Source organism: Paraglaciecola aquimarina, from assembly GCF_032464635.1.
Classification (GTDB): Bacteria; Pseudomonadota; Gammaproteobacteria; order Enterobacterales; family Alteromonadaceae; genus Paraglaciecola; species Paraglaciecola aquimarina.
Window position 1 is genome coordinate 3,402,615 of sequence record NZ_JAWDIO010000002.1, and the last position, 57,671, is coordinate 3,460,285.

Consider the following 57,671-nt stretch of genomic DNA (forward strand, 5'->3'; position numbering starts at 1 on the left):
GCAGATGAAATTGCAAAACGCTTTAATGTAAGCAAAAACGCCTACAAAAAAGCACTCGGTTCACTGTACAAACAAAAACGTATTTTATTAGACAAAAGCAAAATTACCTTAGTTGAAAACAAATAATAGGCAGTTAACTATGATCGAGGCGATTGTTAGGTATTTTCATTTTCTTGGCATAATAATACTAGCAGGCACGTTAGTTTCAAAACACATGTTGTTAGTTGGCCAAGTCAACGTTCAGCAAATGCAGAAACTCGCTAAAATAGATCGCGTGTATGGTACAAGCGCGTTAATCGTATTCTTAGCAGGGTTAACGTTGTGGTTTATGGTTGGTAAACCCAAAGCGTTTTACTCCGCAAACGGTCTTTTTCATTTAAAAGTCACCTTGTTTTTTGTGATGAGCATATTGTCTATCTACCCAACAATTTTTATCGTTAAAGCCAACCGAGCGAAACAAGCGGTCACTAACATTCCCAAAAGAGTCGTTAACACGGTTCGTGCAGAGTTATTGTGTTTAATACTCATCCCTTTGACCGCTGTGTTTATGGCCAAGGGTTACGGGTTGTAGTACCAATTCATATACCAATAAAAGTGAAGTAAACATGCAAGCAAAAGTGACTTGGCAACAAGATATGAAATTTAGTTGTGAAACCAACACTGGGCATACATTGGAAATGGATGGCAATGGAGAGGCACCGTCGCCGATGGAAGCTGTGCTGCTTGCTGTTGGGGCATGCTCATCAATTGATGTAGTTGAAATACTCAAAAAAGCCCGACAAGACATGACAGACTGCGTATGTGAATTAACTAGCGAACGAGCCGAAACAGCCCCAAGAGTATTCACTAAAATTCATGCACACTACCAAATAAAAGGCAACAATATAAGCGAAAAGCACCTAACTAGAGCGGTACAGTTGTCTGCAGAAAAGTACTGCTCTGTGATGCTAATGTTGAGTGGCAAAGTAGAAATCACCACCAGTTATGAAATAGCTTGACGCCCAGTCAAGTTATAAAATTAAGGGCGGTTCTTGTCACATCACTGTGTTTTAGTATTCATAATCAGAGTTCTAGATAATCAGTATCGTTTAAGCTAAACCATATCAATATAATCCAATGATTTAATATGTCTTGTCCAAATAACCGCGTATCAATGTTCACTTGGTGACGAACTTTTTCGTGCATAGCTAGGCGGATTGTCGTACGTAATAACGTGTTATTGATAGACAATACTACGCCGCTAGACACAAAAAGAGCGTTACCGAGAGCTTAGGTTATTCATACCTAACTAGTTTACAGATCTGTAACCAGCTAGGGTTAAACAATGCCTCCAAGCTTAGGCAAAGCTTAAAAACGACTAAACGCTTGTTCAAAGTCGGCGACGAGATCGCCTTTGTCTTCAATACCAATCGACATTCTGATCATGTTGTCATTGATGCCCATTTCTACCCTTTGCTCGGCACTCGTCTCAAAATATATCGTTGATGCAACTGGCAATGCGAGGGTTCGAGTGTCTCCTAAATGGGTAGCGCAAATCACTAACTCTAAGGCATTCAGAAATGCAATTGGGTCAATGCCGTCAAGTAAATCAAAGCTTAAAATACCACCATAGCCCGAAAAGTGTTCTCTGGCTAAATAATGCTGTGGATGAGCTGCTAATCCAGGATAATAAACCGAGCTCACTTTCTCATGATTTTGCAAGTAATTGGCTAAACACATAGCGTTGTCGTTCATTTTATCGGTACGCAAAACTAACGTTTCTAAACCGATAGAGATATCATGGGCAGCTTCTGGTGATAGCGTTGCCCCCATGTCTCTGAGGCCTCGTTTACGGATTTGAGTCAGTCCCCACAACGTACTATCAGCGCCTCTATAGATGTCTAATATGTTATCGAATGTAGACCAATCAAATAGCCCAGTATCCACAACACTGCCCCCCAGTACGTTGCCATGACCTGACATATATTTCGTCAATGAACTGACAGTTAACGAAGCGAACACCGACTTTGCATCGAAAACATTAGGCGGCGTCATAGTACTGTCGACTATAAACAACAAGCTATTTTCTTGGCTATACTGACCAATTGCTCGTAAATCTGCCACTTGAGTGACGGGGTTAGCAATGGTTTCAAGGTAAACAGCCTTAGTGTTGGCGCGACATGCTTGCTTTACATTCTGTACATCGGTCACATCAACAAAGGTTAACTCAATGCCCAATGATTCGAGAGTTTCAGCTAAGCTTCGTGTATTACCAAATAAAAAATGACTAACAATTATGTGGTCACCTGCTTTAAAAAGGCTCATCATCACAGCAGTTATCGCTGCCATACCTGTAGCAAAAGTAACCGCCCCTACTCCACCTTCAAGATGATTGAGTATATTTTGTAACGCAGCAGCAGAACCACTGGAAGATCGACCATATACATGGCCCATTTGTTTGCCCTGAAATACATCGACTATACCTTGAGCCTCTTTGAATTCGAATAATACTGAATTATTCGTGGCCTGATGAACAGCCCCATGCTCTGGATTATTCAATAATCGATCAGCATGCACTAACCGAGTGGTAAAACCTTTATTTTTCAATCTTCGTCTCCAGCGTTATTGCAACGCCTAAATCTAAATAACCAACCGCCTAACACTATCCAAGGCATGATGAATACTCACCAGCAATAAAACAACACCTTTGTTGACTACTTTCATTCGTCTCAAGGAATTAGACACATCAATTTCTTGAGTTTTCAGTCGTATATAGTCACTCTGCGATTCTACTGGTTTCGAGTGTATAAGTTCATAAATACCTATTGTTACCCAAATAATAGCGAACACCAAACTCGATCTGTTTTTTCTTATAATAAAAAACGTTTCAACAGCAAAATTAACCAGTCCCCTACATCTACACTACATATAATTTACAATTGAAATATCTGAACTAAAAAATAGGTAAAGAAACCAACTATATACATTGAAATCATTTCATTCTTCGGCAGGTCACTTTACACTATCGTCCTTAAGTTTAGTTTTTAACCTAGAAATATTGGAATACAGATATTGAGAATATTACTATTTTTGTTGTGTGTAGTTTGCGCCTCGGCATATAGTCAACAAACAGCCCAAAGCCTTTTTGGACAGTATCAGAATGCTTTATATCAAATCAAAATCATTGATTTAGAATCTGGTAACAAATCCTCCATAGGTTCAGGTTTTCAGGTTGATCAAAAAGGCAACATAGTGACTAACTACCACGTGGTTTCTGAATACATCTATTATCCTGAGAAATTTCGTATCGAATATATGGATCAGTCTGGTCATGAAGGTCAATTACAACTGGTCGATTTAGATGTTATTAATGATCTAGCGCTGGTGCGCAAAGTTGAATTATCTGATGAAGAAAGTGCCTTTCCAATAGCATCATCCCTGCCAGAACAAGGCAGCAATATTTATTCTTTAGGTAATCCTCACGATTTGGGTATGATCGTGGTTCCGGGCACTTTTAACGGTCTTAAAAAGAACAGCTTTTATCAGCGTATTCATTTCACTGGTTCGATCAATCCTGGTATGAGTGGCGGACCAGTCGTCAATGGCCTTGGAGAAGTAATGGGCGTGAATGTGGCTACCGCAGGCAATCAAATTGGTTTTTTGATTCCTCTTGCCAAAGTAACTGATCTTTTGTCTAGTCAACATGAGCACCCCTTATCTAACCAGCAGTTAAAACCGAGGATCCAGCAACAGCTAATGGCCAATCAACAACGACTGTTTTCACGGCTCAAAAATCAGAACTGGAAGACCGCTAGTTTAGGCAAAGCATCAATTCCATCTCAAATTACCGAGTTTGTCTCTTGCTGGGGAGATTCTAACGCTAACAATAAAGAAGCCCTATTTTTGTCAGTTGAAAACCGTTGCCGCATTGATGAGCAAATATTTTTACATTCTGGTCTGAATACTGGCGGAGTCGAGTTAGAGTTCGAATGGTTAGACGGAAAATCTTTAGGTCAACATAGGTTTTACGCCTTTTACACAGATAGTATCACTGGCGCGGGTGCAGGTAATAAAGCAGGTAAAGTTGATGTTACTAACTACCAATGCCAAGAAGATAAAGTTACTAACATACACGGGGTTTCCAGTAAAACAATTTTATGTTTAAGGGGTTACAAAGAATTTGACAAGTTGTACGACGTACTATTCGTTTCTGCCACTCTTGACCACGACAATAGTGGCTTAATTAGTCACTTCACCTTAGCTGGTGTAGCAAAAGATTCGGCCCAAACCTTTACTAAAAAATTTATGGATTCAATTGAATGGCAATAGTTTTAGAGCTTTTATCCCGTAAAAATATTCCCCTTAAACATTTTAAGTTTGATCAAGACTACGTATGTGTAGGTAGAGACTTTAACAATGATTTGAGGCTTGATGATCCTTATATATGCCCGAGCCACATGCTAGTGGCAATTGATCCTGAGTCTGGTCAATTGGTGGTAAATGACTGCCAATCAATCAACGGCATAAAAGTGAACAATAAGTATGTTAAACAAACTAACTTGACATCAAATGACATTATTAAAATTGGCAGAACTCGTTTAAGGATAATTGATACTAAAGTCGCCTTACCCGTAGCCATGCCATTAAGCGAGCTAGAAGAGAACTTAAACTGGCTGAACAGAGTCATGTTAACGGTCTTCTTGACTGTAGTTTGTTTGGCATACATGCTCATTTCTAAATACGTTAATAGTATTGATGACTTCAATTTAATCTCCGTTTTACCATCCCAACTCAGTCAGCTAGCAATAATTTGTATTTGGCCCTTTGCCATTGCAGGTATTGCCAAGATTTCCAAAAAAGAAAGTAATTTAGTCAATCAACTCAACCTTACTTTAATTGCCAGTTTAATCATATACGCTCTTGGCTTATTACAAAATATCGTCATATTTAATATCCATCCTGGTGGCTGGTTTAGTTGGTTAGAATTACTCATCTTTGCAGCAATTGTGATCACATTTATTTGGTTGAGCCTGTTTATCGCCTTCCATCAACCGAATAAGATCCGCAACATGATTACAGCGGCCGCATCAGCAATTGTACTAGTACCCATCTTAGCTTTAGGCTATTTGAAAGATGATGGTTTTAATAGCCGCCCTAAATATAACCCGACTTTGCTGGCCCCTATATACAATATTACGGGGACTGTTTCGTCAGAAAAATTTGTGGATCATGCTGAGAGCTTATTTGAGCATGTTGATGATTTAAAAAATGACTAAAAAATAAGAAACTTAATCATTATGTGCATTTTATTTGTAGCCGTTAATAAGCACCAAGATTACCCACTCATCATAGCCGCCAATCGAGATGAGTTTTTCAATCGAGAAACAGCAGAGTCTGCATTTTGGCCAGATAATAGTAATATTTTAGCAGGTCAAGATAAGCAAGCTGGCGGTACCTGGATGGGAATAAATCGTCATGGCCATATAGCGGCTCTTACTAATATACGCAATCCTGAGCGAATCAACCCTATGGCCATTAGTCGTGGGGAATTAGTGTCTAATTATCTGCTAAATTCAGCGGATAATTACCTGCAAACCCTTACTCAGAGTAAAGAAAAATACAACGGCTACAATTTGTTATATGGCAAATGGGATAATTTACACGTTTACAATAATCATTTTGACCAATTAGCGCCATTGCACTCTGGCATTCACGGACTGTCCAATGAAAAACTAGATAGCACTTGGCCTAAAATGAACAAAGGTAAAGGTAAACTAGAAGACCTTTGTTTGAATCAATCAAATATTCGCTCAGACGCGCTATTTGAACTTTTGCTTGATAGTACCGAAGCCCAAGACGAGCACCTGCCCCAAACAGGGATCCCGATTGAACAAGAGAGACGTTTGTCACCCATTTTTATACTTGGCGAAAAGTATGGTACACGCTCATCAACCATATTGACTGTCGACAATAATCAAAAGGTGAATTGGTACGAACGGACCTACAACAACAAAGCGCAGTGCGTATCTGAACAAAGCTTCCATTTCAATATAAAATAGAGCGAATTTAACTCGAATTTTTTAATACTAATGGCATAATGCCATGTTAACCCAGTCATCCACTTTTACCATTAAGGAACATCATGTTTGAAGTACTGCCTCAGCTACCCGCCGATCCTATATTAGGTTTATCCACTGCTTTTAAAGCCGATACAAATCCTAATAAAATAGATTTAGGTGTTGGAGTGTATAAAGACGAACAGGGTCATACGCCTATTCTAAGTTCTGTAGCTAAAGCACAAACAATTCTGCTGGAAAAAGAAGATTCAAAAACTTACATTACCCCACAAGGTGTGCAAGGCTACATTGATGGTATGTTGCAGCTAATGCTGGGCAAAAATAATCCAGTGCTATTGGCTGATAGAGTTGCCGCCGTTCAAGCCCCTGGGGGCTGTGGCGCACTGAGAATACTAGCCGAATTGATCAAGCGTTGTGACGACACCTTGACTGTTTGGGTGAGTGATCCTACTTGGGCTAACCACATTCCATTAATTGGTAATGCCGGATTAAAAATAGAAACCTACCCCTATTTTGACAAAGATAGTGCCAGCATAAAATTTGACGCTATGATTGATTGCCTTAAGCAAGTAAAGAAAGGCGATGTAGTTTTATTACACGGATGCTGCCACAACCCAACAGGTGCAGATTTAACCAAAGATCAATGGCAAGTGGTGTTGGAAACCGCTCAACAAACTGGCTTTATTCCGTTTGTTGACGTTGCGTATCAAGGTTTTGGCGATGGCTTAGAAGAAGACGCATACGGAATGCGCCTGATGGTTAATAACCTTCCAGAAGTCGTTATTGCCGCGTCATGTTCAAAGAACTTTGGCTTGTACCGCGAGAGAGTTGGTATTGCGGTTATGGTGACGGAAAATAGTACCGCTCGCAAAGCAATACAAACACAAATTCAAGCTATTGCTCGTGGTATATATTCTATGCCCCCTTCTTATGGTGGAGCCTTGGTAGATATTATTTTGAATGATGACACATTGCGCGCCCAATGGATGGCTGAAGTAGAAGCAATGCGTACTCGAATGCATGATCTACGTGGTCTTTTAGTGAGCAAATTAAATGAATATGGCGCACAGAAAGATTTTGAATTTATTAAACAACAAAAAGGAATGTTCTCATTCTTGTGTATTACACCTGAACAAGTACAAGCTGTACGAGATCAGCACAGTGTTTACTTTGTTGGTTCAAGTCGCGTTAACATTGCAGGTATCAGCCAAGCTAACGTCGATACCCTAGCTAAAGCTTTGGTATCAGTACTGTAAACTGATCTAAATAACCTGAGCTAAATGTTATTCGGTAACGAAATTTTTCGTGTATAGCAAGGCGGATTGTTGTAAGTAATAACGTTTATTGCTGAACAATCCAACGCCGCTAGACACAGAAAAAGCGTTATCCAGAATTCAGGTTAAATACATAGATAAACAAAAAAACCGGCTCATTAGCCGGTTTTTTATTATCTTTTAATTGTTGTAGATAACTTTATTCTGCAGGTTTGCTACTTTCAACGCGACTCTTTAATTTTTGACCTGGTCTAAACGTCACCACTCGGCGTGCCTTAATTGGAATATCTTCTCCTGTTTTAGGATTTCTTACTGGCCGTTCATTCTTTTGTCTCAAATCAAAATTACCAAAACCAGAGAGCTTAACTTGTTCGCCTGACTCTAGGGCCTCACGCACTTCTTCAAAAAATGTTTCTACAAGCTCTTTAGCATCGCGCTTATTTAGCCCCAACTTTTCAAATAAATGTTCCGCCATTTCGGCTTTGGTTAATGCCATATCGTCAATCCCTCAAAGATGCTTTAAATTTTTCTGATAACTCGGCCAATATTCCATCGACTGTCGCTTGAATATCACTTTCTTCTAACGTTTTGGTTTTATCCTGCAGGATTAGTGATATTGCCAAGCTTTTTCTTACCTTCTGCAATTCCTTGCCCTTTATACACGTCGAACAAGTTTAGGCCAACTAATTGATTTGCGCCAAATTTTTTGATACATGTCAAAATTTCGCCAACTACTTTATCATCGTCTACTACGATTGCAATGTCACGTCGATTTGCAGGAAATTTTGAAATTTCTTCAGAAATAGGTAATTTTTTAACTCCAAGAGCGCTAATTTCCAATTCGAATACAAAAGTACGACCATTTAACCCTAAAGGTTTTTCGAATTTTGGATGTACCGCCCCCACATGACCTAACAACTGATCATGACGATAAATAGCAGCACTTTGCCCTGGATGTAATGCACTATGTTCAGACGCGACAAAATGGTAATCAGTAACGCCGGCACTATTTAGTACATTCTCAACATCCCGTTTAACATCAAAAAAGTCCACCGCACGCGTTTCACTCGCCCAGCTCTCTTCGGCAAGATTACCGGCCACAACACCACTTAACACCAACTCTTGACGTACTCCAGTTTTCTCTGAGTGATCGGGCATAAAACGCAAACCCGACTCAAACAACCTGACTCGCCCTTGTTGTCTCTTCTGGTTATAAGAGACCGCTTGTAACAAACCCGTCCATAAACTGACACGCATCACTGACATTTCAGATGAAATAGGATGAGGTAATACTAACCCTTCTATCTCTGGATACAGCATTGACTGAATTTTAGGGTCGACAAACGAATAGGTAATCGCTTCTTGAAATTCGCTCTCTACTAATACACTTTTTAACTGTTTTAATTCGACTTTTTGTTCTTCATGTTTTGACATGTTAAGAGTCGATACAGGTGCAATATTAGGTATTTGGTTGTAACCATATACTCTGGCGACTTCTTCTATTAAATCTTCTTCTATGCTGATATCGAAACGATATGGAGGCACAGAAACCTGCCACACATCATTCTCTAAGCTCATAGAAAAACCTAAACGCTGAATAATATCTGATACTTTATCGGCAGATATTTCTATCCCCAACACGCTAGTTAAACGGCTATGCCTTAGTTTAACCTCTTGTGTTTGTGGTATATATTTTTGCTCTACTGCTTCCACGATCGGCCCAGCCTGACCGCCAACAATATCCAGCAATAAAGATGTAGCACGTTGCATCGCAGTACGTTGTAGTTCAGGATCAACACCACGTTCATATCGATGAGATGCATCGGTATGTAAACCATATTGGCGTGCTTTACCCATGATGGCGTCTCGAGCAAAAAAGGCACTTTCTAAGAATATATCTTTACTCGCAGAAGTTACACCGGACTCAAGTCCACCAAATATTCCTGCCATTGCCAAAGGTTTGCTGGCATCAGCGATGACAAGCGTATTGCTGTGCAGCGACACGTCATTGCCATCTAACAAGGTTAATTTTTCATCTTGTTTGGCTAGGCGAACAATAATATCCCCTTCCAGTTTGTCGTTATCAAAAGCATGCATCGGGTGGCCAAGCTCTAACAACACATAATTTGTAACGTCGACCACTGGGTCGATACTTCGTACCCCGGAACGCCTTAACTTCTCAACCATCCAAAGTGGCGTTGTTGCATTAAGATTAATATTTTTAATGATTCGGCCTAAATAACGTGGGCAGGCTTCGGGATCCACTAATTGAATATTACGAGTATCGGTAATGTCGGGCGCTACGTCATGCACTTCAGGCTCTGTAACCGCTGCTTGATTCAATACACCTACTTCTCTAGCCAAGCCCTTCATACCTAAACAATCGGCACGGTTTGGCGTTAAATCCACTTCAATCGTAACGTCGTCTAACGATAGATATTCTCTGACATCTTGGCCAATTGGAGCGTCTGACGGTAACTCTAAAATTCCGTCAGAGTCCTCAGAAATTCCCAGCTCAGAAAAGCTACACAACATACCAAATGAAGGTTGGCCACGTAATTTTGCTTTCTTAATTTTAAAATTACCCGGTAATACCGCTCCAACTTTGGCGACAGCCACTTTTAGACCTTGACGGCAATTCGGCGCGCCACAAACAATATCGACGAGTTCATCGTCACCGACATTCACTTTAGTCACTTGTAACTTGTCTGCATCTGGGTGTTGGCCACACTCGACGACTTCTCCGACAACAACACCAGCAAATTGCCCAGCAACTGCTTCCACACCGTCAACTTCTAGACCCGCCATACTTAACTGCTCAGATAGCGCATCTGTTGAGATACTAGGATTAACCCACTCTCTTAACCACTTTTCACTAAATTTCATATTCTTGGCTCGACCTAATTAAATTGCTTAAGGAAACGAAGATCGTTTTCAAAAAATGCGCGTAAATCGTTTACTTCGTAACGCAACATAGTTAATCGTTCAACCCCCATACCAAAGGCAAAACCGGTATACACCTCAGGATCAATATTTACTGCTTTAAGAACATTAGGATGTACCATTCCGCAGCCCAACACTTCCAACCATTTACCATTTTTGCCCATGACATCCACTTCGGCCGACGGCTCGGTGAAAGGAAAATATGAAGGTCTAAAACGTACTTGCAGATCTTGTTCAAAGAAATTATTCAAGAAATCGTGCAAAATGCCTTTTAGTTCAGCAAAGCTAACGTTTTTATCTACCATCAATCCCTCTACCTGATGAAACATTGGGGTATGGGTTTGATCATAATCGTTTCGATACACTCGGCCAGGAGAAATAATGCGTAACGGCGGCTGTTCAACTTCCATCGTTCTAATTTGTACACCTGAGGTTTGTGTGCGTAACATCACATCAGGGTTAAAATAAAACGTATCGTGATCTGCTCTCGCTGGATGATTAGCAGGAATATTTAATGCGTCAAAGTTATGAAAACCATCTTCCACTTCAGGGCCCGTTTTAGCGGTAAAGCCAAGTTCATTGAAAAAGCTCTCAATGCGGTTAATAGTCCGTGTAACAGGGTGTAATCCACCTCGCGCTAAACCGCGACTTGGAGCCGTCACATCAATCTTTTCGCCAGCTAATTTTTTATTTAATTCCTGCTCACGTAATAACTCACCTCGAGCATGAATTAATTTTTGAATTTGTTGCTTTGCCAAATTGATTTTTTGTCCCGCAGCAGGACGTTCTTCATTCGACAGTTTGCCCAAACCTTTAAGTAGTTCAGTCATGCGGCCTTTTTTGCCCATGAACTCTACGCGTATAGCATCTAGCGCATTCACGTCTTGCGCAGCATTTATTTGTTCTGCGGCCTGCGTAATAATAGTGTCGAGATCCATAGATTCCCCGATGTAAATTAATGAGTCTTAGATCGCAGTCAGCCGAAACCAGCCCAATCTTAGAAATAAGTAGTAAAATAGCCGCACATTCTACATCAAAAACCCAACGGTCAGAACACCCTAAGCTATTAAAATGTATATAAATATTAGTTTACAGGAATGAAAACAAAGAGATTGGAAAATTAAACCTAGATTGCACTGACTTTCGCCACAATATAGGGTTCAAAATAGTAATTTACAGAAAGAAAAACGGCGAGCATCATGCTCGCCGTTTCCTGAAAGAACTTAAAACTGTTTATTAAAAAAATTAAGCTAATGCACCTTTAGCAGCATCTACTAATGCGCTAAATGCGTTTTTATCATGTACCGCAATGTCGGCTAAGATCTTACGATCAATTTCGACAGAGGCTTTCTTAAGACCGTTAATGAAACGGCTGTAAGACATACCATTTTGACGTGCGGCAGCGTTTATACGTGCAATCCACAACTGACGGAATTGACGTTTACGTTGACGACGGTCACGATAAGCATATTGACCAGCTTTTGTTACTGCTTGAACAGCAACGCGATAAACTCGACTACGAGCTCCATAATAACCTTTGGCTTGTTTTAGTACCTTCTTGTGACGGGCACGTGCAACAACACCACGTTTTACTCTTGCCATATTTTAGTCTCCTCTCTTAAACGTAAGGTAACATGCGTTGAATCAACGCAGTGTCAGCCACATGTGCTAGTTTTTTGCCACGCAAATGACGTTTACGTTTAGAACTCTTCTTAGTCAAAATGTGACGTAAGTGAGACTGTTTACTTTTAAAGCGGCCAGAAGCAGTTTTTTAAAACGCTTCGCAGCTCCACTGTGGGATTTAATTTTAGGCATTGCTAAAACTCCGCATTGTTAATAAAACTTTTTGGTTTTGCAGAAACCTCAAGTTTAAGTTTCATATTTAGCAGCAAGGTGAGAACGGGGGCAGAATCCGACCTACTTGTAAACCTTAACTACTTCTTAATTGGGGCAAGCACCATGATCATCTGACGACCCTCAACCCTATTTGGGAAAGACTCGCAGTTGGCAATGTCTTCTAAATCTGTGCGAACACGTTTTAGTTGTTCAATGCCAATCTCTTGGTGGGCCATTTCACGTCCGCGAAAACGAATCGTTACTTTAGCCTTGTCACCCGCTTCTAGAAAGCGACGCAGGTTGCGCAGTTTTACCTTGGTAATCGCCTTCATCAGTGCCATAGGGCGAAATTTAATCTCCTTGACCTGAATTTGCTTCTGTTTTTTCTTTTGTTCTTTAAGTGTCTTGCTCTTTTCGAACAAGAACTTACCGTAATCCATTACTTTACATACTGGCGGCTCAGCATTAGGGCTAATTTCAACCAAGTCTAAATTTGCTTGTTCAGCGGTTTCCATAGCTTCACTAATAGACACTACGCCTAAAGGTTCACCATCTTTACCTACCAAACGTACTTCATTCAATGTAATTTCTTCATTAATTCGAGCTTTGTTCGAATCTTTAGCCTTCATGTTAGCGCTTTTAATATGTTATTCCTCCAAAAATTAATCAGATATGTTTGTTGTCAACTTCTAACATGGCTTTTTCGATAAATGCATCAATAGACATTTTACCTAGGTCATCACCTTTGCGAGAACGCACGGCAATTTCACCACTTTCCATCTCTTTATCGCCAACAACAAGCAAATATGGGACACGCTTAAGCGTGTGCTCGCGGATTTTAAAGCCTATTTTCTCATTTCTCAAGTCTAACTTTGCTCTAAGACCACTTTTTTTGCAATTTTTCTAGTACTTTTTGCGAATAATCTGCTTGTTTATCTGTAATATTCAAAATAACCGCTTGGGTCGGTGCTAACCACAGCGGGAACAAGCCAGAATATTCTTCGATTAAGATACCAATAAAACGCTCTAATGATCCCAAAATAGCTCTGTGGATCATCACCGGAACTTTACGTTCTCCATCTTCAGCTACATACGTTGAGCCTAAACGTCCAGGCATAGAGAAATCTAGTTGCACTGTTCCGCACTGCCAAGCTCGATCTAAACAATCGTGTAAGGTAAATTCGATTTTTGGCCCATAAAACGCTCCTTCGCCTGACAGGTACTGAAACTCAATACCCTTAGAGGTCAACGCTTCTGCTAATTCTTTTTCAGCCTTATCCCAAGTTTCATCACTACCTACGCGTTTTTCCGGGCGCGTAGACAATTTGACTGAAATGGCTTCAAAACCAAATATTTTGTAAATCTCGTAAACAGAATCTATACATCCGCCCACTTCAGCTAAAATCTGCTCTTCTGTACAGAAAATATGGGCGTCATCCTGGGTAAATCCGCGCACACGCATCAAACCATGCAATGCACCCGATGGTTCATTGCGATGACAGCAGCCAAATTCAGCCATGCGTAAGGGTAAGTCACGATATGATTTTAAGCCCTGATTAAAGATCTGCACATGACCTGGACAGTTCATAGGTTTCACCGCATATTCACGCTTCTCGGATGTAGTCGTGAACATGTTTTCGGCATACTTATCCCAATGCCCTGATTGTTCCCACAGCGTACGGTCCATCATTAATGGACCTTTTACCTCACCGTAACCATATTTGCGTAACTTTGAACGTACAAACTTTTCTAGCTCAGTGTAAATAGTCCAGCCAGCATCATGCCAAAACACCATTCCCGGCGCTTCGTCTTGAAAATGGAATAGATCTAACGCTTTACCAATTTTACGGTGATCGCGCTTTTCAGCTTCTTCTAAACGATTTAAATAAGCTTTGAGTTGCTTTTTATCAGCCCAAGCCGTGCCATAAATACGTTGCAGCATTTTATTGTCACTATCACCGCGCCAATACGCACCGGCTACCTTCATTAATTTGAAGTGCTGGCAAAACTTCATATTGGGCACATGAGGTCCACGACACATGTCGATGTACTCTTCATGATGATACAAAGCGGGTTTGTCATCTTTAGCAATATTTTCGTCCAATATTTGCATTTTATAGATTTCGCCGCGGGCTTCAAATGTATCTCTGGCTTCTTGCCAAGTTACCGCTTTTTTAACCACGCTGTAGTTGGTTTTGGCTAGTTGCAACATACGCTTTTCGATTTGTACTAGATCTTCATCATTCAATGAATGTTCCATGTCGATGTCGTAATAGAAGCCATTATCAATAGTCGGACCAATTGCCATTTTAACATCTGGATAAAGTTGCTTAATTGCATGACCGATTAAATGTGCACAAGAGTGACGAATGATTTCTAAACCATCTTCATCTTTCGCAGTGATAATTTGTAGCTTGGCATCTTGCTCAATCAAATCACAAGCGTCTACACGAACGCCATCAACTTTACCGGCAATTGTCGCTTTGGCTAAACCAGGGCCTATATCATTGGCAACATCTAAAACAGATACGGCATTGTCAAATTGGCGTTGGCTGCCATCGGGGAGAGTAACTACGGGCATATCAAAATCCTTATGCAGTGGTGACACCTACCAAGCGCCACGTGCGAATATTTAAGCTGACTAAAACACAGCGAAGTAAAAACAAAAAACACCCTAAGTGGGTGCCTGTAAATATAGATAAATACGAAAATTATCAATTGCTAGGCATTATACAAATATATGCCTTCCCTATGCAAACAAGTTAATTACTAAATGATATAAAAAACCAAATTTACATTACTTATTTAATCATACAACTGAGATATTTAAACCATACTAAGAGACGAATTAAAATTGAAGGTGAATGTTATGTGGCATTTTATCAGTGAGCAAATCAGCCAATGTACCCAACAAGAATTTATCTGCGATTCCGTTCGCGAAGTTTCTGGCGGAGATAGCCATCAAACTTATGTAATTTCAAACGATAAACGCAGGTACTTTGTAAAGGTCAATGACAAACATTACATGCCCAATTTACTTGCTGAAGTTGAAGGCTTACAGCATTTAACTCAAGCTAGCCTGTGCAAAGTGCCTAACGTCATTTGCAATGGCATCGTATCAAGCCATTGCTTTTTGGTACTAGAGCATATTCACATGAGTGATGGAGATAGTAACGCATGGCGAGCTTTTGGAGAATCATTAGCCAACATGCATCAAGCTCATCATCAACAAATGTATGGCTGGCAAGAAGACAACTTCATAGGACAAACGCCACAGATAAACAAGTGGCAAAAGAAGTGGAGTTATTTTTTTCCGAACAACGTATCGGCTATATGTTGCAGTTACTAGCAGAAAAAGGACATGCGTTAGGTAACATTGACAATATTGTGCAATCTATTGAACGACTCCTGACAGGACATAGTCCCTTATCTTCAATGCTACATGGTGATTTATGGCAAGGTAATGTGGGTTTTACTAAAAACCAAGCGGTCATATATGATCCGGCTTTTTACTATGGAGATCGCGAGACAGACATTGCAATGACAGAACTATTTGGGCGTTTTCCAGACACTTTTTACCAAGGCTACAATGCTATTTGGCCACTCGATCAACACTATCAATACCGCAAACCTATATATCAGCTTTACCACACGCTTAATCATGCTTTACTTTTTTCTGGCAATTATTTGGACAGTGCTAAGCTTCTATTAAAAAACATAGACAGTTAAATGGGTTATTACTGGGCTTTAATTAGATTCAACGATATCCTTTACGCTTTATTTTATACATATAACCCTGAAAAAAATGGCATGTGTATGGCCTCATTAAAATTGTGCTCAAAGTAAACCTCTACAGCCATTAATTGAAGAACATTAAATAAGGTATCAATGAACAATAAAGTCGCATTTATCACTGGCAGTGCCAAGAGAATTGGTGCCCATACCGCTAAACACCTTCACGGATTAGGCATCAATGTAGTCGTACACTGCAACCAATCCCGCATTGAAGCAGAACAATTATGTCAAGACCTTAACGCCATCCGAGCTAAATCAGCGCGACTGGTGCAAGGTGATTTATCGACACTTTCACACATCGACCGTGTAGGCCAACAAGCCATTGATTCATTTGGTCGGTTAGATATTTTAATCAACAACGCTTCAACGTTTTACCCTACACCAATTGGTACAATTACCCCACAAGACTGGCACAGTTTAGTGGGGAGTAATATGCAGGGCCCGCTATTTTTATCTCAGTTTTGCCACACAGAATTAGCCAAGAATAATGGCGCGATCATAAACATGGTAGACATTCATGCAGCTAAACCATTAAAGCAGCATACTGTATATTGCATGGCGAAATCAGCTTTGGTAACTATGACTCAATCCCTAGCTCTTGAATTGGCCCCCAGCGTGCGCGTTAATGGGATTGCTCCAGGAGCAATACTCTGGCCAGAACAACCATTAAATGATGAGGATAAGGAAGAAATATTAAAACACATTCCAGCTCAACGATTAGGCTCAATGGAAGACATAGCCCACGCAATAGAGTATTTAATTGCAGCCACCTATGTGTCTGGACAAATACTAGCGATTGATGGAGGAAGAAGCATCTCTTCCCATACAAAAGGTTAAGTGCAGTGCGCTTGTCAAGAATGGTTTTCCTTAGTTTATTGCCTGTCATTATGGGGGGCTGCGACAACCAAAAGCAGCTCCCTTATTTAGTCGCCGACTACCAAGAGCGCTTAGCGAACATACTTGATACCGCACCACCTACTTTTCAGCACGTTAGTCTCCCCCTACCCTCGGCTAACGGATTTGCGCCAGAATATAAACGACACGAACATTAAATTATTTGAATTTTATCAGCTAAAACCTTGTGCATTGTATTCCTTAGTTGCTGAACGCAATACCAGTCTAGGACATATGCAACTACCTTCAACTCGTTACCTTTATGAGCGTAACGTTTTGATCGCGCTAGATAGGTGTATTGGGCGTATTTCCGATACAGATTTACAACAAAAGCTGAAGAATTGGCACCATATAAAACAACAAAACCTACCATTCGTGTGGAGTAATTTGCTGCAAAAAAGTAGTGAAATTAAGTACGCGTTAAGTTCAAATCGACACTACTTATCAACGTCATACGAAGAGGGATTAAGTGCCACACAACAGGCTCTGACTTATTTGACTAATATTAATCAAAACAGCGCCATTGACAGTAAAGAACTAGAAGCTCATCTGCAAAATCTGCAGCAAGCTGCCCTACCCGCCAAGATATGGCTGAGCCAAACCCTATTAACTGAACATTTAAACCAATCAACGCTTTGGCTTAAACAACAAAACAAACACCTAAAATGCAAAGCGGGTAAAGCAGAAACGAAAGTCGAATATATGGCGAATGTATTTATGCTATATTTTATCGAAAAAATTCAACCTATTGCTGGTAAGGTAAACCATTATCAGTATCAACTCAGCCCCATATTTGAGAAATGGCAGCATACTCCAAACTTGTCTGTTAGTTTCAAAGACTACCTAACACAACAGACACAAATCGGTTTCGAAGAATATAAACTAGCTGTCGCAAACCATATCCAGTTTTGGCAATATTTATTCAAACGATGTAATATCGCCCCTAATTGACTGCTTTTACAACGGCATTTGTATATTTACTGTCCACTCAAACAGATATCGATAAAAATCACTTGCAGAGCACTAACAGCATAGTTATTATACGCGCCGCTTCAAAGGCAATCTTTGTAGCAAGTTTTATAAGTATTTTAAATACAACCGTAGCTCAGCTGGTTAGAGCACCACCTTGACATGGTGGGGGTCGGTGGTTCGAGTCCACTCGGTTGTACCAATTTTATCTACAGCATCTATTTCAGTACTTCATCTTCTCAATGCGCTACAACTCGGTGCACACACTGCTAAAAATCTATGTTGTGGATAATTTATACCAATCACATATTGATAAGTGATCGCTTTGAATACATCCAGTGGTGTTAAGCAAGGCGTCGGCATGAAGGCATGGTGGCGCTCTTTCAAATACCGAGAACGTAGAGCAAAATCCATTAAAACACTGGGCATTCCTTTCAGGCGAGTATTAAATGGGTTTAATCTGAGTTGTACGCACTCAAAAGAGCCTTAGCTGCTTTTTACATAACGAGTTATTCATTCAAAGTCCTCTTTCAAGTGCTTAAGTTCAAGCGCTTTGATTAAACCCATGTAGACTTTCTCTGAGTGACTACTTATCACTACGGACTGGTAGTAAACTGATTGATGATTTTTATTGCTGCGTTTGCTGCACCAAAGCCATTATCAATATTTACCGTGAGTATGCCGGGCGAGCATGATCCTAACGCGCTGTTTAACGCTAGCTCGCCACCAGCAGAAACCCCATAGCCAACCGAAGTTGGTACGGCAATAATCGGCGCTCGAACAAGACCTGCTAGCACACTAAACAATGCCCCTTCCATTCCTGCCAAAGCTATAATTATTTTATACTGACGAATATCTTCAATTCTATCCATTAAACGCCACAGACCAGCCACACCAACATCGGCAATAATGGGAGCTTGGTAACCGTTAAAAGCTAAGGTGCGCTGAGCCTCTTTAGCAATCGCTAAATCGGAGGTCCCGGCAGTCACTATGCAAACTTCTTGTGATGGCGCTAACGTAGCTGCAACATTTAACATGGCAGTTAGCGAACACTTGTCATAATCTAATTGTTGCTGAAGCTCGGCCGGTAAAATTTCCCATTGCTGCGCAGATAAACGGGTGAATAAGACCCTATTAGTATGCTCAATATTAAACCGAATGATCGACTGTAAATCCTGTGAACTCTTATGAGAACACAGCACCGCTTCGGCTACACCAGTACGAGATTTTCGGTCTTTATCCCAAATAAAACTATCCATGAGTGAGTCCATTTAAAAATGCGGAACCTTTTTTATACACTTTCATACCAGAAAACACTCGACCTTGGTCAGCACAGTAATGAGTCAAACTCTCAGATAACGAAACAAACACTTCGTTTTCGGGCATGGTATCTAACTCAACTACAATGCCCTGGTGAGAAACTCGGCATCGAATATTCTTAAACGTTGGCAAGACCAAACGCACTTTACTTTCAACTGAATCGATAAACTGCATGTCGGCAGAATTAATTTTAATACCCGTCTCAACTCGGCTTGCCAAACAGGGCTGGGCCGGCAATGCATGTAATTGCGTTAAACCATAATACTTCGCAAATGCATAAATATCCTTCTTGCCGATACCTACCTCAACATAGGGGTGTAATACATTTTGTTCTTTTGCCGCGGTGAGACCAGGTACGAACATCGCCTAAATCATCAACATTGGTACCTGAAAAAATGGGACTCACGCCTTGCTCAGCAACTCGCGTATACAAATTACTTTTACAAAAGTAACAGCGATTCACTGGGTTATTAATATAGTTAATGTCATCAAACTCTTTGGCGTCGATAATACTTAGATCCCAAGCATAAGTTTGCGCATATTTTTTCACTCTTTCTAAGGCTTCTTCGGGTACGGCTGGCGAATAAGCATGCACCATTTTAATTTTTGCAGTAGAAAATCGATGGCCAATATAACCCAACAACATGCTATCAATGCCGCCACTTATTGCTATAGAAAACTGCTCAAATTGGTCTAAAAACCTAATCAGTTGATTGAGTTTACCTGTATTCATGGCTTATCACTTTGTGCCAGTAGCTCCACTTGATATTTTAGGGTCCGACGCTGATTTAGCGACTCTAGCGACAATAATTCATCATGTTCCACTTTTAAACTGGTTTCTCCATTTGGACGAGCAACACTTTTGTAAGCCACCTCTTGTACCTCAAGATGTTCACGCAATAAATAGGCTCTTGTTTCGAACCGATAGCGCAACCCTATTGTTGTGGTTTGATTAAAGCAAGTAGCTATCACATCTTGATAGTGTGCACTTGAAGCTAGCAAACGCACTGACTCTACCGAGCGATTTTTCTTGCCCCGCGCGGTTTGTGCTATTACGTCTAACACGCCATCTTGCGCTCTTAACAACTCAAGAGATAAGCCAAGCTCTTCACCTGTCATATCATCTATGTCAAATTCGATGATAACAACTGTGCCTTGTTGCGCTTGTTGTAAGGCACTATCAGCAGGCTTTTTAGTAAAATGTAATGCTCGTAAAATATTAGGCATTGCCGGAAATATTTTCGTACCAAGGCCATAACCTGTGGCCACTAAACGACCTTGTGGTTGGGCTATTAGTAATTTGTTATTACGCAAATACCTTAATATTGCTGCGCCAGTTGGGGTGATACGTTCACCTTGCACAGAATCATTAGAAAACTCAAAACCTAATAGTATTTCAGCGGTTGCAGGAGCAGGAACAGGGATAAGTCCATGCTGAGTATTAACTAGGCCACTACCTAATGGCAATGTAGAGATACTCCAACTACATTGCTTTAGCCCATTAAGAATGACGGCGGCGGCGACCACATCCATCAATGAGTCCCAATCTGCTAGCTCATGAAAATGCACATCATTAAGGGTTTTATTGTGGATCTTCGCTTCAGCCACAGCAATTATAGTGAGTAACTCAACGGCTATATTTGCCACATCAAAGTCTAGCTTTGCTGTCTTTAGTACTTGGCACAAATACCGATAAGTAGTCTTGTGGCTATGTTCGTGAGAATGGTCCGCGGCACCATGCTGAGAAAGGTGCTCTTCATGTAGATGGTCGTGACTATGCTCATGGAAGCTATGAGGGTGAGGATGAGAATGAACATGCTCTTCTGTTTCTTTTTCAGAATTGACAAGTTTAAGAGAAAATCTCAGTCCACTAATACCTGAATTTAGACCAGCAGTGAGTTCTGCCCTACCTATATTCTTTGAAATCACCTGTTCAATGGCTGCGAACACATCAGCCTTTAATGGTTCAAAGGCATCTAACATGGCGCCAATAAACATATCGCCGGCTATCCCTCCAACAATATCTAAATGTATGTGTGACTCGTTTGTGGTTATTGTCATAAGGGAGCGCCTAGCCTTGAATTGACTCTATCTACATTTTCTACTTATTAAAATTTTCTGCTGTTGCCCATAGGCCCAACGCCGGATTGCTGACATAAAACACCTCTTCTTTGTTATCTAAGGTATTCCATCCATTGCTGAGCTTTTCCAGCGGATAACGTTTCACCATTTCATCATAATGACAATATCGGTAATTCACAGACTCAACTTCTTCTTTGGTTAACCCATCTTTAGGGCAATAGGTTACGTTAAAACGATTATTAGTTGTACCATGAATTAAATGAGCAGCAGCAGACAAATTACTGGCTAACTCTGGGTTGTTATTCACTGCAACAAGGGTTTCATCAGTTGTTTTATAACCATAAGTACGGATCAGTTGGTCAATCTCCATGTCTTCACCAAATCTGTGTAGACCTGGAGCCAACACGATTAACTCACCATCATCAGCCATGGCCATACGGGTACGGTAAATTGCTTTATTCCCTAGCCATGTGGTTTTGAATTCTGCTGGTTCGAGATACACAATGGCTTTTTTAATGGGTTTATCTAATAAATTTAGATTCAACTGCTGACTCAATTCACAAGCAGCTTCATAAGTTTCAACTTGATTGCCACAATACACGCCTTGTAAGGCCAGTTTGTCTTGCTTCTTGCCTAAAACCGTCAAAATATATTCGATAGGTAAATGGCGTAAAAATGTATCAAAACCTTCATTCAGCGCTTCTCTTACAGGTGTGTAGGTGCGGCCCATAATCCGTTCCATGCCATATACAGCACCTAAGTAATGAGACTTATGAATTGTATCTTCGCCGCCGACACCCACAAGAATATTCTTAGTATAATTGGCCATGCCAATTACTTCGTGTGGCACGATTTGTCCTACTGAAATAATCAAATCCCATGACTCATCCAATAGTAACTTGTTGACGCCAACTTGCATGGTGTAATCCAGTTTGCCTTCTGACAACTCGGCAATTCGTTCACTGCTTATCTCCCCCAGCACTTCAACGTCGGTGCGCCAAAAGTGCGGAAGAAAGCGTTCTTTTGGGATATCGCTGCCGAACATGTTATCTATTTCACCGTTCGACATGGGTTCATGCGTGCCTAAAGCTGGTAAAAAGAAAATATCAGCCTGCTCTTTTAGTTGCTGATAAATATATGCTGAAATAAACCCAGCTTTAGAATAAAAACGGGTGATATCAGGGGCAGTACCAATATTTTCTTAGCGTGACTCGCTTTTTGAGCAATAAAATCATCGATTACAGATTTTAGATCTTCATCTGAAATAGTGTTATCTGTATCAACATGATGAATAGGATAAGTCATTATTTAATTGCCTTTGTAATTTGAGACAGCATATCATCTACGGTATTGTCTAGTGACACTATAATAGCTTGTTTAGGTTCTTCTAATGTCGCTAATTGGCTATCTAATAGTGTCTCGGGCATAAAGTGATCACCTCTACTTTTTAAGCGCCAGGCTAGCAAAGACTTTTTCACCTTTTAAATAGATAAAGGTAACCTTATCGGCTGTAGTAGATCGCAGTATATCTCGGTAGCTTTGCTTTAATGCGGAACAAGCCAACACCGCGCCCCTTAACTTCCCAGTCAGCAATATTGTTAGCCAACAAAGATAACCAAGGTTTGCGGTCGTCATCGGTCAGTGGCGTACCGCTAGCCATTTTTTTAATGCTCTGTGGAAAATGAAAATCGTCAGCATCATAAAAAGGTAAACTGAGTTGTTTTGCCAACAAGTTGCCTATGGTTGATTTACCGCAACCACTTACCCCCATAACTATGTAAATCATATCATTTCTCTTAAAAGTCTGCGGCCTGATAGGCCTCTTTGGCCAATCTATAGGATAAATCTCTAGCCAGTTCAAAGGCTGCAGTTTCACTAAGTCGATGTTCAGCAACCAATTTAGCCAAAAATCGACAATCAATTCTTCGTGCCACATCGTGACGAGCCGGAATAGATAAAAATGCTCGGGTATCATCATTGAAACCCACTGTATTATAAAAACCAGCAGTTTCGGTCACTTGATGACGAAAACGTAACATGCCTTCGGGGGAATCATTAAACCACCATGCAGGGCCCAATTTTAGACAAGGATAATGACCTGCCAATGGTGCAAGTTCACGAGTGTAATTACTTTCATCCAAGGTGAACAATATAAAGCGTAATTTTGTTTCATTACCATACTTGGATAAAAGAGGTTTTAAGCTATTCACATATTCTATATTAACCGGAATATCACAGCCCTTATCTGCACCAAAAGTTTGAAAAACCGATGTATTATGATTTCTGTGCACGCCAGGATGAAGTTGCAATACCATTCCATCTTCTAAACTCATACCCGCCATTTCCGTCAGCATTTGCGCACGAAATAACTCTTGCTCTTCGCTAGACGCTGTTTTGCTAATAATTTTCTCAAATAAGCGTTGGCACTCAAGGCTGGATAAATCGGCGGTTAAGGCAGTAGCATGTCCATGATCGGTGGCAGTGGCACCATGGGCCCTAAAGAATTCTCTGCGTTGACGTAAAGCGTGTAAATAGCCTTGCCAATTATGGGTGTCTTCATTAGTTAATTCACCCAACACTTCAATATTTCGACTAAAACCTTTCACTTGCGGATCAATCACATCATCAGGTCTAAAGGTTGTGATAACCGTATTGTTGAGCCCATCCTGCTTAATTTTTTTATGGTGTGTTAGGCAATTAGTAGCGCCTTCGGTAGTCGCTAATAATTCAATATTGAACTGTTGTAATAGTGCTCTTGGCCGAAACGCATCGGTTGCCAATGCTGCATTAATCTTATGATAAAAAAACTCAGCATTTTCAGCATTCAATTCAACCGAAAAACCGAATACTTCACAAAATACATAATCCATCCAAATACGCGAAGGCGTCCCATGGAAAAGATAATAATGTTGAGCAAATACTTTCCACACCTGTAAAAAGTCCACTTCAGCAGAACTGCCATCTACCCTTCTAATACCTAACTGTTCAAGACCAATTCCTTGGCTATATAGCATACGGAAAACATAATGATCAGGAATAATAAGCAACTCGGTCGCATTGCTAAAATTATCATTATCAGCGAACCACCTTGGATCGGTATGACCATGAGGACTAACAATAGGCAACGACTTTACGCTGTTGTACAACAATTTACTGATTTCGCGCTCTTTAGTATCACTACTAAATAACCGATCTGGATGCAAATTATATGGAGTGTGTTTGGTATTCATTTATTCCTCGACAACTATTATTCGTTGCTTCATTCATCTTGGTTAGATTCGTTGTTGCCCCATATTCTAAGCTATATAGAGTTAGCAAAAATCGACCACTTTTTCTCTGCCAAGCTATGCAAAACATTTTTTCTCAATCACTCTCCTCGTAAAGAGTGGTGTCAATATAGCCTAATACGAACAATGAAAAGCACCGACCATCTGGCGAACAATACCTATTTCAATGTCGCTCATCTATTTAATTGCTGGGCATCGAAGAAATCATTATATATGATACTACCAAAAGGTAAAGCGGCCTGACCAATCAGGCCAACCCCGGATTAACTGAACTAAATTAATCGCTATTAATGCTACGCAAATTGTCAATTAAAAGAGCCTGTTGAGTGCAATTTTCAGTTCTTAACCCTACAGCCCTTGTTGCTAACTGTTGGCCTAAGACGACTATCAATCAGCACTTATAGGACAAGCCAATTAAGTCATAGAAGAAGTTAAAGACAAATAACAGAAAGCCGAAATACACCGCTATCACTTTAAATTGAATGGCGGTGAGGCCTTAAGAATAAAGATACGGATGCTCCATGACTAGAAAAAGCTAATACGCCATCGAGTTCGTAAGAGTAAAATCAGCGTGTTTAAAATGATCCTGAAGGTGTGCCTGTGCCGCGTTTGACTTAGCTATCGGTAATTAGAAAAGGCGTATCTATTGCCTCACAACGACACTTTGTTTAAAAACCGCTGGGGGGCATTCAGAGCGAGCGTTTATCAATATGTATGGGTATAAGGCAAATCATTCAGGCATTTTACTACGCTTTAATTCTTCACTTAAGCCTTGTGCAAAATACACACTTGGATCATGAATAATTTCTGTATTTTTCATTTCTGTTGCTTTTTAATTGGCAAGGGCCGAATATCACAATCGAAACGCCCTAAAAAACTATGTTTGCTAGACGGATCTTTTGTACATGAAAAATGGCTTAATCCCCACGTAATCCCCTGCCCCTGACCTTCACTTGTAAATGCATCAGGCACATAAGGACCTGCAGCTATAGGCATTAACGCAGTATTTGCCGCTAATTCAAAATTCACTCCATCGGCTGCATATTGAATACTATTACTTTCATTCCCATTACGAATAGCAAACGCAGCAATTCCCTCAGCAAAAGGAAAATAGGTAGTTTCGTGGCCTGAGTTTAAAATAGGATTCAATGGGTGTTTGTTAAACGGTCCTAATGGGTGATCAGCGATCGCTAGACCATTTCCGACTAAATAGTCGGGCCTATCGCCGTATGCAGCTTTGAAATATAAGTAGATTTTACCTTTATATATCAATGGATAAGGATCATGAATGGAAAATTGATCCCACTCACCATAGCGTTGCCGGTTGATATGACAACTTCATTCACACTCGTCCAAGGCCCGTCTGGAGAGTCAGCGACAGAAACGGTAACAGGGCAATGATCACCTTTGGTACCACTTGCTTCTTGAAAGCCTTGATAATACAGATAGTACTTGTTTTCCCAAAGCAAGATATCGGGCGTAGAAACTGAACGCCAGCCCACGTTTGGCTTACACGGCCTTTCAATGGCGACACCTTGCTCTTGCCAACTAAATCCATCAATACTGGTAGCATACCAAATTTCACATAGATCCCAGTCCGTGGAAGGCTTGGTATCCGTATGTTTTCCTGCACCTTGAGGGGGCGCTACAGTATTACGTTTTGTATACCAAACATAATATTGGCCATCCACGAAAATAACCTTTGACGGATCTCGCCGTGATATTGTGCCGTCACTAGCACTATAGTCAAACCCCTCTAGGCGGGTATATTTAAAACTAGAAAATAGAGGATTATCTTCTGGCCTGGAGTCGCATAATTATCATATAAGCGAGCCATCGCCGAGCTCAAAGGTCGCTCGGGTTTCACCTGTGGAATATCCCATGGAAAGCCTTTAACATCTTTTACTGACTGATTACTCTTCATTATCACTTACACTCGCTATTGGCTATCTTTGGGTTTTTCGACAATATAAAGCCACCGATACAAAGAATAATGAAGCCCATGCCTGCAACATAAACTTGGCTATGCTCGGCCACTAACATCAATGCCCCCATCAAAATGCCAATGCTGGCGATACCCCAGCCTATAACCCGTACCCCCAAATTATTATCAGCAGAATTCGCTACTAATTCTGGCCCTTGCTCAACGTCTACATCGTTCTGCTGATTAATTGGCTCTTGACCTACTTGGCTTGTTTTCCAGGCGACGACGCCTGTACGTTTATGTTTAAGTCTGACATAAATTTCGGCAATGCTCAGCAGCACTATCGGTAAGCAAATGCCTAAAAAGGTTTCATTCTTGCGATCGAGTGAAATATCGGAAATGTAGGGTAAAACAAATTTGAATAGCATATTAACTGCCAACGTAATCAGTGTGACGGTCAGCAAACTTTTGCCTGTTTGATAAGGAGAAAATAGCGCCCAGATAGGCGGCAAAAATAATGCACCACCGGTAATCGCAGCCATCGCAAAGACAAATGTAACCACTCCTCCCATATATGGCACCAATAAGGCGATAACGATGGTAATAGTTCCCAGTAAAATAGTGGCTATTCGGCCTACTTTAACGAGTTCTTTGTCTGACGCTTTAGGTCTAAAATAGCCATATACATCATTTGCTAATACACCTGCCGATAAGTTTAGAGAAGTATTTACCGAGCTAGCCGTGGCGAATATCATCGCACCTAACATCAGCCCCAACATGCCAAGAGGTAAAACCTGTTTACACATTAATAAGTAGGCCCCTTCGTCTGCAAGACCAGCCAAATCGGGATTCAGCACACGGTATATCATAGGCGGTATCATCCAAATGACGGGACAAATAACATACAAGCCACCAAATAACCAGCCTACTTTTTTTGCATCATTGGGCGTTGCGACACTGGTATATCGTTGAATATATGGCCAATTTCCAGCGATAAAAAACAAGTTGTATAAACCAAAAACGACGATAAAGCTCCAAGAGAACTCTTCATTCACTAAATTAAAGAAACCTTCGGGGGCTTTTGCAATAAACTGAGAGACGCCGCCAATTTCTCCAAATGCCAATGGCACAACAATCAACACTGCCGCTGTTAACACTACAAACTGCAATATATCGGTAACTATCACGGCCCACAAACCACCTACAGCGGTGTAAGCCAAAATAAGAATGCCCAACACAATAATACTGGCGGTAATTGGGATCCCAGTACTCACTTCTAGTATTTTTGCTACTGGATACAAAAACGCGCCAGTAGAAAAACTGGCAATCGCTAAAAATATGTAGGTATAGGTTCGCTGCACTTTGTAACCAAAGCGGTTCTTAATAAACTCCGCCGCCGTTAATGCATGGGTTTTCTGCCACCTTGGAGCAATAAAAAAACCAATTAAAATACCAGAGATGGCCATAGTCCATTGAATCGTTATAGCCACCCAACCATTGCTATAGGCTAAGGCTCCCCAAGTCACAAAGGTACCTGATGAGAAAAAACTCATAAATAATGACAAGCCACTCATCCACCATGGCAATGCACCGCCGGCAGAGAAAAACGATTTCATATTTTTGCCGGACTTAGAAAAACTCATGCCACAAACAAAAACTAAAAAAGAGAAGAGAAAAATAACACCAATATCTATGCCACTCATATTCTACTATTACCTAACCATTAATTTTGAATCTATTATAGATACAATTTAATTAACAATTTACTTACTTCAGATAGAAATGTCTAGCAAAAAAACTCGCTAGAGCGCATTTATAATGGTGAATAAATACTACTCTTTGCATTCTGACCACAAAAAAGCCCAACTGAATTGGGCTTGTTTTTTTAACTCACACTAGGACTAGGTATGTCCAGCATCTATGTCGATACGTTTTTATGATATGACTACACGACTTACAATAGTGATCTGAGAACATATTGTAAAATCCCGCCATGACGGAAGTATTCGAATTCATTAGGAGTATCAATTCTAATGTTAACAGAGAAACTTTTTCTGTCGCCATTAGATTTTTCAAACTCAATTGTCGCCTGCTTCTGACCCGCTTCAATCGCTTCAATAGAAAATAACTCGGGACCATCTACACCATAAGTTTGCGCGCCTTCACCTAGGCATAAATTGCAAAGGCAAAATGCCCATTCCAATTAAATTCGACCTATGAATTCTTTCATAAGACTCAGCAATCACTGCTTTTACACCTAATAACAATGGACCTTTTGCCGCCCAATCTCGAGAACTCCCCGTGCCGTACTCTTTCCCCGCAATAACAATTGTGGGAATATCTTCAGCAATGTATTGCTGCGCCGCCACAAACACAGTCATTTGTTCGCCACTAGGTTGTTTACGGGTAACCCCTCCCTCAGTCCCCGGAGCGAGTTGGTTTTTGAGGCGAATGTTAGCAAAGGTACCCCGCATCATAATTTCATGATTGCCACGCCTAGAACCATAAGAGTTAAAATCTTTTGCTTCAACTTGATGCTGACGCAAATAATCCGCTGCTGGGGTTTGTCTGCCAATCGAGCCAGCTGGTGATATATGATCCGTGGTTACACTATCGGCTAATTTTAACAGACAGCGAGCATTAACAATGGCTTTGGTAGGCTCAGGCTGTACGGGCATATTGTCAAAAAAGGTTGGTTTTTTCACATAGGTACTGTCTGGCCAATCATAAATATCTGCGTCGACCGTCGCTAAATTTTGCCAAATATCACCACCGTCATACACTGAACCATATTTATCAGCAAACATAGACTTATCTACCACTCGACTAACAATATCTTGGATTTCTTGTTGAGATGGCCACAAATCTTTTAAGTACACCGGCTTTCCAGCATCACTCATGCCGAGAGGCTCTTTGCTAATATCAATATTCATGTTACCTGCCAACGCATAGGCAACCACTAAAGGTGGTGATGCCAGATAATTCGCTTTAACATCGGCGTGTATTCTACCTTCAAAATTTCGATTGCCTGACAACACCGAAGTCACTGTCAAATCGCCCTCTCTAATGGCGGTTGAAATTGCCGCTGGTAGCGGCCCTGAGTTTCCGATACAAGTAGTGCAACCATACCCCACTAAATGAAAACCCAACTTATCTAACTCTTTAGATAATCCCGCTTTGTTCAAATACTCTGTGACCACTTGAGAGCCAGGCGCAAAGCTGGTTTTCACCCAAGGTTTTACCTTAAGGCCTAACTTATTGGCTTTTTCTGCTAACAATGCAGCTGCCACTAGCACCGAAGGGTTAGACGTATTGGTGCAACTAGTAATAGCGGCAATCACTACCGCACCTTCATGAAGCTCAATATCTTGATCATTGTGTCTGTAACAAACGGATGTTTTTTGTCCTATATTGTCAGCCCCACCTTCATGCTCAAAACGTGCTTTTTGTTGATTATCAGGTTTAAGCGCCAACTCTTTTTGTTCTGCGACCCAATCATTAAACATGCTAGCAGCTTGATTTAGATTTATTCTGTCTTGCGGGCGTTTCGGCCCAGCAATGGCTGGCACTACCGTCGCTAAGTCTAAAGCCAATATATCGTGATATTCAGCATCAGCTTGTGCTTCACTGCCCCACATTCCCTGTGCTTTTGCATAGGCTTCTATAATTTCAATCTGCTGTTCACTGCGTCCAGTTAGCTTAAGATAATTGCTGGTTTGATGATCAATTGGAAATAAACCACAGGTCGCTCCGTACTCAGGTGACATGTTAGCCAACGTTGCTCTGTCTGCTACGGTTAGGTGTTTTACTCCTGCACCAAAAAACTCCACAAACTTGCCAACCACGCCAAATTGACGCAATTGTTCGGTCACGGCTAAAACCAAATCCGTCGCTGTTGTCCCGGCCGGTAATTGACCGGTTAATTCCATGCCAATGACTTCAGGAATTAACATAGTTACAGGCTGTCCTAACATGGCCGCTTCAGCTTCAATTCCACCCACTCCCCAACCCAGTACGCCTAATCCATTAATCATTGTGGTATGAGAATCAGTTCCGACTAACGTGTCAGGATAAAGCATAGGGGTATCATTTTGTTCATCAATAAAGGTGACTCTGGCTAAGTATTCTAAATTCACTTGATGCACTATGCCTTTGCCTGGCGGCACAACTTTAAAGTTGTCAAACGCCTTTTGTCCCCATTTCAAAAATTGGTAACGCTCTTTATTGCGCACGACTTCAATTTCGGTATTGCGCTGAAATGAATCAGCATGACCAAAATCGTCCACCATAATGGAATGATCAATAACCAAGTCGACAGGTTTAAGTGGATTAATTTTGTTGGGATCGCCGCCAAGATCTAACATTGCATTACGCATTGCAGCTAAATCGACCACAGCTGGGACGCCAGTAAAGTCTTGCAACACCACTCTTGAAGGCACAAAGGCTATTTCGGTGCTAGGCGCAGTACTTGTATCCCAATTCGCTAAGGTTTGTATGTCTTCTACCTGCACATATGGCTGATCACTATGACGTAGTAGGTTTTCTAATAAGATTTTTGCCGTCAAAGGTAAGCGTTTAATATCTACATTTAATGAAGACAGATCGAAATAGTTGTATTCTTTACCATTAACAACCAGTGTTGAAATATTCTGATTTGATGCGTTCACTTGGATACCCCTTCTAAGCGTTAATTCGGTTATGTGTAAGGTAGACTATTATTTGATAAAACAATTAATTTCTAAAAACGGCGCAAGTAGGCAATACTTAAGAAATCGAGCCCTGGATTGGTAGTATTAAATCCGCCATTGGAATAATGAATGTAGCGTAAGGCAAGTTCAGAATGCTGCTGTTCATCTAACCCCATCAGCAGACCAATACGATCTTCAAACTGATAAAAACTTCCTATGTCTACTCCACCGAACTTTTCTTCATGGACATAAGCCACACCTATACCAAACTTCAGGGTTAGGGGATATTGATTCGATATGCTAGGTAAGGACTTTGAAAATATCGGTGACAATGACAAGCCATAAGTTGCTTCGTTTTTTGCGCTACCATGTAAGTCAAAAAGATTGAGGCTTGTTTCCCAAGACAAGCGAGTTAAGCCAATAACTGGAATGTCTAAATCAGTGTGGTAGTTGGGCCGATAGGCTAAACGTATACCATGCATATCACTGGTACCTGTCATATATTCGGCCGACATTGCTTGCGTTTTGTTATGTGCTAATGGCGCACCGACAACTTGAAAGCTCAACAGAAAAACATGCAGTAGTATGGTGAGGAATATAGCGGGTTTCGAAAAAATGAAGGTATGAATACTTAATGAATCAACATGCTGCGTAGAGCTTTGCATCGATGGCTTTCCTTATATTTTAGTGATATTTTCAACTATCACTAAAGCTAAATAACGTCCTTGTATTCAGCAAATAGTAGACCACTCTTATAAGTTATAATAATCTAGGTAAAACAATCACTTGAGTGAAATAGATTTTTCACTCGAAGCATGTCTCTGTAAACTTTACTCTGCTGTTAGTAATTTTTACCCGCTATACTAGCGAAACAAACTATCCAGCGTGACATCGCAATACTCAACCAGAAGCTCGGCTTATCCAGCGCTCAGGTTACTTAATCTAACTCAGTGACAAACACATTCCTAAAACGTACCACGTTATCGGTCTTGCCTGTTTTACGTAACTTCTCGCTTCCGTGATGCTGCAAACCAATAAAGCCTTCGGTTAATTTCGAATCTAACACATGGGTAGTTAGCACACCGTTTAGATAAATTTTAATATCGCTATCAATGCATTCAATACGATAAGTATTCCACTCAAGATGTTTATACGCATTTGCCATTTCACTTGTCCACTCTGGCAAAAAGTTCTTTTTAAAATCAGCGTCTAAATCTGAGCGGGTCTTATGCACAGGGTGCAACCATTGACGGCCACTTTGGTGATATAGACCGCCACTCCATTTACGTGGACTTGGGTCAACCTCGGCTTGGTAACCAGCGGCAACTAAGCCTTTTTTGGTGTCTAGAGGTGCACCTCTAAACATAAAGCCAGAATTACTGTATTCGGTAACGTCAGGCATGAGTACCTCACCCGTTAAAATAAAGTTCTTATAACGCTTCTTAGTGGTAAAAAACCAATTTCCCGTAGAATTAAGGACCAACTCATCGCCAACCATTTTCGCTGTGCCATAATTGTAGATATTAGAAAACTGCGATAAATCTTTGTCTAATAATGATTTAGGTTGTGGTTTCCCGTTAATCGCACAGCCCGCCAAAACAGCCACCGAAAATATAAGACTAAGTACTGATTTCATAACACGCCTATTGTTAAGTAAATGTTGTAAATTTGAGCAGCTAGATTACCTACTTTTTTACAAAAAAAGAAGTCATACCGATTTTATTTTTGGTCAACCAGATTTAGAAAATACTTCACTGCGATATTTTTTAGGGGTCACCGAAAACTGTTTCTTAAATTGTGCAATAAAATGTGATGGACTTGAAAAGTGCAATTCGTAGCTAATTTCAGTAATCGACTTTTCACTTTGGCTGATCATGCGAGCAGCGCTATACAACCTATGCTTTAAGCTGTACTGTGAATAGTTACAACGAAACACACTTTTGAACAAACGTGAAAAATAGGCGGGTGATAAGTAACATTTCTCCGCAGCTTGTTCCAACGACAACTCAACCGAAGGGTTATGCCTAAACAAGTCGATAATAGGTTGAAGCTTCTTAAAACCTTGACTTTTAGCAATGGGTTTATTGCCTTGTAAATCGACAGGATGGGAGAATTCGGCAATCCACAGTATTAAGGTTTTCAATAAATTTAGACTCAGCGGACTATGAGGGTCACGTTGATAGCATTGGTGTAACCAAGCCACCTGCTGTTGCACCACACTTATATGCTCTGGCTCCAAGCGCAAATGCAGCGCTTGATTAAACACCCCTCTTACCTGCACAAAATCTTCATGTTCAAATAACGTCGGCAAAAATTGTAAAATGAACCAAGACTTTTCACCGTCAGCGCAATCAAAATTATGGGTTTCTATGGCAGGCGTAAAAACAATATCATTGTCCTGTAGACTTGACTCTCCCTGACTGTAGAAGTATTGCCCTGTTATCGATTCAAACAAGATAAATTCATGAACTTCATGAAAATGCATAAAGCAACTATAAGGATCGGTAGATTGATAACTGACCTTATGTATTTCAAATAAATGACTCTTTTCAATACAAAATGGTTCACAATATACTCTTTGTGTCTTCATTCAATTCACACATGATTATGCTATAAAAATCAAAATTACCACACTCAATAACATATCAACATCAAATATCTGACATTTTTTCATAAATAACTGACAGTAATCGCCCCCTAAAGTATGTTCCAATTCAGTTTCATTATGTTTACATTTTTTTAAAGAGCCCATTTATGATCACATCTAAAGCAGTTATTTCTGACGGCAAAGGCCACTATCATGTCGATACCGTTCAAATCGGCGAGTGTGCCGATAATGAAGTATTGGTGAAAATTGCTGCAGCTGGTATATGTCACACAGATTGGGATTCGATTCAAACATGGGATAAGCAGTTTATAGTAGGCCATGAAGGTGCAGGCTATGTTCACGCAGTAGGCAAAAATGTCACTAAAGTGGCGGTTGGCGACAAAGTCATTCTCAACTGGGCAATTCCTTGCGGACACTGTTTTCAATGTAACGAAGGTAACGTACATATTTGCGAAACTAATTCACCGGTATGTGGCTGTGGCCTTGAAGGTCACGCCAAAATAGAATCATCTACCCATAATAACCAGCCTATCGAACGTTCTTTCCACCTCGGTGCCATGAGTGAATATGCCATGGTTAGACAAGAAGCGGTGGTAAAACTTACTCATGACATTCCTTTTTCCGCCGCGTCTATCATTGGTTGCGGTGTCATGACTGGCTGGGGCTCTGTGGTTAACGCAGCCAATGTGAAAGCAGGCTCTACTGTTTGCGTTATTGGTTGTGGCGGCGTAGGTTTAAATGTTATTCAAGGAGCTAAAAACTCAGGTGCGGCTAAAATTATTGCCATTGATATCGCTGAAAATCGCATTGAACAAGCGAAAGAGTTTGGCGCTACTCACGGTATAATTTCGCATAAAGATGACCTTGATTTTGTCAAAGTTAAACAACAAGTTTTAGCATTAAATGGTGGTCGCGGCGCCGATTACGCTTTCGAATGTACCGCTATCCCAGCCCTTGGCTCTGCTCCATTAACCCTTATCCGCAGTGCAGGAACAGCGGTTCAAGTCAGTGGTATTGAGCAACGAATTGATTTTGACTGTGAATTATTCGAATGGGATAAAATTTACATCAACCCGCTTTACGGTATGTGCAACCCAGAACGAGATTTTCCGCGAGTATTAGATTTATATACACAAGGTAAGCTTAAGCTCGAAGAATTAGTCAGCAAGACTTATACCTTAGAGAATGTAGCACAAGGGTTCGACGATTTACTCAATGGTCGAATCGCCAAAGGCGTTGTGATCATGGATGGTATGGAATAGCACAATATGACTATCACACGCATTGAAAAATCTAATCCCAAATATGCCCGTAAGAATACACTTACCCTTACTTTACATTCAGATAACCTAAAGCGTCGTCAAGACGTCACTGTGTACAACCCATACAGCAAACAAAACGATTTGCCCATAGTAGTCTTATTGCATGGAGTGTACGGCAATAACTGGGTATGGATGGATTTAGGTGGCGCCCACCAAGTATACGAAAACCTTCGCAAACTAGGTTTAGGCGAGTTTGTTTTGGTGATGCCATCTGATGGCGGAATTTGGGAAGGCTCGGGCTATTTACCTTTACAACAACATGGTAATTTTGAGCAGTGGATCATGGACGATGTTATCAATACCGTGATTGACACAGTGGACTCAGTCAGCAGCAATAGTAATTTGTATATCAGTGGCCTATCTATGGGCGGTTATGGCGCCCTGCGTTTAGGGGCTAAGTATGCCAAACGATTTAGTGGTATCTCAGCCCATTCTTCTATTACTAAGGTAGAAGATCTGGCTCTTTTCACTGATTTACCGCTAACTCACTATCAAACTGCAGATGCCAATGAATCAGACATTGTTTACTGGTGCCAACAAAACAAAGCCGCTCTGCCCCCTTTACGTTTGGATTGTGGTACGAGCGACGAGTTGATCGAAAGTAACCGGGCCTTAGTTAAAAAATTGCAGCAAGCCAAAATTTTACATCAATATCAAGAATTGGCCGGTGGCCATGAATGGCCCTATTGGAACAAAAACCTGATCAAAACATTACAGTTTTTCAATCAAATTGAAACAAATAAATAACAAGTCATATATCTGATATTTTTAGCCAAATAAATAGCAGAAACACCACATTAATGACATTACTATATTATTAACAGTATCGAACCACGTAAATCAATTGAGGGCGTCATGAAACAAAGCGATATTAAAGATCCTTTTGTACAAGCTAGACAACAAAAAGGTTATGCACAAGTGAGTGATCAAGATGATCCTGTCACTATGATGCTAAGATTAAAAGACGTCAGAAAGTGCGCTCATAATGCCAAAACCTTTAGCTCAGAAGATATTCCGGGGCGTATAGTTGTACCTTCAGAAGTCAATATTCGCACCACTAGACAAATCCCTTTTGAAGTGGATCCGCCCAAACATAAAGGATTTAGGAGCTTACTTGACCCTTGGTTTAAGCGCCCCTTAGAAGCAGAATACAAGCAGAAACTACATGCCATAGTAGACGACTTGTTGTCGGCCAATTTGGCTGGTAAGCCAGTTGAAATCATCAAGAACTTTTCTCTCATTCTGCAATCTCGAGCCCTTACGTTATTGTTGAATACGCCTTTTACAGACGCTGAGTTATGGATCAGTTGGGGCACGCACGTATTTCGTAGTGAAGGCGAAGCCCTAGACGGCAACAAAGCGCAAGTACTATATGATTACCTAGACAAAAAACTCGACCAAGCCCTAGCTAATCCAACTGACGACTTGTTTTCTGTGTTATTAAATGCAGAAGTTGATGGTAAGAAAATGAGCAAAGAAGAAGCGAAAGGCGTGCTAATTCTAACCTTTGCGGGCGGCAGAGACACTGTAATTAACGCCGTATCCAATACCATCGCTTATCTAGCTGATCATCCTGAGTCACTGCAACGCTTGCGTGAAGAGCCGGACATCAGAGGGCGAGCGATTGAAGAATTCATTCGTTACTTTTCGCCTCTTACGCATATGGGCCGAGTGGTTAAAGAAGATACCCAGGTATGTGAACACGCAGCCAAAGCGGATACGCGTATATCATTATGCTGGGCGTCGGCTAATCGTGATGAAACAGTTTTTGAAAATCCTAACGAAATAGTGCTAGATCGCAAATTGAACCCGCACGTAGGCTTTGGCTTTAGCCACCATAACTGCCTCGGAGCCACACATGCTAGACAAATACTGAGCATTCTTATCGATGTACTTTGCGAAAAAGTCAGCACCATTGATTTGCTGGATGCTGAAGATAACATCGAGCATTGGGATGACTTTGACCGTAAAGTCGGCTATGAAAGCCTAACCGTTAAATTTAATAAAGCATAAACAACAAATAAGCGAGACAATAAAAATGGCAAAAATTACATTCATTACCCAAGACAACGAAAGTATCACCCTAGAAGCCGACTCTGGCTCAGTGATGGCCCTAGCGGTCGAAAATGGCGTAAAAGGTATTGATGGCGACTGTGGTGGCGTATGTTCGTGCGCGACATGCCACGTACATGTTAACCCCAATCAGGTTGCACAAGCTGGCGCAGCCAGTGAGATTGAAGCTGACATGTTAGAACTAGATGATAACGCAAACGAATTCAGCCGTTTATGTTGTCAAATTGAAATAACAGAAGATCTAGACGGTCTAGAACTGACCGTAGCTAACTAATAAAAGTGGTGTCCTCGATGGTTGTAAGTGAAGAAAAGTGTATTGTCATTGGTGCCAGTCATGCTGGCGTTAATTTAGCATTTGCCCTGCGAAAAGAAGGTTGGCAAGGTGAAATAACATTATTTGATGCAGATCCGACTCTACCTTATCACCGCCCGCCTCTATCAAAAGCCTATTTAACCAGTGACGACGGGATAGAAAAGAACTTACTAAAATCAGCTGATAGTTATGTTAAAGATAACATTTCACTGAATTTAGGCGTGTCTATCACAACTATAGACCGCGCCAATAAAACCATAACCACTGGTGACGGGGTGCAGCATAGCTACACCAAACTAGTCATAGCGACCGGCGCTCGGCCATTTATTCCCCCTATTAAAGGGATCAACGACGCCAGCCATTTATATCCACTACGTAGTGCAGCCGATGTAAACAATATTCGCCAAGCGTTAAAGCAAAGTCACAGCAAACAAGTGGTGATCATTGGTGGCGGCTACATAGGCCTTGAAACGGCCGCGTCCATGAGAAAACTAGGTGCGACAGTAACCGTACTAGAACGGGAAGAACGTATTCTAGCTCGCGTGACAGCCCCGGTTATGTCTGAATTTTTTCAACAATTACATGATGAAAACGGTGTTCAAGTGCTGACCCAAAAAGATGTGACATCTATCGTCACTACTGATGGTAAAAACGTGGTGAACTGTTCCGATAACAGTCAATACCAAGCCGATGTCATTGTTGTAGGAGTAGGTATTCGTGTGAATTCAGAGCTAGCAGCTGCTGCCGGCTTAACCCTAGAAAACGGCATTGCAGTAGATGGTACAGCACGTACCAGCGACAAAGATATCTACGCAATTGGCGACTGTAGTTTTCATCACAATCCCCACTACGACCGCCACATTCGTTTAGAGTCGGTACAAAATGCTGTGGATCAGGCTAAAACCGCTGCGGCCTCTATATGCGGGAAAGATGTCAACTACGATAGCTTACCTTGGTTTTGGTCTGATCAATACGATATCAAATTACAGATGGTCGGTTTGTCACAAGGTTACAATAAAATCCTCGTCAGACAAGAGCTTGGCGAAGGGCACAAATTCTCGGTCTGGTATTTTAAAGACGATACTATTTTAGCAGTAGACGCAGTCAATAATGCTAAAGCCTATGTAGTTGGCACTAAATTTATCAAAGGTGGCGACAAGATAGATCAAGCTAAGCTTGTAGATCCTGAAGTAGAATTTAAGCCCGCTAATTTATTGGCCTAAAATTTAGCCTAAAGTGTGCCAATACGAATGAGAATAAGCTCGTTAAAGGTACATTACCCACCAAGAGGCCTAAATAAGCGGGGCCTTTTTTATGTGGCTACTCCCCCTTAACGCGGCTTGCCTTAAAGCGCAGTGCGATATGAGCCTGCCAGTAATGACTCCCCTTTCGAGCGCTTTTTCTCTGGGTCCTCTCAGGTGCAAAATAGAGGGGATTTAATCAGCGAATGATGGCGATTAACCAAGACTAATCAACCAACACACTTAATAGTCAACTGTTAACAAAACATATATACTTTTCTGCACCTATTATTTTTGCTATTTCAAAGGTAAGCATGAAACAGTCCACTCTATTACAAGGTATACTCGTTACGACATTGGCAACAGCTTTGTTAAGCTGCAGTCAAACCGCAGAGCAAATTAGTCAGACCACGACTGATCATCAGCCAATCACCGTTATTTCTGCCGGTCATCCCGCTGTTATTAATGATGCAAGCAACTTTGTTACTGTTGCCAATATTCAAGGTAACCTAACCAAACGGCTTAGCTTAGATGTCACCGTTAACAAAGCGTTCGGGGCGATCAGTGTTTTTTCTGGGGATACACTGCTAGCGCACAACATAGACTTACCAAAAAGCGGCAAGCAAACCATTAATGTGGTGACCTCTTTTAACCACACAGGCCCCACCCAACTACGCCTCGAAAGTAGAGGCTCAGAAATTGAAATTCATCGCTTTACTATCACCGATGCCAGTATCACAGCACTGCCTACCTTCAAAGATATTTCTGCCGAGATTGGTCTCAATACCGAAATCACCTATAAGTATGGCGGACCTGCAGTTGGCGATGTAAATGATGATGGCTTATATGATTTTGTATTGAACAACCACAATTTTATTCCCAATCAATTGGTAATGAATAATGGCGATGGCACCGTTTCACTGACAGAGTTATTTAGCGGTGCCCGTGATTACCATGGCTCATCGGTTGGCGATTACGACAATGACAATGACTTAGATATTATGGTTGCCTTTGGCGGAGCTAACGGCACCAGTCCAAGCTCTTATATGTTGCTACGTAACGACAAGGGCACCTTTGTAGAAGCATCTAAACAAGCGCATGTTACTACCCCAGCACGAGGTAGAGGAGCGAGGTGGTCTGATGTAGATGGTGATGGAGACATAGACTTAATTTTATTTAATGCTAAAACACCTAATTACGAGGGCCCTCAACAGCTTTTCTATCAAAATAGTGGCGATGGCACCTTTCAACAAGTCCGAGTAGCTGGCGTTGAAATGAGCTCAGGTGAACGAGTGGTCATGAATGACTTTAACGGCGATGGCAAAGACGACATCCTAATGTATTCGCCAGTCTCTCTATGGCAAAGTAATGGTGACTTTACGTTTACCGATGTCACGACACAGTATTTCCCTGAGTCAATAGCAGGTAAGAGTAATGTCCTAGCTGCTACCGATCTTGATATCAACAATGACGGTTTAGTCGATTTCTACTTTGCTAAGGGCCGCACTCACTACCAGTTATCTAGTAAATCCATTGACTTTAACCCCACTTTACAAAAACTGGATATACGAGACGACGGTGAGAAAGGCTCAACATTTATCACCTTTGATGCTGACAACGCTATTAATATCAACAATATCAATCTAACGTTTCGCCAGCATTGGGGCGAGTACCCCATTTTCTTAGGTGCAAACAAGACACGGAAAATCGTTAAAGCCACGGGCTTTCAAGTGAGTCAAGTACCCGAAGAAATGAAAACAGCGCCGCTAGATCTGGATATAACCCAATCAATGGCTAAAGGCTGGGCAGATGAACGCACAGAAAATGGCTTTTACATTGGTTATATTGGCCATGGCAAATGGCAAGCTGAATGGGTGCGTAACAAGAATATATACTGGAATATTTCATTCAGCTTAGATAACGTGACCGGTGTGCAACACGATTGGACAGCCAATAATCGTAATGTCGACGACGTACTGTTACTTAATACTGGCAATGGATACGTCGATGTATCTAAGCAATGGGGCTTACCAGCAGGCGGAAATCATTGGGGCGTGACCCACGGTGATTTTAACAATGATAGTTATGAAGATCTGTTTATACACCGCTATGGGTATTTACACGAACGCATTTCAGATTTGATCCTCATTAACGACGGCCAAGGTCAATTCAATATCACTACGGCCCACGGTGCACACGACGTTAAAGACACTGGTCACGGCGATATGGGGCAAGCATTCGATTTCGATCTCGATGGTAAGGTTGACTTACTAAATGGCAGCGAAGAAGAAGGAAAATGGTATTTATACCAAAACCAAACACCTGCTAGCGGCAACTATCTTTTAGTTGATGTGGGCTACAGTCCGAAAGGCAATATAGACCCGCTCGCAGCTTATGTGTCAATCAAAACTCAATCAGGTAAGATCTACAAGAAACGCATAGGCTCTGCCGGTGAAGTGTTTTCTCAGAGTTTACTCGACAAAGTTCACTTTGGACTGGGCGCTGAAAATACCATCCGTTCGATTACAGTCACTTGGCGAAATGGTGAAGAACTCACAAAATCAGTCAGTCGAGTCAATACGCTATATAAAATTGGCGAATAGGATTAGCTGTATGTTGTCCAACAAATAACTCGTGCTCATTACAGCCTATTCAGCAACAAGCAATACCAACTCCAATAAATGTACACTCAGCGAGAGTTGAATGGAATTGGTATTGCTTAACCTGGATCCTGAATAAGCTGAACCTCTCTACGACGCTCTTTTTGTGTCTAGCGGTGTTGGGTTGTCTAGCAATAAATTGTTATTACGTACGCCAATCCGCCTTGCTATACACGAAAATTTTGTCACCGAGTGAACATTTTTCTGAGGTTACTTCACTTTCATACCTTGGTTGCGCGCCCTCTTCTGGATTAAGTATCCATAAGTCTTCGCCACCTGGCCCCGCAGCAAGTACCATACCCTCTGACATGCCAAAGCGCATTTTACGCGGCGCAAGGTTCGCCACCATCACCGTTAACTTACCTTCTAAGTCTTCTGGCTGATAAGCTGACTTGATACCGGCAAATACTTGGCGAGTTTCCCCTCCTAAATCGAGCTCTAAACGTAATAACTTATCGGCTTTTTCCACATGTTCAGCTTTAGCAATCCGCGCAATACGTAAATCTATTTTCGCGAAATCGTCAAAACTAATAGTCTCAGCAATAGGATCTTTAGCCAAAGGACTGTTTGGATCTATGGCTACTGTTGGTTCAAGATTTTCCTTGGAGATCTTCAATCATAGCGCTCACTTTATCCATATCTACCCGTTGCATGAGTGCTTTAAACTTGTTGATCTGATGATCGGTTAAAACCGATTGCGCACTTTGCCAACTTAAGGTGTCATTTAAAAATACTTCAGCTTGCTCGGTAAGTGCTGGCACCACAGGCTTCAAGTAAGTCACTAAAATACGGAATAAGTTAATCCCCAATGAACATACGTCATGGGTAAAGTCTTGTTTGCTTTCATCCTTGATCGTTACCCACGGCGCGTTTGCATCAATGAATTGATTGGCTTTGTCGGCCAACGCCATGATTTCGCGGATCGCTCGACTAAACTGACGTTTTTCATAAGCATCCGCAATGCTGCTTTCTGCTTGATGGAATTCGGCAACTAATTCAGGCTCAAGCACATGGCTGGATAATTTACCGTCAAAACGTTTGGTAATAAAACTAGCACAGCGGCTTGCAATGTTAACCACTTTACCCACTAAATCAGAATTTACTTTTTGCGCAAAATCTTCAAAGTTTAAATCAATGTCTGTCACGGCATCACTCGATTTAGAAGCGAAGTAATAACGCAAATACTCGGGGTTTAGGTGATCCAAATACGTGCGGCCTTTAATAAATGTGCCTTTTGACTTAGACATTTTTGCACCGTTTACCGTAACAAAACCGTGCACGTTAACACCAGTCGGCTTTCTAAACCCAGCGCCTTCTAACATAGCTGGCCAGAATAGGCAGTGAAAATAAGTGATGTCTTTACCAATAAAGTGATAAAGCTCAGCGTCTGAGTCTTTATTCCAAAATTCGTCGAAGTTTAGTCCCTCTCTATCACAGAGGTTTTTAAAGCTGGCCATATAACCTACTGGCGCATCTACCCACACGTAAAAGAACTTACCTGGCGCATTTGGAATTTCAAATCCAAAATAAGGTGCATCTCGGCTGATATCCCACTGCTGCATGCCTTCTTCAAACCATTCCTTTAATTTATTAGCAATTTCTGGCTGAATAGCACCGCTTTGTAACCAGTCTTGCAACATGCTTTGGAATTGCGGTAAATCAAAAAAGTAGTGCTCAGAGTCACGCAATACCGGCTCGGCGCCGGATACCACTGACTTAGGATTTTTTAACTCTGTCGGGTCGTATGTTGCGCTACACACATCACAACTGTCGCCATTTTGATCTTCAGCGCCACATTTGGGGCAAGTCCCTTTTACAAAACGGTCAGGCAAAAACATGTTCTTTTCGGGATCATATAATTGACTAATCGTACGCTGACTAATAAACCCCGCTTCATTTAGTCGATTGTACACTAGCTCACAGAGTGCTTTATTTTCGTCAGAGTGAGTAATGTGGTAGTTGTCATATACAACATTGAAATCCACTAGATCTTGGTGGTGCTCATCTCGAGTTTTACCTACCATTTCTTCTGGCGAAATACCTAATTGTTGTGCTTTTAACATAACCGGAGTGCCATGGGCATCATCTGCACACACGCTGTAACATTGATGTCCGCGCATTCGTTGAAAACGAGTCCAGATATCCGTTTGAATATGCTCTAATAAGTGACCTAAATGAATAGAGCCATTGGCATAAGGAAGCGCGCTGGTGACTAAAATTTTTCGAGAATGCTGTGTATTCGTTTGCGACATCGTATTGTATGTTTGACTTGTTAGGAAAAAGGGCGCAAATAGTAGCGAAAATAAGCGTTCATTGCATTACGAAATTAGATTTCAATTAAACAAAATTAAGGTAACACATGTTATTTGGCCGTAAAAACGACAAAACCATAGACCAACAACAGATAACTCAAATAATTAGCACGTTTTTTGAGCTGCCGTTAGAGCGCGTTGCAGCTTGGATAAAAGTAGACAATCAAAGGGTAACGGTGACCTTACCTTTTGCTTGCTTGTCACAACATCAAGCTGTACTCGATTCTATAGAGTCTATATTAAGTGATAAGGTGAATGTTAAAATCGTCACCCAAGTAGCCCCTACCCCAACTAACATCCCGCCAATTGCCAATATTAAAAATGTAATTGCCGTAGCATCCGGCAAAGGTGGAGTTGGTAAATCTACTACTAGTGTAAATTTAGCCTACGCATTGATCGCCGAAGGCGCAAAGGTAGGCATGTTAGATGCCGACATATATGGCCCTTCAATTCCGTTAATGTTAGGTAACGCCAGCCAGCAACCCACAAGCCAAGACAATAAACGGGTAGACCCATTGTCTGCCCATGGTATAGTGGCTAGCTCAATTGGCTATTTTGTCCCCGCTGACGACGCCACCGTTTGGCGTGGCCCCATGGCCAGTAAAGCACTACACCAACTAATTAATGAAACGGCACTGGCCAGAACTGGATTATTTAATTGTCGATATGCCGCCAGGTACCGGCGATATTCAGTTAACACTAGCTCAGCAAATTCCTGTGAGTGGCGCTGTTATAGTCACCACACCACAAGACTTAGCCTTAGCCGACGCCACTAAAGGCATCGCCATGTTTAACAAGGTCAACACACCCGTGCTAGGCGTAGTGGAAAACATGAGCTATCACCAATGTGTCAATTGTGGGTACAAAGAAGCCATTTTTTCTGAGCATGGAGGAGACAAGCTCGCAGAGAAGTATCAGCTACCATTGTTGGCCCAACTACCTTTAGATATTCAAATTAGACAACATGCAGAATTAGGCACACCGTTACAAATTGCTGAGCCAGAAAATATCTTAAGTCAAAGTTATCGACAATTAGCCAGACAAACTGCAAAATACTGCTACTTAAAGGGCCTAAGTGCCTAAAAACAAGGTTTTATTTGGCCTATTGGGGCCTTAGCCAATCAGATAACTAATGAGATAACCGAATGCGCTTATGCGACAAAGACATTTACCAACATATAATAGACGGTAAAATTAAAATCACTCCACAGCCTGAATACGCTGAAATTAGTGGCGTCACGGTGGATATGCGCTTGGGGAACAAGTTCCGTGTATTTGAAAGCCATAGTGCTCCGTATATCGACTTGAGTGGTCCAAAAGCAGAAGTACAAGCTGCTTTGAATGATGTAATGGGTGACGAAATTGAAATTGCCGCCAACAAATCATTCTTTTTACACTAAGGCGAATTAGCCCTAGCCGTCACCTTAGAATCTGTCACCTTACCAGCCAATATTGTTGGTTGGTTAGATGGTCGTTCATCATTAGCTCGCTTGGGATTGATGGTACACGTAACAGCACACCGTATCGATCCAGGTTGGTCTGGTAATATTGTTTTAGAGTTTTATAACAGTGGGAAATTACCCTTAGCGTTAAAACCTGGGATGAAAATCGGTGCCATTAGTTTTGAAGTACTGAGTGATTTTGCTGAAAAACCCTATAACGCGCGTCTTGACGCTAAGTATAAAAATCAAGAAGGGGCAATTGCTAGTCGGATCAGTGCTGATGATAAATCGTCATAGAATTTTTCTTTTTAGGAGCATGGCGGCGCACACAAGACATGCCTTCGCCACTTATGCGCTACGCTTACCGCAATCCATTGCGGGTTTTCTCCCAGCATCCTTGCTGGGCGACTGACTTTTCTTCAACAGCCAAGAAAAGTAAGCAAAAGAGGCCCGCCTCCAACCAAGTTCTATTACCTGCGCGACTTGCCTAATAGAGGTCGCAAAGAAGTGTTCCCTACAAACTTTGCTAAAATGACATCCTTGTCATTTACCCACTATTAGTCTGCGTTGCTCGGTGAACTTGGAGTCGCGGGAGATCAAAAGCATGGCTGCGCCACAAAGCATGTGCTTTGCACACAGGGCATGGCTTCGCCATTAATAACCCCTGTAAACTTAATTTTCGTCATTCCGGTAGTCTTTTGAGCCGGAATCCATTCTTTTAAAAGCAGTGCCTAGCCGTGAGATTCGAACTGCGAGTTTAAAAGAAAAAGCATTTGCCACAGAACCAATAGAGAAACCAATAGAGACACCCATAACTAAACGCGATGGCAATCTTTGCAATGTTTCTATTTATGGGTGTCTCGATAAGCATTAGCTCGCTTGGGATTGATGGTACACGTACCAGCACACCGTATCGATCCAGATTGGTCTGGTAATATTGTTTTAGAGTTTTATAACAGTGGGAAATTACCCTTAGCGTTAAAACCTGGGATGAAAATCGGTGCCATTAGTTTTGAAGTATTGAGTGATTTTGCTGAAAAACCCTATAACGCGCGTCTTGACGCTAAGTATAAAAATCAAGAAGGGGCAATTGCTAGTCGGATCAGTGCTGATGATAAATCGTCATAGAATTTTTCTTTTTTAGGAGCATGGCGGCGCACACAAGACATGGCTTCGCCACTTATGCGCTACGCTTACCGCAATCCATTGCCGGTTTTCTCCCAGCATCCTTGCTGGGCGACTGACTTTTCTTCAACAGCCAAGAAAAGTAAGCAAAAGCATTTGCCACAGAACCAATTGAGACACCCATAACTAAACGCGATGGCTATCTTTGTAGTGTTTGTATTTATGGGTGTCTCGATAAGCCCTACCCTGTTTTCACCAATACCGCTCTAAAGATATTTGCCCAGATGAACGTCTAAGGTGTTTAGTTAAGCCCATTTCAATTAAGGTTTGTGTGGCGTCTTTGAGCATCTCAGGGTTACCACATAACATGATTTGACTATGAGCAGGGTGAATATCTACCCCCACTTGTTGTTGAATACATCTTGATTTGAGGAGGTTTGGGATATGGCCACTTAGCTTGCCGGCTTTAGTTTCGCGGCTAACAATGGGTACAAAATGAAATTGGCTGGCATAGTGGGTAGACCAAGTATTAATCAGTTGGCTGTAAGCTAGGTCGTGTTCGTAACGAGCGGCATAGACTAAGATGATATTTTCATACTCTTGCCATACTTGTTGGCTGGCCAAAATAGATAAAAAAGGCCCAACACCTGTACCGGTAGCCATTAACCATAAGTCACGGCTTTTAGGCACTTCATCGAGTACTAAAAATCCTGTTGCTGGTGCCATCACTTTTAATGGATCGCCAATTTGTAATTGATGTAACTTAGGTGACAAAGAGCCCTTGGCAACGGGGACGGCGATAATTTCTAACTCGTCATCGTTGGGCCCATTAACCAAAGAATAAGGGCGGGATATTAGTTTGCCGTCTTGCTCTAGGCCGAATTTTGTAAATTGCCCCGCTTTGAACGGTGGAAAATCGCTACAAGACACTCGCAAACTAAACAAATGGTCATTCCAATCTATTCGGCTAACCACTGTTGCATTTAGCCACTGCGCCATTTTGAACCTCCCCACTTTCTGGTCAATGTAAATTCATGTCTGATGATGTAAGTACGGTAACATAAATAACTAGAAAACAAATGAACTGGCCTGAGTTAGATTAAGTGTTAGTTGCTATACCTTAATTGACTGGGTGTGAGGCCAGTCCAACGTTTTACCGAACGGCGAAAGTTAGATATGTCGTTAAAGTGCATAAGGTTGGCGCTTTCTTCATTGCTTAGCTGTTGCATTTGCAATAAAAATATCGCGTGGTGTTTACCAAGTTCATCTTGTAATTGCTGAAAACAGTAGCCGTGTTGCTTAAGTTTACGCTTGAATGTCGCTGGGCTCATGGCAAACAAATCTGCCACCTGTTGTAGACCAAGACTTTGCTGCTGGGTTAAGTAACAGCGAATCGCTTCTAAAAATCCGTGTTTTGGTATGCCATTGGCTTGGGCCTTTTTCATCGCATGCCATTTTAAACTATCACTACGGTGCAAGCATGGTGTGACTAGCCATTTTTTGTCAAAGCTAATACTCAACATTGGCTGCGAGAAGTTCAGCCTATGACCTAAATGCACTTCGTACTCTTGAATGTATCTTGGTCTAGCAAATGGAAAGTTAAAATGAAAAGGAATTCGTTGACCAAAAAGTAACTTACATGCCGAAACCATAGCGCTGAAATATAGCTCCACTAAAAACTGCAGTTGATCTTTGCAGCCGATGGTATCGGATAGTAATAAATACTGGCGTTGTTCGGTGGTATAGGTTTTGGCTGCAAAGAATGGACAAATTTGGCTGCGCAAAACATCGAGTACCCGCAAACAATCAGCTAGGTCACGGCTATGCATTAAGGCATGAGAAATAGCGCCGTAATTACTCAGTAAAACAAACGACGGCCTAATAAAAAACCGCAGTCGTAGCCCGGTGTCAGTGACTTAGCATTGTTCAATAGTTTGAGTATTTGCAGGCTGCTAAGGGTTTTGTCAGAGGTTAAATCTTCATGAAATATACCAGTACTGCGCAAAAGTTTGTGTTTATTGACTTGTCGTGAATGGGCAAAGTCAAGCACGCTAGCAGCCAATTGATGAGCAGGGATTGCTTTATCTTCCAGACAAAAATAGTGCCGGTTAGTCATGATATTGTTGGCCTTGTTTGAACAAGTCTAAGCGCCGGCTCACTCGCTGCAATAGATTATCTGCGCCGTCACCGAAAACAGCCGACTCTGCGGCAAAGGTTAAGTCGTGGTAAACCGGCTCGCTGGTAGATTCGGGTTTAAAGGCTATGTTAGCAATGGCTTTTTTCACTTGTTTAGCGATTTTTTGTGCCACTGTGATATCTGTATCAGGAAACAGCAAAATGAAACGATCGCCAGCATAACGACAGGCTAAGTCAGTGGAACGCAAGTTCATCAAAATCAAATCTGATATCTCTCTTAGCACTTGATCACCTTGATCGTGGCCAAAGCGACGATTAAATGCGTCGAAGTTATTGATATCTAGCATGACTACCGAAAAGTCAGGCCTAGTATTAGCGAGGAGCTTGTTATCGATTTGATATCGCATATAGTCTGCGTCATACAAAGTGGTTATAAAGTCCACCTGATGATGTTCTCGAAAAATTGCTTCGCGTTTTTGCAATAGTTTGTTGAGGATCAGTTGTTCTTGGTGCCATTGATACAAGGCATAGCTCATGATCAACATGCCAATGCCAGCAGGGATCGATTCAATCATAGACAGCCATGTCAACGACTCTTGGTAAAACACAAACTCATCCATTAGATCTAAGTTCGCTGAAAAGAGAAAACAGCTAAGGCCTAAAATTAATGATGTAGTGACGTTACCGGCAGGACGGCTAACCAAAATAAACACTAGCCAGCACAGAGATAGCAAGGCCACGCTACCTTCACCTAAAATGTCTAGCCACGACACATCAGCCAAAGGTTTAAACTGGCCTAAACCTAAACTCACAGTGAGTGACAGGGTAAAAGAGGCGCACACCACAGTGAATAAACGCTGGTGATTAGCCAATAAAGAAAAGTTCATAGGGTACTCATTTTTATACGGGTTCAAACTATGCTGGCACAGTCAGAATTTATTACACGGGTCATATTGGCTCATTTAAGTGACAAAAATATGAAATTTAGCCGAATAGATTGACGTGCGAGGCCTTGATTAAGCATAAGTATCGATAATGCCTGGGAGGTCAAATGAGCTCATGGGCCGCCTTTTTTATGCAAAAAAAGAGCGATTTTCTGCCTTGGCTAAAAACAAACTGATGTCGTGTCATAAAAATGTCACCCGCACTGACTAGTTTGGCCGGCAACCACATACGTTACTCAGTTTGGAACCCAAGGCATTATAATGAAAATGATAAAACACACTTTAGCGATAGCATGTATAACGGCCCTCACTAGTCAATCTGTTCTGGCTGACGATGGCAGCTTTCAAGGCCAACTTACCAATAAAAGTCAAACCAGCTTTGTTGAAGGCGCACAAATTAAAATAAAAGAATTAGCTCAAAGCACAGTATCTCGTCGCGACGGTAGCTTCCGTTTTGCCAATTTACCTGAAGGTGAATATACCTTAGTGGTGAACTACTTAGGGGTACCTAGTTTTGAGGTACCTATTTTAGTGAAAGACGGAGAAATTAAGCAACAACAGATTTCGCTACCGGCAGCAGCCACAGAAATCGATAACGTAGTGGTTTATGGACAGCGCAGCGGCCAAGCTAACGCGATTAACCAACAACGCGTAGCAGACAGCTTAAAATCTATTGTATCGGCCGATGCCATAGGCCAGTTTCCTGATCAAAACGCCGCCGAAGCTTTACAACGATTACCGGGTTTATCCATAGAGCGGGACCAAGGTGAAGGGCGTTTTGTAGGCATTCGTGGTATCGATCCTAACTTAAACAATGTCACTATTAACGGCGTGAACGTGCCTTCGCCAGAGTCTGGTGTGCGGTCAGTAGCACTTGATGTGATCCCTTCTGAATTAATCCAAGGCTTAGAAGTTTCTAAGTCGGTCACCTCAGACATGGATGCCGATTCAATAGGTGGTTCAATTGAGGTGAAAAGTTTAAGTGCATTTGATCGCCAAGGCACCACTGCTAGTGTGAATGTGCAGGCTAGCCAAAATCAATTACGCGATGAAACCAGCCCTAAAGTGTCTACCAGTGCTACCCACGTTTTTAACGACGTATTAGGTGTGGCTGGTGCATTGTCTTATGCCAAGCGAGATTTTGGTTCAGACAATATTGAATCAAACGGTGACGATGAGTTAGAACAACGTTTTTACAGCATTTCTCGAGAAAGAATAGGCGCAGCGGTTAACCTTGATTACCGTCCAGATTTTAGCAACCAATATTACCTACGCACCTTGTACAGTAGCTTTGCCGATAACGAGCATAGATTGGCCAATACTTTTGCTTTTGATGGCGACGATTCAGAGATTGAACGGCAAAGTAAAGATCGTGAAGAAACGCAAACTATTATATCTGTCACCGCCGGTGCTGAGCATCAACTCGATGATTGGTTAGTAGAATATCAATTAGGCTACTCGAAAGCAGATGAAGATGATCCAGCAGCTTTATACTACACCTTTGTCGGTGAAGGTATGGCAATTGATTCTGATTTACAGGGGCAAATTCCACAATTGAGCCAAGACGCCGCAGCGATGGATTTAAGTAACTACGAACTTGACGAGGTTAGCTACGAAGCCAGCCTAGCCGAAGATACTGAAACCATGGCAAAAGCCGATTTCACTCGCACTTTTGACTTAGACAGCAGCAAGTTTGAATTGAAATTTGGGGCTAAGTACCGCAGCCGTGAAAAAACTGCCACAGCCAACATTTTCATATATGACGGTGACTTTGATGGCATCGACCCTACTATGTTTAGCACGGCTCAGCCGGATTGGGGCTTAGCGGATTTTGGTCCTGGATTAGATCGCGTTGCACTGCGTCGCTACTTTATGGACAATCGCGCTAGCTTCGAATTAGCAGCGCTCGATTCAGAAGTAGAAACCAACGGTGCTTCTTATGTGAATAATGAAGATATCTTTGCAGCATATGCAATGGGTCGCTATGAGCGTGATAAATTAACAGTGGTGGCTGGGTTACGTTTTGAAGATACCGAATTTAGTACCTCAGGCATGCGGGTTGAGTTAATAGAAAATGAGCAGACCGATGTTGAGGAAGTGGTAAATACCCCATGGGAAGGCAAGAATCACTATGATCACCTGTTACCTAGCCTAAATATACGTTACGAGTTTAACCAGAAACTGATAGCTCGTGCGGCGTTTACTCAAACTATTTCACGCCCCAAATTTGAAGACGTGGCAGCGTTTCAAATCATTGAATCAAAAACAGAAGAAGATAATGGTGAATTTGTCACCGAGCGTGAAGCAGAAGTGGGTAACCCTGAATTGCAACCTTTTGAGTCAGACAACTATGACTTAGCCATTGAGTACTACCCTGGCAATATCGGCGTGTTTTCTGCTGGGTATTTCCACAAAAATATTGATAACTTCGTTGTTATCGCTGATGTCTCTGATTTGCCCGCGTGGAACGGCTTTGATGAAGTCACTCAAGCGGTCAATGGCGAATCCGCCTCGGTTAGCGGGCTCGAATTATCTTGGATTAAAGCCTTTGATAATGGCCTGTTGATATCGACTAATGGTACTTTTTCTAGCTCTGATGCGGTTACATTGTTAGATGGCGAACGCTTTGAAACCTCTTTGCCCAATCAGTCTGATAAAATCGGTAATGTGACTGTGGGTTATGAGAGTAGCTTAATGAGCGTACGCTTAACCATGACTTACAAAAGTGAAAACCTTGAAGAAATCGACGGTGATTTATTACGTATGGAAGATGCTCATCAGCAAGTAGATTTCACCAGTAAGTACTTCATTGACCAAAACATGTACCTATACTTCAACGCCATTAATATTACAGATGAAGGTTTTTACAACTACTTCAATAATCAAAGCATCAATGCACAGTATGAAGAGTACGGCCGTACCTTTGAACTTGGCTTTAGTTGGATGCTGTAAAGCGTGACGTTGTAGGCTTGTTATAGCATTAGGCAAGTGGCGGTAAATACATTCATCCCCACTTGTCTTAGTTTCTAAGGCTGAGCCCACGGTTTATTCTGGGGTCAGCCTCTTATTCGGAGAAGTAATGTTAATTCGTGTTTTATGCTTTTTAGTCTTGTCTGGTTTGACTTTGCAAGGCTATACCCAACCGGTTTTTGATAAAAAATACTATCAAACCCACCAAGTCGAAAATTTATCCATTCCTGAAGATAGTTTACATTTTTTAGTACTAGGAGATTGGGGTAGAAATGGTCACTATCAGCAAGTGCCTGTGGCTAACATGATGGATATTGTCATGCAGCAAATGGATGGTGAATTTATTACCACCACGGGCGACAACTTTTATTCAAACGGTGTCGCCTCTGTAGATGACCCCTATTGGCAAACATCCTTCGAGCAGGTTTATCATGGCCCCCATTTGTTTGAAGATTGGTACCCCACCTTAGGCAATCACGACTATCGCGGAAATTGGCAAGCACAAATAGACTACTCTTTGCGTAGTCGTCGTTGGCAGTTTCCCCATCCTTACTACGCAAAAATGTTCGATGTGGGTAATAACAACCAGTTGCTATTGCTCTTTATTGATAGCAGCCCGTTAAACCCAGAATATAAAAACCGCGCAAAATATGCGGCAACACAACAGCAAGATGGCGAAAAGCAATTAACCTGGATTAAACACAAACTCGCTACCACGCAAGCAAAATGGAAGGTGGTAATAGGTCATCATCCGCTATATTCCAGTGGCAAACGTTTCGGTAAAACTAACGGTATTCAACAAGTTTTGGAGCCTATTTTTGAAAAATATCAAGTCGATGCATACTTTGCGGGGCACGAACATGACCTACAACACAATCGCCCCGCGGGAAAAACCGTTGAACATTTTGTGTCTGGTGCGGGCTCAGAATTACGTCCAGTCGCACAACGCTCATTCACGCAATTCGCTAAGAGTGAAGCAGGCTTTTTGACGGTTTCAGTGAACGACAACAATATTTTAGTGCAGTTTGTCAGCGCCACTGGCGAACGCATTTATCATTACAATATACACAAGGAACAACCATGAAAGTCATGAGTTTATGTTTTGTGGTAACGGCAATATTAATGGCCTGCCAAACGAGCTCCTATACTGCTGAAGGTGGGTCTGGTAGTAGTCAATTAGTGGCCAGTACCACAGAGCTGTCAATCACATCTGGGCAGCAAGGTGCAGCTAAATCTGCCATGCCAGTTACCTATCAGCAACAACAGTTTTGGCTGTTAACCAGTGAAACTGAAGGCATTCGTTTAGTCGATAGTACAGGTCATATCCTCAGTACTTTTGCCGGCAATATGGAGCTTGTCGATTGGCGAGATAACATTCAAATTGCGGCGCAAAACTATGGTTTGATTGCAACTGTTGATAATAATCTAGGCCAAGTATTGATATTGGCGCTTGATTGGCAAAACAAACAATTATCACTGTTGCATACGCTAGGCAAAACGAGTGCACAAATAGAAACCTTATGTTGGTACAAAAAACCACAAGGGCATTTATCATTGTTTACTGCCGATGCAGTTGGCATGATTGAGCAGCGTATTATTGTTGATCGTAATCGGCATTTACTAGTGGATGAATCTGTACATCAATTTATTGGCGCTCCGCAAACCAAAAGTTGTGCTGTGGATGATGTCAGTGGAGCCTTATACGTTGTGGAAGAAAACATTGGTGTATGGCGCTATGCTGCAGATCCTGAGTCGGAGCTGGCCCGCGAACTAGTCACAGCTGTCATGCCTTTTGGCCCATTAGCGGGTGAAGTGACACATGTCGATGTGCTGGAAAATGGCGAGCTATTAGTGAGCACACCAGAACAACAAGGAGTTTGGCATATCGCCAACACCGAACAGGCAACGGCTACATTTATCCAGTTAGCAGGCACTGAAAAACCTGAAGTCGTGCATGCTCATGACAACTCAACTGGCTTGGTGTTAGGAGTAGTAGATGACGAAAGCGGCGTGTACTTACATAGTCAAGTTACGTTTGATGTTACGCCACGTGCGCCATCCAGCAATCCGATACAAAATATCACGGCATATGCTCAAACCAAGCCAGTAGACGCATACGGTGATGCGGCAGATGATCCCGCAATTTGGCTGAATGTAGCCAAGCCAGAGCAAAGCCGAATATTAGGCACCAATAAAAAACAAGGCTTGATGTTGTATGATCTGCAAGGCCAATTATTACAACAGCTAAACGTGGGTAGAGTAAACAATGTAGATTTACGTTACGGCTTTAAGCTAGGTAACAATACATTTGACTTAGCCGCTGCCAGCAATCGCTCGAGCAATAGTATTAGTTTGTTCTCAATCCATTCAGACAGTGGAGAACTAGCCTTTTTATCTGATATTGCCACTGACTTAGGTGATGTGTATGGCCTATGTATGTATCAGGATAAAGAGCAATATTACGTGTTTATTAATGATACTGCAGGACGCTATCAACAATACTTGTTAGTCACAGTCGACAATAAGATTGAGGGCAAATTAGTCCGTGAATTTCAAGTACCAAGCCAGCCGGAAGGATGTGTGGCTGATGATGCCAGTCAACAGTTATACTACGGTGAAGAGTCTACTGGTATTTGGCAAGTGACAGCGCAACCTGTTGCTATGCCTGCCAAGTTAATTGCGACCACCTCCGAAACTTTCGTGGCTGATGTAGAGGGTATGGAAATATATCAAATGGACGGCAAGCGTTATTTAGTGGCGTCGAGCCAAGGTAATAACAGTTATGGGGTATTCGCCCTTGAGCAAGATAATCGCTATTTAGGCAGTTTTCGTATCGACATGGACTTACAAGCTAGGGTCGATGGGGTGTCTGAAACCGATGGTTTAGCTATTACTTCCCAAGCTTTAGGTGCAAATTTGCCCGATGGGTTATTGGTAGTACAAGATGGTCGAAACCGCTTACCTGTCGCGCCGCAAAACTTTAAGTTAGTGGATGGAAAGTGGATCAAGCAGTTGCTTAATCAATGGCTACAAGATAAGTGATGTTTTGATACTGGCCTAGCAGTATAAAAAACAACGGGCGGATAAAGGGCTGATGAATTAAAAGCCTAATCGCCCGTTTTTATGTGGGTGTAACAATATCTATTGTTATTATCAGAATATAGCGCTCAGCCATTATTGAGGTGTGAGGCAAACAAGTGAATTTGATTGACCAAAACCCCGATAACAGGGTCAAGGCCGTAAATTGTGTAAACTCTAATCAATTGATCAGGGCAATCAATAATTTCCATTGCAAAGACATAAAAAATAAGTAAACTCCCCTGCTTCGGTCGGTGTGTAGCGCAGCTTGGTAGCGCACTTCGCTGGGGGTGAAGGGGTCGTAGGTTCGAATCCTATCACACCGACCAATTAATCATCACTTTCTACCCTCATTTCGCAAACTCTTCTGCCAAAAAATACATAACTGCAAAATGGTAGCGGCATATTGGCTGGAGCTGAGCAAATCATAAGTTTGGATCCTATCACACCGACCAATCATCACTTTCTACCCTCATTTCGCAAACTCTTCTGCCAAAAAATACATAACTGCAAAATGGTAGCGGCATATTGGCTGGAGCTGAACAAATCATAAGTTCGGTTCCTATCACACCGACCAATTAATCATCACTTCCTGCCCTCATTTCGCAAACTCTTCTGCCAAAAAATACATAACTGCAAAATGGTAGCGGCATATTGGCTGGAGCTGAACAAATCATAAGTTCGGTTCCTATCACACCGACCAATTAATCATCACTTCCTGCCCTCATTTCGCAAACTCATCTGCCCAAAAACACATAACTGCAAAATGGTAGCGGCATATTGGCTGGAGCTGAACAAATCATAAGTTCGGATCCTATCACACCGACCAATTAATCATCACTTTCTACCCTCATTTCGCAAACTCTTCTGCCAAAAAATACATAACTGCAAAATGGTAGCGGCATATTGGCTGGAGCTGAACAAATCATAAGTTCGGTTCCTATCACACCGACCATTTACCTAAAATGGCTGACATCCCTAGGTCCTAGAGCCTTGCTAAGTTCATACAACGAAGTCGATTTATTTCACTTTATTTAGGCCAGCTCTGGCACTCGCGTTGGCCCTAACAGTAGAGAACTTTCGATTACTCTGCCATTTAGGCTTTATGATGGATAGCGGAATTTCTCGTTTCCTAGCCACTATGATGTACATGGTACAAAGGCTGGCGAAATAGTGAGTCGCCCAAGCATTCCACTTAGAAGGCTGATGTATTCGCCTTTGCAAAAACAATTCGTTAAACAATAGGTGCTTAGTGTCAATTATTTCAAAGCCGAGTAATTGCAACCAATCCTTAACGCGGCCACAACTAAAAAACCGTGCCTCATGTAACACACTGCCTTTATTAAAAGGTAAATGTTTAAACAAACCACATAAACTAAACGGATTAAAGCCCGTTAATACCAAATATCCATTCGCCATGATGGCGCGGTCGACTTCTCTGAGGATTTGGTGAGGGTCGTTAGAAAAGTCCAACTCATGGGCTAAAACAAAGGTATCAACACTATTTTCGGCAATCGGCAAGTCTGTTGACTTAGCTAACAAACTTGTTTCTGCTTGAAGCTGACCAGTCATACTCACTTGATGCTTTATGGGGCAATGTGGCAACCGAATTTCACTGCTTAAATATCCAAGGCGCACTAAGTGGTAACCGAAAAATGTACGGCTAATTTCAGATAATTGATTTTCTATTAAACCTTTCAATTCCTCACCTAAGGGCAAATTTTGCCAACTTGTTGGAGGAGTGAATGTACGCGAGATTAAGGCAGGTTTCATGGGATCTATGTTAATCTAAATAGCAGTCGATTTCATAGTAGTAGGAAAAATTAAATGTCTTTACAAATTATTGCGATAAAAGCCTTCAGCGACAACTACATTTGGTGTCTTCGCAATCATCAATACTGCGTCGTGGTTGATCCGGGTGACGGGGCCCCAGTGAAGGAATACTGCCAACGTGAAAACTTATCTGTTACTGCTATATTAATTACCCATCATCATTGGGATCATACCGATGGTATTGATGAACTGCTAAAGACATACCCCGACATTGCTGTATATGGCCCACAAAATAACAACATTAAACAAATAAACAGTCGGCTGAATGATAAAGACATCATTCAACTCCGTGATATAGATGTTGCGTTATCAGTCATGACAGTGCTAGGACACACCTTAGATCATATTGCATACTACGGTGACATTGGACTATTTTGTGGAGATACATTGTTTTCGGCTGGCTGTGGTCGACTGTTAGAAGGCAGCGCACAGCAGATGTTTGATTCACTCAAAAAACTAGCGACACTGCCAACGGAAACCAAAGTATTTTGCACTCACGAATACACCTTAGCTAACATCAATTTTGCCCTTGCGGCCGAGCCCAAT

45 protein-coding genes, 2 tRNA genes and 9 pseudogenes (2 of these 56 cut by a window edge) are annotated in these 57,671 nt (G+C 41.6%); 26 read left to right on the forward strand and 30 right to left on the reverse strand.

The genetic code is table 11. The features are described 5' to 3' along the window. The 3 genes in view from RS130_RS16895 to RS130_RS16905 are tightly spaced (at most 34 nt apart) and all read left to right on the forward strand, a layout consistent with a single transcriptional unit that may run on beyond the window. Positions 1 to 126, forward strand: partial view of a CvfB family protein gene (locus RS130_RS16895; protein ID WP_316026902.1) — the 3' portion only. 726 nt of this gene lie to the left of the window's left edge; only the last 126 of its 852 coding nucleotides appear in the window; its start codon lies beyond the left edge, outside the window; its stop codon occupies positions 124 to 126. A gap of 13 nt (positions 127 to 139) precedes the next feature. Beyond that, entirely contained in the window at positions 140 to 571 is a 432-nt protein-coding gene (locus RS130_RS16900) for a DUF2214 family protein (protein WP_316026903.1), read from the forward strand. A 34-nt stretch (positions 572 to 605) separates the two neighbouring features. After that, on the forward strand, positions 606 to 998 hold the full coding sequence (locus RS130_RS16905; RefSeq protein ID WP_316026904.1) for an OsmC family protein: 393 nt from the start codon (positions 606 to 608) through the stop codon (positions 996 to 998). A 349-nt stretch (positions 999 to 1,347) separates the two neighbouring features. Here RS130_RS16905 and RS130_RS16910 read toward each other — a convergent pair whose 3' ends face one another. Beyond that, complete coding sequence (locus RS130_RS16910; protein ID WP_316026905.1) at positions 1,348 to 2,586, reverse strand: cystathionine gamma-synthase family protein; 1,239 nt, start codon at positions 2,584 to 2,586, stop codon at positions 1,348 to 1,350. A 465-nt stretch (positions 2,587 to 3,051) separates the two neighbouring features. Between RS130_RS16910 and RS130_RS16915 the strand changes: the two genes are divergently transcribed. From RS130_RS16915 to RS130_RS16930, 4 genes are all read left to right on the forward strand, one after another. Next, positions 3,052 to 4,308 carry a S1 family peptidase gene (locus RS130_RS16915; protein ID WP_316026906.1) on the forward strand — a complete coding sequence of 419 codons (1,257 nt, stop codon included), beginning with the start codon at positions 3,052 to 3,054 and terminating at the stop codon, positions 4,306 to 4,308. Continuing rightward, positions 4,299 to 5,255, forward strand: a complete 957-nt coding sequence (locus RS130_RS16920; RefSeq protein WP_316026907.1) for an FHA domain-containing protein — start codon at positions 4,299 to 4,301, stop codon at positions 5,253 to 5,255. Before RS130_RS16915 ends, RS130_RS16920 begins: the two co-directional genes overlap by 10 nt. Before the next feature lie 21 nt (positions 5,256 to 5,276). Continuing rightward, a complete protein-coding gene (locus tag RS130_RS16925; protein WP_316026908.1) occupies positions 5,277 to 6,038 on the forward strand; it encodes an NRDE family protein in 762 nt (253 codons plus the stop codon). An 83-nt stretch (positions 6,039 to 6,121) separates the two neighbouring features. Next, entirely contained in the window at positions 6,122 to 7,312 is a 1,191-nt protein-coding gene (locus tag RS130_RS16930; protein WP_316026909.1) for an amino acid aminotransferase, read from the forward strand. A 217-nt stretch (positions 7,313 to 7,529) separates the two neighbouring features. On the opposite strand, the gene ihfA is transcribed toward RS130_RS16930, so the two are convergent. From ihfA to thrS, 7 genes and pseudogenes are all read right to left on the reverse strand, one after another. Beyond that, positions 7,530 to 7,826 (reverse strand): integration host factor subunit alpha, encoded by a 297-nt coding sequence (gene ihfA / locus RS130_RS16935; RefSeq protein ID WP_316026910.1) that lies wholly within the window; start codon positions 7,824 to 7,826, stop codon positions 7,530 to 7,532. Positions 7,827 to 7,830: 4 nt separating this feature from the next. Next, a pseudogene (pheT, locus tag RS130_RS16940) lies at positions 7,831 to 10,216 on the reverse strand (phenylalanine--tRNA ligase subunit beta). A gap of 14 nt (positions 10,217 to 10,230) precedes the next feature. Then, entirely contained in the window at positions 10,231 to 11,211 is a 981-nt protein-coding gene (gene pheS, locus RS130_RS16945; protein WP_316026911.1) for a phenylalanine--tRNA ligase subunit alpha, read from the reverse strand. Positions 11,212 to 11,518: 307 nt separating this feature from the next. Then, the gene (gene rplT, locus RS130_RS16950; RefSeq protein WP_235310367.1) at positions 11,519 to 11,875 is read right to left on the reverse strand and encodes a 50S ribosomal protein L20; all 357 of its coding nucleotides are present in this window, start codon (positions 11,873 to 11,875) and stop codon (positions 11,519 to 11,521) included. A gap of 16 nt (positions 11,876 to 11,891) precedes the next feature. Continuing rightward, positions 11,892 to 12,088 (reverse strand): annotated as a pseudogene (gene rpmI / locus RS130_RS16955) (50S ribosomal protein L35). A 119-nt stretch (positions 12,089 to 12,207) separates the two neighbouring features. Next, positions 12,208 to 12,738 (reverse strand): translation initiation factor IF-3, encoded by a 531-nt coding sequence (infC, locus tag RS130_RS16960; protein WP_316026912.1) that lies wholly within the window; start codon positions 12,736 to 12,738, stop codon positions 12,208 to 12,210. Positions 12,739 to 12,775: 37 nt separating this feature from the next. Then, positions 12,776 to 14,690 (reverse strand): annotated as a pseudogene (gene thrS / locus RS130_RS16965) (threonine--tRNA ligase). Between the two features lie 288 nt (positions 14,691 to 14,978). Between thrS and RS130_RS16970 the strand changes: the two are divergent. The 5 genes and pseudogenes from RS130_RS16970 to RS130_RS16990 all read left to right on the forward strand — a co-directional run bounded on the left by RS130_RS16970 (position 14,979) and on the right by RS130_RS16990 (position 17,969). Continuing rightward, a pseudogene (locus tag RS130_RS16970) lies at positions 14,979 to 15,838 on the forward strand (fructosamine kinase family protein). A 159-nt stretch (positions 15,839 to 15,997) separates the two neighbouring features. Further along, positions 15,998 to 16,741 (forward strand): pteridine reductase, encoded by a 744-nt coding sequence (locus tag RS130_RS16975; RefSeq protein ID WP_316026913.1) that lies wholly within the window; start codon positions 15,998 to 16,000, stop codon positions 16,739 to 16,741. 5 nt (positions 16,742 to 16,746) lie between these two features. After that, positions 16,747 to 16,956 (forward strand): hypothetical protein, encoded by a 210-nt coding sequence (locus RS130_RS16980; protein WP_316026914.1) that lies wholly within the window; start codon positions 16,747 to 16,749, stop codon positions 16,954 to 16,956. After that, positions 16,925 to 17,749, forward strand: coding sequence for a DUF3080 family protein (locus tag RS130_RS16985; protein ID WP_316026915.1), 825 nt, complete (start codon positions 16,925 to 16,927; stop codon positions 17,747 to 17,749). The genes RS130_RS16980 and RS130_RS16985 overlap by 32 nt, the downstream gene beginning before the upstream one ends. A gap of 143 nt (positions 17,750 to 17,892) precedes the next feature. Continuing rightward, a tRNA-Val gene (locus RS130_RS16990) sits at positions 17,893 to 17,969 on the forward strand. A gap of 394 nt (positions 17,970 to 18,363) precedes the next feature. Here the strand turns inward: RS130_RS16990 and larB are convergent. The 16 genes and pseudogenes from larB to RS130_RS17070 all read right to left on the reverse strand — a co-directional run bounded on the left by larB (position 18,364) and on the right by RS130_RS17070 (position 33,658). Beyond that, positions 18,364 to 19,026 (reverse strand): nickel pincer cofactor biosynthesis protein LarB, encoded by a 663-nt coding sequence (gene larB, locus RS130_RS16995; protein WP_316026916.1) that lies wholly within the window; start codon positions 19,024 to 19,026, stop codon positions 18,364 to 18,366. Next, positions 19,019 to 19,450 (reverse strand): adenine nucleotide alpha-hydrolase family protein, encoded by a 432-nt coding sequence (locus tag RS130_RS17000; RefSeq protein WP_316026917.1) that lies wholly within the window; start codon positions 19,448 to 19,450, stop codon positions 19,019 to 19,021. The genes larB and RS130_RS17000 overlap by 8 nt, the downstream gene beginning before the upstream one ends. Next, complete coding sequence (locus tag RS130_RS17005; RefSeq protein ID WP_316026918.1) at positions 19,392 to 19,820, reverse strand: adenine nucleotide alpha-hydrolase family protein; 429 nt, start codon at positions 19,818 to 19,820, stop codon at positions 19,392 to 19,394. The genes RS130_RS17000 and RS130_RS17005 overlap by 59 nt, the downstream gene beginning before the upstream one ends. After that, positions 19,817 to 21,148: a nickel pincer cofactor biosynthesis protein LarC gene (gene larC / locus RS130_RS17010; RefSeq protein WP_316026919.1), complete on the reverse strand. Its 1,332-nt coding sequence runs from the start codon at positions 21,146 to 21,148 to the stop codon at positions 19,817 to 19,819. Before larC ends, RS130_RS17005 begins: the two co-directional genes overlap by 4 nt. Before the next feature lie 40 nt (positions 21,149 to 21,188). Beyond that, a complete protein-coding gene (locus RS130_RS17015; RefSeq protein WP_316028089.1) occupies positions 21,189 to 22,364 on the reverse strand; it encodes a nickel-dependent putative hexonate epimerase in 1,176 nt (391 codons plus the stop codon). Beyond that, entirely contained in the window at positions 22,289 to 22,474 is a 186-nt protein-coding gene (locus RS130_RS17020) for a hypothetical protein (RefSeq protein WP_316026920.1), read from the reverse strand. The genes RS130_RS17015 and RS130_RS17020 overlap by 76 nt, the downstream gene beginning before the upstream one ends. Next, entirely contained in the window at positions 22,474 to 22,596 is a 123-nt protein-coding gene (locus tag RS130_RS17025) for a hypothetical protein (RefSeq protein WP_316026921.1), read from the reverse strand. The genes RS130_RS17020 and RS130_RS17025 overlap by 1 nt, the downstream gene beginning before the upstream one ends. A 74-nt stretch (positions 22,597 to 22,670) precedes the next feature. After that, positions 22,671 to 22,955, reverse strand: a complete 285-nt coding sequence (locus RS130_RS17030) for a gluconokinase (protein WP_316026922.1) — start codon at positions 22,953 to 22,955, stop codon at positions 22,671 to 22,673. A 10-nt stretch (positions 22,956 to 22,965) separates the two neighbouring features. Next, positions 22,966 to 24,399, reverse strand: coding sequence for a glucuronate isomerase (gene uxaC, locus RS130_RS17035; RefSeq protein ID WP_316026923.1), 1,434 nt, complete (start codon positions 24,397 to 24,399; stop codon positions 22,966 to 22,968). A gap of 873 nt (positions 24,400 to 25,272) precedes the next feature. Further along, positions 25,273 to 25,728, reverse strand: coding sequence for a glycoside hydrolase family protein (locus RS130_RS17040; RefSeq protein WP_316026924.1), 456 nt, complete (start codon positions 25,726 to 25,728; stop codon positions 25,273 to 25,275). Then, entirely contained in the window at positions 25,725 to 26,147 is a 423-nt protein-coding gene (locus RS130_RS17045) for a glycoside hydrolase family protein (protein WP_316026925.1), read from the reverse strand. Before RS130_RS17045 ends, RS130_RS17040 begins: the two co-directional genes overlap by 4 nt. Before the next feature lie 235 nt (positions 26,148 to 26,382). Next, the gene (locus tag RS130_RS17050) at positions 26,383 to 28,083 is read right to left on the reverse strand and encodes a sodium:solute symporter family protein (RefSeq protein WP_316026926.1); all 1,701 of its coding nucleotides are present in this window, start codon (positions 28,081 to 28,083) and stop codon (positions 26,383 to 26,385) included. Between the two features lie 251 nt (positions 28,084 to 28,334). Next, a pseudogene (acnA, locus tag RS130_RS17055) lies at positions 28,335 to 31,047 on the reverse strand (aconitate hydratase AcnA). A 71-nt stretch (positions 31,048 to 31,118) separates the two neighbouring features. After that, positions 31,119 to 31,733: an acyloxyacyl hydrolase gene (locus RS130_RS17060; RefSeq protein WP_316026927.1), complete on the reverse strand. Its 615-nt coding sequence runs from the start codon at positions 31,731 to 31,733 to the stop codon at positions 31,119 to 31,121. A gap of 272 nt (positions 31,734 to 32,005) precedes the next feature. Beyond that, positions 32,006 to 32,704: a 3-keto-disaccharide hydrolase gene (locus tag RS130_RS17065; RefSeq protein WP_316026928.1), complete on the reverse strand. Its 699-nt coding sequence runs from the start codon at positions 32,702 to 32,704 to the stop codon at positions 32,006 to 32,008. Positions 32,705 to 32,797: 93 nt separating this feature from the next. Then, complete coding sequence (locus RS130_RS17070; protein ID WP_316026929.1) at positions 32,798 to 33,658, reverse strand: helix-turn-helix transcriptional regulator; 861 nt, start codon at positions 33,656 to 33,658, stop codon at positions 32,798 to 32,800. A gap of 164 nt (positions 33,659 to 33,822) precedes the next feature. On the opposite strand from RS130_RS17070, the gene RS130_RS17075 reads away from it, so the two are divergent. The 6 genes from RS130_RS17075 to RS130_RS17100 all read left to right on the forward strand — a co-directional run bounded on the left by RS130_RS17075 (position 33,823) and on the right by RS130_RS17100 (position 41,228). Continuing rightward, positions 33,823 to 34,938 carry an alcohol dehydrogenase catalytic domain-containing protein gene (locus tag RS130_RS17075; protein ID WP_316026930.1) on the forward strand — a complete coding sequence of 372 codons (1,116 nt, stop codon included), beginning with the start codon at positions 33,823 to 33,825 and terminating at the stop codon, positions 34,936 to 34,938. A 6-nt stretch (positions 34,939 to 34,944) separates the two neighbouring features. Next, complete coding sequence (locus RS130_RS17080) at positions 34,945 to 35,745, forward strand: alpha/beta hydrolase (RefSeq protein ID WP_316026931.1); 801 nt, start codon at positions 34,945 to 34,947, stop codon at positions 35,743 to 35,745. Between the two features lie 108 nt (positions 35,746 to 35,853). Continuing rightward, the gene (locus tag RS130_RS17085; protein ID WP_316026932.1) at positions 35,854 to 37,011 is read left to right on the forward strand and encodes a cytochrome P450; all 1,158 of its coding nucleotides are present in this window, start codon (positions 35,854 to 35,856) and stop codon (positions 37,009 to 37,011) included. A gap of 25 nt (positions 37,012 to 37,036) precedes the next feature. Further along, positions 37,037 to 37,345, forward strand: a complete 309-nt coding sequence (locus RS130_RS17090; RefSeq protein ID WP_316026933.1) for a 2Fe-2S iron-sulfur cluster-binding protein — start codon at positions 37,037 to 37,039, stop codon at positions 37,343 to 37,345. Between the two features lie 17 nt (positions 37,346 to 37,362). Then, entirely contained in the window at positions 37,363 to 38,607 is a 1,245-nt protein-coding gene (locus tag RS130_RS17095; RefSeq protein WP_316026934.1) for an NAD(P)/FAD-dependent oxidoreductase, read from the forward strand. Positions 38,608 to 38,939: 332 nt separating this feature from the next. After that, positions 38,940 to 41,228: a CRTAC1 family protein gene (locus RS130_RS17100; RefSeq protein ID WP_316026935.1), complete on the forward strand. Its 2,289-nt coding sequence runs from the start codon at positions 38,940 to 38,942 to the stop codon at positions 41,226 to 41,228. A 267-nt stretch (positions 41,229 to 41,495) separates the two neighbouring features. On the opposite strand, the pseudogene metG reads toward RS130_RS17100, so the two are convergent. After that, positions 41,496 to 43,537: pseudogene (gene metG, locus RS130_RS17105) on the reverse strand (methionine--tRNA ligase). Positions 43,538 to 43,644: 107 nt separating this feature from the next. Here metG and apbC point away from each other — a divergent pair. The 3 pseudogenes from apbC to dcd (RS130_RS17120) form a co-directional block, all read left to right on the forward strand. Then, positions 43,645 to 44,680: pseudogene (apbC, locus tag RS130_RS17110) on the forward strand (iron-sulfur cluster carrier protein ApbC). Positions 44,681 to 44,742: 62 nt separating this feature from the next. After that, a pseudogene (gene dcd, locus RS130_RS17115) lies at positions 44,743 to 45,336 on the forward strand (dCTP deaminase). 570 nt (positions 45,337 to 45,906) lie between these two features. Further along, a pseudogene (gene dcd, locus RS130_RS17120) lies at positions 45,907 to 46,167 on the forward strand (dCTP deaminase); the annotation flags it as partial. 249 nt (positions 46,168 to 46,416) lie between these two features. Here dcd (RS130_RS17120) and RS130_RS17125 read toward each other — a convergent pair. The 4 genes from RS130_RS17125 to RS130_RS17140 form a co-directional block, all read right to left on the reverse strand. Then, the gene (locus RS130_RS17125) at positions 46,417 to 47,163 is read right to left on the reverse strand and encodes a ferredoxin--NADP reductase (protein ID WP_316026936.1); all 747 of its coding nucleotides are present in this window, start codon (positions 47,161 to 47,163) and stop codon (positions 46,417 to 46,419) included. Positions 47,164 to 47,270: 107 nt separating this feature from the next. Next, a complete protein-coding gene (locus RS130_RS17130; RefSeq protein ID WP_316026937.1) occupies positions 47,271 to 47,966 on the reverse strand; it encodes a helix-turn-helix transcriptional regulator in 696 nt (231 codons plus the stop codon). 56 nt (positions 47,967 to 48,022) lie between these two features. After that, the gene (locus RS130_RS17135; protein ID WP_316026938.1) at positions 48,023 to 48,280 is read right to left on the reverse strand and encodes a hypothetical protein; all 258 of its coding nucleotides are present in this window, start codon (positions 48,278 to 48,280) and stop codon (positions 48,023 to 48,025) included. Continuing rightward, entirely contained in the window at positions 48,273 to 49,187 is a 915-nt protein-coding gene (locus tag RS130_RS17140) for a GGDEF domain-containing protein (protein WP_316026939.1), read from the reverse strand. Before RS130_RS17140 ends, RS130_RS17135 begins: the two co-directional genes overlap by 8 nt. A gap of 318 nt (positions 49,188 to 49,505) precedes the next feature. Between RS130_RS17140 and RS130_RS17145 the strand changes: the two genes are divergently transcribed. From RS130_RS17145 to RS130_RS17160, 4 genes are all read left to right on the forward strand, one after another. Continuing rightward, a complete protein-coding gene (locus RS130_RS17145; protein ID WP_316026940.1) occupies positions 49,506 to 52,196 on the forward strand; it encodes a TonB-dependent receptor in 2,691 nt (896 codons plus the stop codon). Positions 52,197 to 52,323: 127 nt separating this feature from the next. Continuing rightward, positions 52,324 to 53,298 carry a metallophosphoesterase gene (locus RS130_RS17150; RefSeq protein ID WP_316026941.1) on the forward strand — a complete coding sequence of 325 codons (975 nt, stop codon included), beginning with the start codon at positions 52,324 to 52,326 and terminating at the stop codon, positions 53,296 to 53,298. After that, the gene (locus tag RS130_RS17155; RefSeq protein WP_316026942.1) at positions 53,295 to 55,256 is read left to right on the forward strand and encodes a phytase; all 1,962 of its coding nucleotides are present in this window, start codon (positions 53,295 to 53,297) and stop codon (positions 55,254 to 55,256) included. Before RS130_RS17150 ends, RS130_RS17155 begins: the two co-directional genes overlap by 4 nt. 288 nt (positions 55,257 to 55,544) lie before the next feature. Further along, positions 55,545 to 55,621 (forward strand) — tRNA-Pro (locus RS130_RS17160). A 691-nt stretch (positions 55,622 to 56,312) separates the two neighbouring features. Here the strand turns inward: RS130_RS17160 and RS130_RS17165 are convergent. Then, a complete protein-coding gene (locus RS130_RS17165) occupies positions 56,313 to 56,993 on the reverse strand; it encodes a methyltransferase domain-containing protein (RefSeq protein ID WP_316026943.1) in 681 nt (226 codons plus the stop codon). Between the two features lie 126 nt (positions 56,994 to 57,119). Here RS130_RS17165 and gloB point away from each other — a divergent pair, with 126 nt between their 5' ends. Then, positions 57,120 to 57,671, forward strand: partial view of a hydroxyacylglutathione hydrolase gene (gloB, locus tag RS130_RS17170; RefSeq protein ID WP_316026944.1) — the 5' portion only. Its footprint extends 219 nt past the window's final position; only the first 552 of its 771 coding nucleotides appear in the window; the start codon lies at positions 57,120 to 57,122; the stop codon falls past the right edge of the window.

What these genes read in the sequence shown, in the direction of transcription:
- RS130_RS16900 (WP_316026903.1), top strand. Translation starts at nt 140, where the DNA reads ATGATCGAGGCGATTGTTAGGTATTTTCATTTTCTTGGCATAATAATA.
- RS130_RS17135 (WP_316026938.1), bottom strand. Translation starts at nt 48,280, where the DNA reads ATGACTAACCGGCACTATTTTTGTCTGGAAGATAAAGCAATCCCTGCT.
- RS130_RS17080 (WP_316026931.1), top strand. Translation starts at nt 34,945, where the DNA reads ATGACTATCACACGCATTGAAAAATCTAATCCCAAATATGCCCGTAAG.
- larC (WP_316026919.1), bottom strand. Translation starts at nt 21,148, where the DNA reads ATGACAATAACCACAAACGAGTCACACATACATTTAGATATTGTTGGA.
- pheS (WP_316026911.1), bottom strand. Translation starts at nt 11,211, where the DNA reads ATGGATCTCGACACTATTATTACGCAGGCCGCAGAACAAATAAATGCT.
- RS130_RS17060 (WP_316026927.1), bottom strand. Translation starts at nt 31,733, where the DNA reads ATGCAAAGCTCTACGCAGCATGTTGATTCATTAAGTATTCATACCTTC.
- RS130_RS16905 (WP_316026904.1), top strand. Translation starts at nt 606, where the DNA reads ATGCAAGCAAAAGTGACTTGGCAACAAGATATGAAATTTAGTTGTGAA.
- RS130_RS17020 (WP_316026920.1), bottom strand. Translation starts at nt 22,474, where the DNA reads ATGACTTATCCTATTCATCATGTTGATACAGATAACACTATTTCAGAT.
- rplT (WP_235310367.1), bottom strand. Translation starts at nt 11,875, where the DNA reads ATGGCAAGAGTAAAACGTGGTGTTGTTGCACGTGCCCGTCACAAGAAG.
- RS130_RS17025 (WP_316026921.1), bottom strand. Translation starts at nt 22,596, where the DNA reads ATGCCCGAGACACTATTAGATAGCCAATTAGCGACATTAGAAGAACCT.
- RS130_RS17150 (WP_316026941.1), top strand. Translation starts at nt 52,324, where the DNA reads ATGTTAATTCGTGTTTTATGCTTTTTAGTCTTGTCTGGTTTGACTTTG.
- RS130_RS17030 (WP_316026922.1), bottom strand. Translation starts at nt 22,955, where the DNA reads ATGATTTACATAGTTATGGGGGTAAGTGGTTGCGGTAAATCAACCATA.
- RS130_RS17075 (WP_316026930.1), top strand. Translation starts at nt 33,823, where the DNA reads ATGATCACATCTAAAGCAGTTATTTCTGACGGCAAAGGCCACTATCAT.
- larB (WP_316026916.1), bottom strand. Translation starts at nt 19,026, where the DNA reads ATGGATAGTTTTATTTGGGATAAAGACCGAAAATCTCGTACTGGTGTA.
- RS130_RS17125 (WP_316026936.1), bottom strand. Translation starts at nt 47,163, where the DNA reads ATGGCGCAGTGGCTAAATGCAACAGTGGTTAGCCGAATAGATTGGAAT.
- RS130_RS16930 (WP_316026909.1), top strand. Translation starts at nt 6,122, where the DNA reads ATGTTTGAAGTACTGCCTCAGCTACCCGCCGATCCTATATTAGGTTTA.
- RS130_RS17100 (WP_316026935.1), top strand. Translation starts at nt 38,940, where the DNA reads ATGAAACAGTCCACTCTATTACAAGGTATACTCGTTACGACATTGGCA.
- RS130_RS17000 (WP_316026917.1), bottom strand. Translation starts at nt 19,450, where the DNA reads ATGTTCGTACCTGGTCTCACCGCGGCAAAAGAACAAAATGTATTACAC.
- RS130_RS17085 (WP_316026932.1), top strand. Translation starts at nt 35,854, where the DNA reads ATGAAACAAAGCGATATTAAAGATCCTTTTGTACAAGCTAGACAACAA.
- ihfA (WP_316026910.1), bottom strand. Translation starts at nt 7,826, where the DNA reads ATGGCATTAACCAAAGCCGAAATGGCGGAACATTTATTTGAAAAGTTG.
- RS130_RS16975 (WP_316026913.1), top strand. Translation starts at nt 15,998, where the DNA reads ATGAACAATAAAGTCGCATTTATCACTGGCAGTGCCAAGAGAATTGGT.
- RS130_RS17145 (WP_316026940.1), top strand. Translation starts at nt 49,506, where the DNA reads ATGAAAATGATAAAACACACTTTAGCGATAGCATGTATAACGGCCCTC.
- infC (WP_316026912.1), bottom strand. Translation starts at nt 12,738, where the DNA reads ATGAAGGCTAAAGATTCGAACAAAGCTCGAATTAATGAAGAAATTACA.
- RS130_RS17065 (WP_316026928.1), bottom strand. Translation starts at nt 32,704, where the DNA reads ATGAAATCAGTACTTAGTCTTATATTTTCGGTGGCTGTTTTGGCGGGC.
- RS130_RS17070 (WP_316026929.1), bottom strand. Translation starts at nt 33,658, where the DNA reads ATGAAGACACAAAGAGTATATTGTGAACCATTTTGTATTGAAAAGAGT.
- RS130_RS17090 (WP_316026933.1), top strand. Translation starts at nt 37,037, where the DNA reads ATGGCAAAAATTACATTCATTACCCAAGACAACGAAAGTATCACCCTA.
- uxaC (WP_316026923.1), bottom strand. Translation starts at nt 24,399, where the DNA reads ATGAATACCAAACACACTCCATATAATTTGCATCCAGATCGGTTATTT.
- RS130_RS17005 (WP_316026918.1), bottom strand. Translation starts at nt 19,820, where the DNA reads ATGAATACAGGTAAACTCAATCAACTGATTAGGTTTTTAGACCAATTT.
- RS130_RS17095 (WP_316026934.1), top strand. Translation starts at nt 37,363, where the DNA reads ATGGTTGTAAGTGAAGAAAAGTGTATTGTCATTGGTGCCAGTCATGCT.
- RS130_RS16920 (WP_316026907.1), top strand. Translation starts at nt 4,299, where the DNA reads ATGGCAATAGTTTTAGAGCTTTTATCCCGTAAAAATATTCCCCTTAAA.
- RS130_RS17155 (WP_316026942.1), top strand. Translation starts at nt 53,295, where the DNA reads ATGAAAGTCATGAGTTTATGTTTTGTGGTAACGGCAATATTAATGGCC.
- RS130_RS16925 (WP_316026908.1), top strand. Translation starts at nt 5,277, where the DNA reads ATGTGCATTTTATTTGTAGCCGTTAATAAGCACCAAGATTACCCACTC.
- RS130_RS17140 (WP_316026939.1), bottom strand. Translation starts at nt 49,187, where the DNA reads ATGAACTTTTCTTTATTGGCTAATCACCAGCGTTTATTCACTGTGGTG.
- RS130_RS17050 (WP_316026926.1), bottom strand. Translation starts at nt 28,083, where the DNA reads ATGAGTGGCATAGATATTGGTGTTATTTTTCTCTTCTCTTTTTTAGTT.